Source organism: Bartonella sp. AP40SXNS (assembly GCF_042195825.1).
Lineage (GTDB): Bacteria > Pseudomonadota > Alphaproteobacteria > Rhizobiales > Rhizobiaceae > Bartonella.
Genome location: NZ_JBHIPB010000006.1, coordinates 1 through 57,671 on the forward strand (window position 1 = coordinate 1; position 57,671 = coordinate 57,671).

The window sequence follows — 57,671 nt, forward strand, 5'->3', positions numbered from 1 at the left end:
TGGTTTCTCAAAAACAATGGAGCTGTTATCGAGATTAAGCACAGAAACATCAGAACGAGATCTTTGAGCGATATCAAAGAGATTGCCATCATCATCTTTTTCATTTTTGCTGATTTTCAACGTCCATTTTGTGTCGTTTTTCAGATCAAAGCGTGTTTGCCCATTTTCGTCATTTCTTACACCGCCTTGTAAGACAGAATGATCTGCGGTTAAAGTAAACATTCCAACAGGCTTTGTCTTCTGCTTTATGTTTTTGAATAACGTATCAGCAAGGATTTTTGAATTTTTGAGATTAATTTTCCCCATTGATTCATCGGTATTTATTCCAATACCATTTTCAACGATCAGATCTGTATTGGTCAAATTAACTTCACTGTTTTGCCAATCTTGTGGATTACTATCACTTAGGCCATTTAACTTATTTTTAGACAAATCTGCAAAATTTACCCCAGCAACCCCTGCTGTTGCAGAAGTATTTGCGAGATCAATATGTCCATTTCTGTTTACCTTTAGTGCAATTATTGTTGCATCTATTTTGTTTTCAGCGCCATTGACCATCTTAATCGTGCTATTGGATGCGACAAGTCCAAAATCAACTTTTTCAATCGTTGTTTTTCCGTTTAATTCAATAACGCTATTTGCAGCAGCATTTACACCCATGCTGGGCAGTTCGATTCCCGCAATATTTGCTCTCTTCCCTTTTATCGTTAATTCTTCGCTTGTGATTTTGCCTCCATCCGTTACATAAAGACCAAAGAGAGTCTTCGTAATCGTTGTTTTTCCTTTTAATTCAATGACGCTGTTTGGGCCCTCAGCTGATGCGCCTGTAACTGAACTTTCGCCATTTTCTGTGAGTGCAACATCTTTAACATTAATATATCCACCCAAAGTTGCATATAATGAATTATTACTCCCAGTAACAGTTCCTCCTGTCATGAAAATTTTTGATTGCTCACCAATGGCACTCAGCGCATTATGCTCAGATGAAATGATTTTCGCACCATTGTTTAAAGTAATGCTACTGCCGTTTTGAGCAATTATTGCTTCTCCTTTTGCCTCAAAAGATCCGCCGGTAATTGTTATTTGAGATTTGTTATCTGCTAAGATGCTGTTTTTTGCTTTCGTGACGGTTACATTATTTAAAGTGACCGTGCTGTTGTTAGCACTTATTCCTTTATCCATAAGAAAGTCATCATTTCCGCTTGATATTTTCACATCTTTCAGCGTGTTTTCTTTGCTGGTGGTGTTAAGAAATGATGCACCTACTGCTTTGTCTCCTGTAATCTCAATCGATCCTCCGGTCATCTTGATTGTCGCATCACCACTTTCGGCTTTAACACCGATCGAAACATTTTTAATTGCTGTGTTACCATTCAATTCAATAGTGCTGTGACCTCTTGCAAACGCACCGAATCTTGTTCCTTTACCATCTGCTGTGAGTACAACATCTTTAACATTAATATATCCACCATCTTTTGTGTATAATACACTATTGCTCCCAGTAACAGTTCCCCCTGTCATAAAAATTTTTGATTGCTCACCAATGGCATTGAGCCCATCACCGTTAAGTGATGTGATTTTTGCCTTATTGTTTAAAGTAATGATACTACCGTTTCGAGCATTGATTGCTGTTTCTTTTGCCTCAAAAGATCCACCGATAACTGTTATTTGAGTTTGGTTATCTGCAAAGATGCTGTTTTTTGCTTTTTTAACAGTTATATTTTTCAAAGTGAGTTTACTTTTTTTTTCAGCTTTTATTGCGTTATAGGGTTCGCTGTTTTCACTTGTTATTGTGACATTTTCCATATTTCCGTTACCAGCATTTAGCTGAATAGCGGTTTTATCAACGTTGATCGAACCTCCTGTCATTTTGAATGTAGCGTTGTCCGATATATTAACGCCGTATTCATAGGAAGATTTAGTCCCAAGTGGAGCACCAATGATGGTATTGTCCGATAATTCAATCAAACTATCGGATCCTTTAACGGTGACAACGGTTGTAACAGATGGTGGTGTTGGAGAGGTACTCCCCAGCTTTAAATTCTTGCCGATGATTTTTCCACCCGTTTCTGCCCAAATATTATCGTAGCTTTCTTTAGAGACTTCCATTTTTTTTCCATCAGAAACTTTAAGTTCTTCCGCTTGTGTTTTGTGGTAGGTCCCAAATAATAGAATTGCTGCAATTGCTGTATACGATAAAAGAGACTTTTTAGACATTTATGTTCTCCTCACTTAAATTAAGCTACAAATATTTTTCCTGTTTTCCATATCTCCACTTGTTATAAGAAGAACAAACAATATAAGAAAATAAATAATGGTCTATAAAAAACATTCTTCCTGATCACTATTTTATAATTTACTTATAGTCAAATTAAAAAACATAATAATTAACGTATATATTTACATTTAAGTCATATTATATTTATAGTTTTATTTATTACGTATTAAATATATAATTAAAAATATTAAAAATGATATTTAAGGACAATATTATAAGCAAATGATCGTTGTTTGTTTGTACTTTTTTAAGGGTATCACAGTACTGTCATATATTTTGATGCATTAAGGAGAATAAAGGGGGGACAGCATCGTTGGGAACAGCCGTCAGCAAAAATTAAAAAAGTTTATTTAATTTTAGATCTGAGGTGTTTTATACTGGATGTAATGTGTTTTATAAATATGCTAAAGAGCACTGATTGATGCTTTTATAAATCTTAGTTTCTTCTTGAGTATTTTGATAAAGTGGTTGATGTCTTTGTTTTTTTGGTGTATTTAATTAAGTTATCTGCATAAAGAAATATTTTGCAGTATGTTTCCTGTGTAAAGAGGAAAATAATAGTGGCTTGTACTTTTTATCTACTTACGACAGTAAAACTTTACATTTTCTTTTTGCTTTGAGAAAAAGGGGGAGGGGATTTTATGAAGCAAGCGCGATTTATCAATAAACATATATGATTTATCAATAAATACATATAAGGTGTTTTTTCTGAAAGTTTTACTTTCACTTGGAGATGAAGCGCTTTGCGACATTTTTGTTTATGAGAGATAAATGCCATTCAATATCTAAGACAGCGTAAGGGGCAGATTTCTCAAAATCACTGAATTTATTCTCACCCTTAAGCATAACCACCCGCTTTAGTGCATATTTTCATTCTTTTGCGCAAAGACTGCTACACGCATTTCACGCTCCCCAATTCCAGCAAATTGGCAAGACCTTCCACAGCTTTCTTTTCAGGATTATAACGAAAGCGCTTTTTTGCCTGTGTACGAGCAGCTACTTCAATCTGGTATGCATCAAAAACAATACCTAGCTTTGTCAATCAATAAATCTTGATGGAGATGATCTTGGGAGGATAAAAAACAAAAGCTATTCGAACGATCTTTTTATGAAAGGGTGTCAAGAATAAAAAAAGGCAGCGTATTGTGCTGCCTTTTTTGATGAAGTGTACAGAAATAACAATATACCTGTTGTTATAAAGTTTTGCCTCAAAACTGATAGCGTATTCCTCCTGAAAAATTCGCACCACTTATACCAGTTTTCTGAAGCTTTTGTTGATAACTTACATCACCATGAAGGGAGAAATTGTGAGACAGTTGCGCATTGATGCCAACGCCGCCTTCAATTGCAGGTCCCATAGGATCAAGGTCAAAATCTCTGCCAATCCGGATGGTACCATCATCACCAAAGGTTTTGATCAAGTTTACTTTTCCATAGAAAGACATAGGACGATTGTTTTCAGTGGAAATAGTTTTTGTCAAACGTCCACCAACACGGATCAACCATTGAGAAGGATTTTTCATATCAACGGTAAAATTATCAGCATCTTCAATGGTATTAAACATCAAATGTTGATAAGCAAGTTGTGCTTGAGGCTTGAAGGTTAAGCCTTCCATTCCGGTTGCAAACTCTTTGCCAACGGTGGTGGAGATACTCAACATCTTAGCATCATTCAACTTTGCGGTGTTTCCTCTGATGGCATTGGCGATATGCCCTTTTAGGATACCATAGGACAAGAGTGTATCTATATAGAAATCATTGTCATACTGCACGCTGCCATAAGCTGTTAGTGACCATTTATCCAATGTGCTCTTACTTACATCATCCATATCCTTTGGAGTGAAAGACAGCCGCCCATAGGTGCCTACAAGACCGAAGTGTGTTGTGGTATTTTGTCCTTCTAATGCCGCGAATGCAACACCGGCTTGTAGAGCAGCATAGCGGATATCAGCACCATAACCATATTTGAGAGGTCCGCGCTTGGAAGATAAGGTTCCTGTGTTTCCGTAAGTATAGAGGAAGAAACCGGTTTGTTTTTCCTCTTCTTTTCCTAAGACAGATGTTCTGATATTGGCTAAGAGTGCGTTTTGTTTAGCCATATCGGTTAATCCACTGTAGAAGAGAGCATTTGGCATGACCAAATAGCTTGCTGTTTGTGCTACAGGGACGATCACACTTGGGCCAGAACCAGAATCTGTTTCAAGAATTTCTTTATGTAAGCGGAAATCCCAGAAATTTTCATTCTTTTCATCAAAGAGGCTTTGTGCAACATCGGCTGTACCGTGGCTTGACTCTGGTCCATAGGCCGTTAGCGTATATTTATAAGGCAAACGATTTCTTGTGGTATAGCCATTTACGAGTTTGAAAGAGTCTTCTTGTGCTTTTCCAGATACTTGAATGAGCGAGAGGCCACCTATATTGGAAGGATCAGCAGCATTGACTACACTACTTTCATCTCCTGAATCGCTTTTGATATAAACTGTTGTGGAGCCTGAGACATCACCGTGAATGAGAAGCCTATCGGTTTTTTGATCGGCACTTACTACGCCATCACTCCAAGCAATGTTGAAGTAAATCTTTGCGTCTCCCGTTGCGTTGTAGATTTCTTGCGTGTCTGGTTTACCAGAACCTATATGCAATGTTTGGTAGTGATCTTCTGTTGGTTTCTCAAAAACAATGGAGCTGTTATCGAGATTAAGCGTGGAAATATCAGAACGAGATCTTTGAGCGATATCAAGGAGATTGCCATCAGCATCTTTTTCGTTTTTGCTGATTTTCAACGTCCATTTCGTATTGTTTTTCAGATCAAAACGTACATTTCTGTCTTTAGCAATATTCGCTCTGCCTTCTAGAGTAGACTGATCAGCACTTAAGGTGAAGGTGCCATTGGAGATCGCTTTAACCTCTTTATTGTTCCAATAATTGTCATTTTTCCAAGATTTTGGATCATCGAAAAGACCATCTCCTAACAATACATCAGCATGGATTTCTGAATTTTTGAGATTTGCTGTACCGATTGATAAAGTTGGAATATCTTCAATGTTATCGTTAGTGAAAGCTCCAATGAAAATTCCTGTGCCATTTTCAGCGTGAATATCTGCATTGGTTAAATTGATTTCACTATTTTGATGTTTTTGCGGATCATTTGATTCATCGGTTTTGGTATTAGGGAGAGCTAAGAACTGCAAGCCGCTGATTCCTGCTGTTACAGAAATATCTTTGAGATCAATATGTCCATTAGCTGCCGCCCATAGTGCAACTTTTTTTGCTTCTATTTTATTTTTGATTGTATTCTCTGCTGTTCCAATATAACCATTCGTCATCTTAATCGTGCTATTATTTCCTGCAAAAAGACCAAAATCAAAATTTTGAATGATTGTTTTACCATTTAATTCAATTAAACTATCAGTTTCTGCAACGTTTACACCAACGGTCATTGTTTTACTTTCACCACCAGTTATTGTTAAATCTCCGCTAATGATTTTACTTCCACCGTCTGCATAAAACCCTTCATCAACATTTTGAATGGTTGTTTTGCCCATTAACCTAACTTCACTACCAGAGTCCGATGTCCATATACCAGTGCGTTCGTTGTTGGGGCCTTCAAGTGCTTCACCACCGATTATCGATAAGTTTTCGCTAATGATTTTACCACCGTCAACTGCTCCAAGGCCCTCCAAAGTATTGTTAATTATTGTATCACCATGCAATTGAATTGTGCTGTCATTGCCACTTACAAATGCACCGCTTCCTGTTCCCTCTGTTGTTAAAGCAACATCTGTGGCATCAATATGCCCACCGTTGATTGCGAATAACGCTGTTTTGTTCGCGGCTACGGATCCTCCCATCATTGTGATGGTGGATTTTGAACCTTCTGCATAGAGTCCAACATTATCAGATGATGTAATGTTTGCATTGTTTTTCAAGATAATCGTACTGCCACCTTCTGCACTTGCTCCTACGTCACGTCCACTAAATGCCCCTCCTGAGATTGTTATTGTCGAATCATGGTCTGCAACTATACTGGCAGCTGCTTGAGTCACTGTTACATCTTTTAAAGTGACGGTACTTTTATCTGCTTTTATTCCAAAGTTTAGTAATGCATCGTCTTTACTATTCGATATCTTTACACCTTCTAGTTTGTTTTCGCTGCTGTTACTGTTTAAGAAGCCAGCACCAACTAGAGAAGTTTTAATGGTTCCTCCAGTCATCTTGATTGCACCATTGTTTAGTATTTGAAGCCCGAGTGCACTATTACTAATCGTTGTATTTCCAAGTAACTCAATTACACTGCCTTCGCCAACAGAAAATACACCAGACGATATATCGTCGTCACTTGGAGCCACATCTGTTACAGTTAGAGCCACATCTGTAACAGTAATATGGCCGCCATCTTCAGCAACCAATGCATTCGCTTTCCCTGTGACGTTTCCTCCCGTCATTGTGATGGTGGATTTTGAACCTTCTGCATAGAGTCCAACGTTATCAGATGATGTAATGTTTGCGTTGTTTTTCAAGATAATCGTACTGCCACCTTCTGCACTTGCTCCTACATTACGTCCACTAAATGCTCCTCCTGAGACTGTTATTGTAGAGTGGTTATCTGCAACTATACCGGCTGCTGCTTGAGTCACTGTTACATCTTTTAAAGTGACGGTACTTTTATCTGCTTTTATTCCAAAGTTCAGTAACGTATCGTCTTTACTATTCGATATCTTCACACCTTCTAGCTTGTTTTCGCTGCTGTTACTGTTTAAGAAACCAGCACCAACTAAAGAAGTTTTAATGGTTCCTCCAGTCATCTTGATTGCGCCACCATTGCTTGTTGTAAGCCCGAGTGCACTATTACTAATCGTTGTATTTCCAAGTAATTCAATTACACTGCCTTCGCCAACAGAAAATACACCAGACGATATATAGTCGTCACTTGGAGCCATATCTGTTACAGTTAGAGCCACATCTGTAACAGTAATATGGCCGCCATCTTCAGCAACCAATGCATTCCCTTTCCCTGTGACGTTTCCTCCCGTCATTGTGATGGTGGATTTTGAACCTTCTGCATAGAGTCCAATGTTATCAGATGATGTAATGTTTGCGTTGTTTTTCAAGATAATCGTACTGCCACCTTCTGCACTTGCTCCTACGTCACTTCCACTAAATGATCCTCCTGAGACTGTTATTGTAGAGTGGTTATCTGCACCTATACCGGATACTGCTTGAGTCACTGTTACATCTTTTAAAGTGACGGTACTTTTATCTACTTTTATTCCAAAGTTCAGTAACGCATCGTCTTTACTATTCGATATCTTCACACCTTCTAGTTTGTTTTCACTGCTGTTACTGTTTAAGAAACCAGCACCAACTAGAGAAGTTTTAATGGTTCCTCCGGTCATCTTGATTGCACCATCGTTTTGTGCTTGAAGCCCGATTACACTATTACTAATCGTTGTATTTCCACGCAATTCAATCATGCTACCAAGGTCATCAGAAGCTACACCAAGTCCATCACCATTTGTTTTTAGGATGACATCTGTGACAATAATATGCCCACCGTATGTTGTCGTTATTGCTTCCTCTTTTGCTGTTACGCTCCCTCCCGTCATTTCGATGATGGATTTTGAACCTTCCGCATAGAGTCCAGCATCATTATATGATGTAATTTTTGCATCGCCAGTTAAAGTGATGTTGCCGCCGTTTTGAGTAAATATTGCTGCTTTTTCTGCATTAAATGATCCTCCTAAGACTTTTACTGTGGAATCATATGCATCTATGGCAGTTTGTGCTTGCGTCACTGTTACATTATTTAAAGTGACATTACTGTTAGTTGCTTTGATTCCATTGATTAGTGGCGCATCATCTTTCCCACTTGATATCACTACATCTTTCAGTTTGTTTTCTTTGCTCTTGCTGTCCAAGAAGAAAGCACCAACTTTGGAAGCTGTAATGCTTCCCCCAGTCATTTTGATTGCGCCACTCTCTTGTGTTTTGAGCCCGATTGTCGCATCATTAATCGTTGTACTAGATAATTCAACCACACTGTTTTTGCCTTGAGACAAGGCACCGAATCCATTTTCGATTTTATTATCATTAGTAGATGTATTAGGGTTATTCTTCTTTGCTGTTAGAGTACTACCCGTGACAGTAATATGTCCACCTTCGTCTGCAGATAATGCTGCATCTTTTCCAATTACGCTTCCTCCTGTCATTATAATTTCGCTCTTTTCATCGATGGCATGAAGTCCGTTACCATTAGATGAGGTAACGTTAGTACCGCCATCTACAGTAATGGTGGTGCCGCTCATAGCATATACGCCATCCATTTTACCTTCGAATGATCCTCCGGATACGTTGATTCGAGAATTATTATTTGCGAGTATACCAACTTCTGCGTGCGTAACGTTTACATTTGTTAAAGTGATGTTACTTCCATTATCTGATTGCACTCCAATGAGTTGTGAAATTTCATTTTTATTATTTGATATCACTACATTTTGCAGTATATTTTTGTCGCTGCCGTCAATATAAACGCCAGTTTGAGAAGTTGTAATGTTCCCCCCAGTTAGGTTGATGTTAGCGCCGTCTTTTACAGAAATACCGAAACGAACATCAGAATCAGTGCCTTGAATATTTAAGCCATTTAATTTAAGCGCACTGTTAGCACCTTCAACTGTTACAACATACTTGTCATTGTTTGTATCTGCATTTGTGCTTTCATTTCCAGTTACAGTTACAGTGCTACCGGTGATTTTTCCTTTGTCTTTTACATAAATAGTCTCGTACGTTTTTCCGGATATATCTTTTTCTTCGTTGGCAACGCCAAGAGTTTCAGCATGTGCAGTGAACTGGATGTTGAATAGGATGATAGCAGCCGCAGCCGTGCATGATAAAAGGGATGTTTTATACACCAATATTCTCCTTATGAGAGCCCCCAAATATTCATTTCCCCGCAAACTTCATAAGAAGAAGTGAAAATGGATAGTTGTTATTAATTTCAGTAATTGTCCTTATTTGGTAAGATATTTTTGATTTTTTGTCAAAATTAAAAAATAAATAATATTAAATTTGTATGAATTTATATTGAACACACAATGTGTTTGTAATTATTTATATTATATAATTAAATTTATTGTAAATCTCTATTATAGAAATTATAAATATTATTATAATAATTACATAATTTATATTATTTTTTATAAATTAATGATATTATTTTCTGTAATACTTATGCATTTTTATAGATTGTCAATGTAAGTGATGACGGTAATACTAAAACACTGTTGCTAGCACTTTTGATTATTTATATCTTATTTATCATAATATTCTAATATATTTGATCTTGATATCCAAAGGAGTTTGATGTTCTAGTATTAAGAATACATTTTTTCTCCTGTTGGGGATATTTTAATAGTATACGACTAAGTTTTTATAAGCTGTTGATGTATCGATGACATTTGAAAGAGCAAGAGCCCAAGCTTATAAATCTTAATCAATGAAGATGCTTCAAGTTGAAGGCTTTAAATCAACAGTGCTTTTATATCACCAAAGTGCACTTTCATTGAAGGATCATTGCTTTCATTATTTTGAATTTTTGACATATTCTTGACAAGAAAATTTAAAAAATTACTTCTGAGAAAATTTTTATAATACAATAAAATATGTAACGTTTTTATGGTGATAGGTTTATGAGATATAAAGTTAAATTGGTAATCACCGTGATTGCTTTTACTCTCTCTGGTTGTTTTAACCTTGATTCTGAAAAGTTAAGAAGGGACAAGAGGCTTTATCATGATGCATTTATGTGGCCTATGAAAGAAAAGTCTCTTGAGAAAAATTATACTGCTATCATCATGGCTGATCCGCAACCGTGGCGTTTAAACTCTGGTGATGCCAATGGAGTATCAAACAGAGAGCCATGGTTAAAGATAAATGAGCAAGTTGCTGGTGTGATAAAAGCGCACAAGGCTGCGTTCCATATTGTCAATGGTGATCTGACGGAGTTTGGACAACAAAAAAACTATGATGATTATAAAAATGTTTATAAAACTCTTGGAGCGCCTGTCTATGAGGGGCTAGGGAATCACGATTATGCCAATAATGTTGGTAATTGTACAAATCCTCAAGAATTCAATTTTTACAAAGATGCTTGTGCTATAAGTGCAGTTTCAAGAATGGTATCGGAAATCAAAAAATACCGTAGTCAATTATTGCATTTCAATGCAGATGTTACTGAAAGTTTGGTTCCCATTTCGGGTGGAAATGTTCGCTTGGTAAGGGGGAGTTTGAGTTATTCTTGGGATTATGGAGATGTTCATTATGTGCAGCTTCACAATTATCCAAGCTATACTGTTGGTTTGAAGGGGAAGTCTACAGAAGTGCAAATCAATAAATCTTTAGATTGGCTTAAGAACGATTTAGCTGCTGCTGATGCAAGAGGTAAAGTGACAATCATTAATTTTCATGATGCGCGTGCTGCTTCCATTGATGGTGAATCCTTTTTTATTCGTAAAAAGAATGCTAAAGATTTGTCGGTCTTTAAGTCAATTGTTACCTCTCATAATGTTAAAGCAATCTTCGTAGGTCACACGCATTATCAGTCCTATTGCCGTGCGAAAAACGATAAGGTTTTTGGAAATATCCCTATCTATACAGCTGGTGCGCTTTTTAATGGAGATTATTACCTCATAGATGTGAAAGGCAAGACAATTCACGTTAAAGCCTATAATGGAGAAATAGGAAAACCGCTTTTAATTAAAGATCTTGGTGTTATAGGGAAAGACACCCAATTTTCGGCAAGTTGCAGTAAGTTATAATAGAATTTGTTTCTTTGTCTTAAAGCATGAGGGAAAAAACGTATTATATGTGCGGATTTGAAGAGCAATGAGAGTATCTGAGTGTTACTTAAAATAGAATAAAAAATCAGACATATTTTTTTTTAAAGCTGCTGAGATTTCAGGTTATACGCTATAAGTGCAATGGTTTAATGTGAACGGAGCTTTAATACAAAGCGGAATAATGGTTTGTTATTCTATTTTTCCTTTTAGGCTTTCATCCTTGAAGCAAAGGCGAGTTTGTCAAGGGTGTGTTCATAATTTGCTAGCACATGTTGTCCAGAATTATCAAGAAGGCTGTTTCTATTAGTTTGTTGCGGTATAATTATCAAGTTATGCCCTTTGTTAGAGTTTATAATATCTACTCATGGGCAACTCTTTTCTTTTTCATAAGAAGAGTTTTTTGTTTTGATCAATTTTTTATTTATAGCATTCAAACAATTGATGTTTTGTGATGCTGTACAATTTTTCTTCTTGCGATCCATGACTCTGCTGGTTGCTGCATTTCGCGGAGTTATGATCTCAGGAAGTGCATTTGCTGCCTCTTTTGGTTGGATCGGGACAGCGATAGAAGTGGCTGGGGCAGCTATTTCCTCTGTTGTGGGGGGTATTTTTACCCCGATCGGGGCGGTCATTGCTGCTGTTGTGGCTGTCATCCTTGCTGCGGGTTTTGCTTTGTGGAAATATTGGGATCGTTTTTCTTCATTTGTCAAAGGCTTTGCACAGGGGGTATCTCGGGTTTGGGGGCGTGCCTTTGAAGCCGTCATGCGCTTTTTTGGTGCTGATACCACCACCATCACCAAATGGAAAAACATCATTGCTGCTGCTTTTGATCTCTCTTCCCATTGGCAAAAGTTCAAACAAGGACTTTCCTCTGTTGTCGAGTGGTTTGGCAATTTGTGGGAGGGTGTTAAACAAAGCTTTTCCAACTTTTGGCAATGGTTGAAGAGTTTTTTTACACAGGAAAAGCTCTCTGATGATGCCAAGGCTGGTATGGAACAAGCCGGCGAAGATTTAGCCAATTGGATTGTCGATGGCTTTATGGCCCCCATCACAAAGTTGAGTGATTATTGTAAATCTTTGCCTAGCCGCATTAAGGGGTGGATTGGGTCGATTGATGTAAGAGAGTTTTTGCCAAGTTTTTTGGGGGGTAAAACAGCCATCCAACCCATCGTGCAATTTGCGGGAGCTTCTCCTGTAAATTCATCTGCGAGAGAGCAAAGAGACAAAGACCGTTCCCCCATCACACACAATCAAAATGTCACGGTGCATGTCAATGGTGCGCGTGATCCTGTTGTCACTGGTCGTGCGGTTGCCCATGCTTTGCAACGGGCACGTGCCAATGCGCTGCACGGCGGGACAGAGTAATGATACAATCAAGGGGAGGGCGTCTATGAGAGATCCTTTGCTGATGTTAGGACCACATCTCTTTTATGTGGACTGGCTGAATTTCCAATCCTTTGAGGAAGAGTTTTCTGCCTCATGGGTTTGCCTAGAGCGTTTTGGTGAGGCTCCCGGTTTGCAATTTACCGGTTATGGCAATGACCCCAAAACCATCCATGGGGTGTTGTTTCCAGAAGAGTTTGGGGACCGGGTAGCGATAGATGCTATCACCAGAACCATTCGTGCTGCCAAGCCCGTTCAGATGATCCGTTGGATGAGTGACAATGGCTATAGCGCCATTCTCCATGGATCTGTGGTAATCACCAGTGTCACGAAAGATCACGACTATATTAGTCGCTCTGGTCAATCGGGGCGCATTCGCTATGCCATTAGCTTGTTACCGTTTTTCGATGGAGGAAAACCGCAAGGTCAATATCAGGTGGGACAATACCAAGAGGGATATGGTCAATATTCTCAAGGAGGAGAAACGCCATGAAGATACCAGAAAAGCACTTCGTGGTAGAGCTAGAAGATATGAGTCTCGATCTGATCTGCTTTCACCATGCCATGGCTGTGTTAGGGGACCGTTCTCAAGTTGGGGGACTAAATGGCTATTTAGAAGCCACACTGGAAGCCAATCCAGGTATTGCAGGGTATGGTGCTCTGTTGCCACGGGGCTTAAAGGTCATTCTTCCTGAGTTTGTTAGCCAAGAAAAGAACAGCGTGGTGAAGCGGTTATGGGATTAATGCGCACGAATCCTTTTATTGAGGTGAGGGTGGGGGATAAGCTTGTTCATGAGGTTTTTTACCAGCGTCTTTTAACCGCAACCATTACGGACCATGCCGGCAATGAAGCCGATACATTTGAAGCAGAGTTTGATGATAGTGGTAATGATTTAGAGGTTCCCTCAAGCAACAGCACTCTGCAAGTGATTTTTGGCTATGAGAACAGCATCAGTGCCTTTATGGGGCGTTTTGTTGTTGAGTCGGTGGTGAGTATTGGGGGCAGTGATGGAGAGATTTTGCGCCTTTGTGGCAAAAGCGCCTCGATGCGTAAAGAGCTCAAAGAACAAGCGAGTGAACATTTTGATCACAAAACTGTTGGTGAGATTGTTGAGACACTCGCCAAACGCCATGGCTATCAAGCAAAGGTCAGTCCACAATTTATCAAACAAACTCTTTCTTATGTGATTCGTACAGATCAATCGGCTGTTGATTTTTTAACCCGCCTTGCGGACCGCATGCAGGCACGTTTTTTGATCAAGGACAATAAGTTTTTGTTTTTAAGCGGAGATAATTTACCAGCACTCGACATCCATAAGCACGACTGTTCTAACTGGGAATTCACGTTAGAGCCACGCACGCAATACGGCATCATTGAAGCTTCTTATTTTGATCGCTCAACAGGGCAACAATGCCAAGTCAAGCATCAGACAGGGTTTAGCGGGCCTTTGCGGCGTCTTCGCAGTTGTTATCCATGTCAAGAGGAAGCTTTATCTGCCGCCGCTTCCGAGTCGGATCGCTTATGTCGTGCTATAGGCAGTGGCTCTTTGTCTCTTGAGGGACGCCCTGAAATCATGGCGGATCAACCTCTCATCCTTCAAGGGTTTCGTGGGCAAATCAATGGACCATGGAAAGCCGCTACTGTCACACATCGTTATGAAAAACAAAGCGGATACACAACAGAAATCACACTCGAGGCACCAAACAAGGGAAAAGAGGCAGGAGAAAAGGAAACCTCTGAGAGACAGAAAATCAAAGGGACAACTTGACCCTTTGATCGGTGTTGAAGAGTATTGAGACCAAAATCAAAAGTTCGCATTTTGGTGTGGAGGTAAGGAATAGGTGCAACTTGCACCAATTGCATGAGTACAGCAATAGGGTAATGTTTACCCAATTCCTCAAAGGAGCAATGGTGCAAACATTGCACAATTGCATACTGAAGAGCAATTTGGTCAAGTTGACCGAATTCCTTAAACGCTTCTCTTTTTAATAATGTCCTGAATAATGTGCTTAGGATACAGAAAAATCATCAGTCAATTTATGCTAAAAGAAGTCATACCATCTTATATACGCTGCTTCTCAAATAATACGATTCCAACTCAATGATTGATCATCTCAAATTGCGATTTTGAGCAGAAAAGAAAAAGAGGCTTTAAATGATCTTTGAAAGGTCTTTGAAGACCCTTTGAGAACATCTTTAAAACTCTTTGAGAAAAAATAAATTGGTACAAAACCTAGTGGCAAAATATACAAAACCTGCTGGCAAGCTACAATGGTAGCGGAGGAGGGATTTGAACCCCCGACACAAGGATTATGATTCCTCTGCTCTAACCTACTGAGCTACTCCGCCAAAACAGATATATTACTGTAAACTATTTCATCTTTTGCGGATATAAGGGGTAGAATAGTAAGATGTCAAGCATCGTTTTGAAGCTTTTTTCTTGTTATTTTATTTTATCCTCGATATGTAAGTGTAGTTTTATATGATAAAGTAAGGTAAGGCGTAAAAATGGTGCCACGTGTAGCGGTTTTAGGATGCGGTCATTGGGGTGGAAATCATATAAAGACACTTCACTCTCTTGGGGCTTTAGCAGCAGTTTCTGATATTGATAGTGATCGTGCTGCCAGTTTTGCAACACTGTATGGTGTGGAGATTATTAAACCAGATGATCTTTTTGCTCATAGAGATATTGATGCACTGGTGTTGGCGCTGCCTCCACAATTTCACACGCAAAATGTGCTGCGTGCTGTTAAAAATGGTAAAGATGTTTTGGTGGAAAAACCAATAGCCTTGAATGTTTCTGATGCTAAACGCCAAGTTCAGGAGGCTGAGGCCTATGAGCGAGTTTTTATGGTGGGCCATATTTTGCGTTTTCATCCAGCTTTTGAAAAAATGTGTGAATTGGTGAAAAACGGAGATGTGGGAGATGTGCGATATATTTATTCTCATAGATTAGGCTTTGGAAAATTTCACACACACAGTGATGCTTTATGGGATCTTGCCCCTCATGATCTCTCAATGATTTTGGCGTTGACAGGATGTGAACCTTCCGAAATTCGTGGTGAGGGCGCTGCTGTCGTTGATCAGATTTCTGATTTTTCTCATATTCATATGACTTTTCCAAATGGTGTGCGTAGTCATCTTTTTACTTCACGCTTGAGTTCTTATCGTGAGAGGCGTTTAATTGTTGTTGGAACAAAGGCTATACTCGTTTTTGATGATATGGAACCGTGGAGTCGTAAATTGACAATGCACCATTTTGCCGTTTGGAAAGAAAATCAAGAGTGGGCTTTTAGCATGGATGAGCTGAATTACATTGATGTTTGTGAAGATTTGCCGCTTACTTGCGAATTACGGCATTTCCTTCATTGTATTGAAACGCGTCAATCGCCTCGTACAAATGGTGATGATGCTATTGCGGTTTTACGGATTTTAACAGCTGCTGATATCAATTATGATAGATAAAAGAGATAGGTAGCGCTTTTGCATTCTTGTGATGATCAATGGAGTTAATATGCAATTCATCGACCTTGGGGCGCAGCGTGCGCGTATTGAAGATAAAATTAATTCTGCAATTGCGCATGTAGTCGCTAGTGGTAAGTATATTTTGGGGCCAAAAGTAACAGAATTTGAAGAGAAATTGGCAGAATATCTTGGCGTTAAACATGTGATTGCATGTGCTAATGGAACAGATGCTTTGAAGATGCCTCTTATGGCTAAAAATATTGGTCCAGGGGATGCTGTTTTTTGTCCTAGTTTTACGTTTTCTGCAACGGCTGAAGTGGTTGCTTTGGTGGGGGCTAAACCTGTTTTTGTTGATGTTTTACCTGATACATTCAATATTGATGTTGAAAAACTTTCTCATGCAATTGAAATGGTAAAAAAAGAAGGACGTCTAAAGCCAAAAGCTCTTATTGCTGTTGATTTGTTTGGGCTGCCTGCTGACTATGTGCAAATTGCTCAAGTAGCAGCAAAGGAAAATCTTTTTGTGATTGAAGATGCTGCACAATCTATGGGCGGAAGAAGCGGTAATACTATGTGTGGTGCTTTTGGGGATGTAGCGGCCACAAGTTTTTATCCTGCAAAACCATTAGGATGTTATGGTGATGGAGGTGCTATGATGACCAATGATGATCATTTGGCAGAACTTTTACGTTCTATTTTGTTTCATGGTAAAGGTGAAACGCAATATGATAATGTCCGTATTGGTATGAATTCGCGCTTAGATAGCATTCAAGCTGCAATTTTATTAGAAAAGTTTGTTATCTTTGAAGATGAAATGCAAAAGCGTGTAGAAATTGCTCAACGTTATTCCGATGGCTTAAGAGATATTGTTACAGTTCCAGAAATAGGAGAAAATATTCGTTCTGCTTATGCACAATATACGATTAAGGTAAAAGAACGTGATAAACTAAAAGATTTTTTACAAAAAAATTATATTCCTACAATGGTTTATTATAAAACTCCTTTACATAAACAGCCTGCTTATAAACATTTTCCTTATGTCACAGATTCTCTTTCTGTTTCAGAGTCTTTAGGAGATTGTGTTTTAAGTTTACCCATGCATCCTTATTTAATGCAGAATGATCAGGATATGATTATTCAGAAAATAAAAGACTTTTATTATTCTTGAGAGAGTTCTTTTATCTTTAAAAATATGTAAAAGCTTTATGAATGGATCCATTTTAGAAAATATTTTTATTAGAGTGTGTGGCAAATGTTTTTAAGTATAATTGTCTGGACTCATGAAATGTTGTCTTTTAGGGCGGTGATATGATCAGCAAGGAGAACCAGCGAGACAAGAAGATGTTTTTTTTACAAAACGGCGTGGATTTAAGAAAATTTGTTCTTTCGTTTAGTGAGAAAGCCACGTTTAATAAAAAATATTTCGGTTATGAGAGCTCTTTGTTGATTTCACTCTTCATTTAAGGTGTTTTTAAAGACAACTTATTTAAGGGGGACTTGGGAGAGAAGCTTTATTTTTTGGCGAATACGTGATGCTAGGTCATTTTTGCTTTTGGATTTTTGAATCAATGTGTTGATGGGTGATGTATTCCCCTCTTGTAGTGCTATGTGAGCTGCCAATGTTGCTGCAAGTTCTTTTGTTTCTTCTCGGAGTTCTTCTAGCAATTGCTGGTTAGCGGTCGTGTCCAGCTCATGAGTTTGGATTTTTTGTAAGCGTTGCTGATAGTGTGCGACTTTTTCACGCATCATTTGTCTTTCCTTTGGAAGTGTGTAGTGTGGCGATATTTTTTTTGATTGCTATCGCTTCTTTGGTGAGAGTATCTTTTGTGGGGAGGCATAGCCGATAAAATTGTTCTGTTACTTGGCTCAGTTGTATTTTTTGTTGGACATATTTTTTTTGCAAAAATTCGTACTTTTTTTGGTTGTTTGCTAATTCTACAGCATGTTGTGCACGAAGAAAATCGTGATTTGCTTCTATTTCCGCGAGTGATAATGGCATTTTCGCACAAACATCTTTATACGCAAAATGAACGGCTTTACGCCAAATAAAAGGAGATAAAAGCACCAGTAACCAGGAAGTAAAAGCAACTCCAAGTATAAAAAAAAGAAATGATTGAATAAGCATAATACCCCTTTTCAAATAAGAAACCGTTTAAAACGGATTCCATGTCGGTTTAGGTGTTAATTTTAAATATCCTATATTGATACCAAGGCGAGCGCCGACTCCTGTACGTATTGGGATTAACAAGGTATTATGGTATTTGAGGACATGAAAACCAACACCTGCAATTAAATAGGCCGAACCTGAAATACCTCCATAGCGTCTCCATAAATTATTTATGCCATTAAGATTGTAAACTAAGATCATTAAACGGGAGCCTTGTCCGCCAAAATCCCATCCTACTGAGGGACCTTGCCAAAAAACTTTATGTTGACCATAGCTTTTGGTAAAAACCATTCCTTCGCCATAGGTTAATCCAGCAAAAAAGGCACCAGAAGCTTCTTCTCCTAAAATATAGGCATTGGGATAACCGTATTTTGAAAAAATATTTTGAATTGCAACAGCCAGACCACTGGCTGTTTTTCCAAAAAAAATATGACCAGAATCAATAATTTCTTGGAGTGAATAATGAGGTTCGTTTTGCTCTATTGGTTTTAGTCGAGCTTGTGTAGTGTTTATGGTGATGAATAAAAGGAAGATTAAAGATATAATATTTTTGTACCAGTATTTGAGCAGAGAGAGAGCCATAGAGTTTTCTCCTTTTATTAGTGATAAACAAAAAGATAATATTAGAATTTTCATTCTATTCAAATAAAAAATAAGATATAAGGTTATTTAAATTCTTGAATTTATTTCTAAATTTTTTAGCATGATTGTTAATGTTTCCTATTATGCATCAGATGTTAAGAGTTTTTCTTTAAAATAAAGTTTGTTTTTTTGAATCTAGGAGTTTTCAATCATTATGACGTTAGATATTTTTTTGAAGCCTATGGATCTTGCTGCTTTGCTTTGTAGTCGTATTTGCCATGATTTGATTTCACCTGTGGGGGCTATTCAAAATGCAATGGAGCTTTATGATGAAGGAGGAGCTGAAGAAGATGCTTTACAATTGGTGCGTTTATCCGTTGCGAGTGCTGCTGCACGTCTACAATTTGCGCGATTAGCTTTTGGTTTTGCTGGTGCAAGTGGAGGACAAATAGATACACGGGCTGCAGAGCAGGTCGCTCAGCAATATATGAAAGAAGAAAAAGCAACTTTAAAATGGCAAGCTTCTTCTTTATTGTTAGCAAAAGATGAAGTTAAACTTTTGCTTAATTTATTATTGATTGCAAACGCAACAGTTTCTCGTGGTGGTGAAATTGTTGTTATGATTTTGCAAGAAGAAAATAAACGTTCTTTTCGATTTGAGATTTTCGGTAAAACTCTTCGCATTCCTCCTCATTTTCTTGCTTTATTTCGTGGAGAAGTTCAAGAAGAGCTTATTGATGCACATGTCATCCAATTTTATTACACAATGTTACTTGCTCAGATGACAGAGATGAAAATAAATATTGATGAAAGTGATGGTTGTATTGTTTTAGAAAGTGTAAAAAAGCTTTGAATAAGAGAGAAGCGCTTAAGCTGTGTTGGGAAAAGTGGCTTCGATTGAACTTATGAGTGATAAGGTTATATGTGTAAATTGGGTGTGGTTACTTCTTAAGCTTTAAGCGCTTTCTATATGAGATTTTTTGTGTGCGAGTCTCTACTTTTAAAAGAGAAAAGATCTCGGAAAAAATCTCGGCCCGCTACACTCCGAGATTTTACAATGTGCATGTTCACTGCTTAAGCGGTTTTTCGTACGTTCTCTTCAACTGGATCACGTAATACATAACCACGTCCCCAAACTGTATCAATGTAATTTACACTGGAAGAGACTGCTTCCAATTTTTTCCGCAATTTACAGATAAAAACATCGATAATCTTTAGTTCTGGTTCATCCATTCCACCATAGAGATGATTGAGAAACATTTCCTTGGTAAGGGTGGTACCTTTGCGTAAAGAGAGAAGCTCTAACATTTGGTATTCTTTACCGGTTAAATGAACAGGGCGCCCTGCAACTTCGACAGTTTTTGTGTCAAGGTTAACGGTGAGATCTCCGGTAACAATAACCGATTGTGCATGCCCTTTTGAACGACGAACAACTGCATGGATACGTGCAATGAGCTCATCCTTATGAAAAGGCTTCGTCATATAGTCGTCTGCTCCAAAGCCAAAACCACGAACCTTGTCTTCAATGGCATTCATACCAGAAAGGATTAGGACAGGAGTTTTTATTTTTGCCAACCTTAGAGTCCGCAAGACATCATACCCTGACATGTCAGGCAAATTCAGATCAAGCAAAATGATATCATAATCATAGAGTTTTCCCAAATCGATACCTTCTTCACCCAGATCAGTGATATAAACATTAAAGTTAGCCGACTTTAACATCAACTCAATGCTTTGAGTAATTGCTCTATCATCTTCAATTAATAATACGCGCATTTTAGATCCCTCACTTTGCTCCTTCACGAATCATAAGGAGCATTTCTATTTTATATCAGTTAGCAAAACCACTGTTATAAAAACAATTCATTAAATCAAACACTTATAACAAAGCGTTTATGAACATTTCAGTAGTACGCGTAACAATCACTACTAAATTCCCCACTATCCATGATAGTGGTTAACAAAATATTTTTATTTTTGAAAGAGGCTACAAAATTATTTTAGAAAAATCCTATATTTTTTAACATAATAAAAAAGGAGGACTTTTTTATAAACTTTAACTTAAAAAAATTTGTAAAAGAGCTTTATAAATTACTTTTTTACAATTTCAGTGTTTATTTACTGAGCTTTAAACCTCTTCAGTTTATAATGGGGGAAAAGTTAAAGAAATAGTTATTACTCTTTAAAGCAGATTGTATTTTCAGATGCTTTAATGAAAGGCAGAAATTATTATAATTTCAAGTTAATAGACTGTTTTTGTCGGATAGATATATAACTAAAAGATATTTATTGGGTGTAAATGCGAGTTTTGAGTTGGCGCAATCAAGGAGTAGTGAGTATGAAGCCACGAGAAAATATGGTGCGATTGAGGATGTTTCAAGTGCGTGGAAAGCGCCGTGAAATTGCACAGCTTGAGATGATGATCGCAGAATTTGAACGAATGGTGTTAGAGTTGGAAGCACAGATTACTCATGAAGAACGTAAATCTGGAAACAATGATGTTCACCATTTTGCTTATTCTGCTTTTGCGCGTGCAGCGCGGCAAAGACGTGATAATCTGATCAATTCAATTCGTGATTTAGAACTTCAAAAAACAAATGCTGAAATTGCTCTCCATGAAGCTAATACAGAGCTGCAACGTGCACAGCTTTTGGAAGCACGAGAAAAGAAGATTGCTGCGGATGATAAGGATATTTTGATTCAATCTAATTCAATGGTTGGCTAATTTAATGGCTGGATGATAAAAGCAATTATTGAAAAATCCATTCTTTCAGGTTTATCTTTTGGATATAGTATAAAACAGCCAAACTTTTATCAAGTTTAGCTGTTTTATGGATTGCTTTATGTTATTAATCAATGGCAACTTAATGCCTGTAGTGTTGAATCTTGGTCGTTCGTAATCCCGCTAAACCGTGTTCATCGATTAAACTTTGCCATGAAAGAAATTCTTCTACAGTCAAAGTATAACGGTGGCACGCTTCGTCAAGACTTAATAATCCACCTCTGACAGCCGCAACAACTTCAGCTTTGCGACGAATCACCCAGCGCCGTGTTGTTTGCGGCGGTAGGTCGGCAATTGTAAGCGGACTTCCATCTGGCCCAATAACATATTTCATTTGTGTTTTTATCAAGTTGCTCATTCGTATCCTCTACCTTTAGTCAAGGACTTGATTCGTTTATAGAGCATGAAATTTAAAAAAGAGCTAAAAGCGCTGAAAGAAAAAATTAATAAAGTGATTGGGTATGTAAAAAGAAGCTCAAGTTGAAGTGTTAGAAGAGATTCTTGCAATATTTTACTGGATTTTTCAAAAGAGAAAAAAGGTTTTCTAAAAGGATTTCTCCTAAACAATTACCATTATGCCTTATTTCCATCATTCTTTTTTTGTTTGCAGCAGCTTTTTAGAATGTGATGCTATGGTTGTGGAAAGGATAAAAAAACAATATAAAGAGCAATTAATAGTATAAAAGTGGCAAAGAACGCGCATCAGAATATTAATAATAGATGGGTATCCATTAAAGAGAGCATTAAATAGAGAATGAATACATGTTTTTAAACAGCCTTGATTTACCAGGACAACCTGAGGATTCTCGCATTGTTGTTGCAATGTCGGGGGGGGTTGATTCATCGGTTGTTGCAGGTCTTTTGAAAAAGGAAGGGTATAATGTTATTGGCATTACGTTGCAGCTTTATGATCATGGGGAAGCAACGCATCGGGTGGGGGCGTGTTGTGCAGGACAAGATATTGAAGATGCTCGCCGCGTCGCAGAAACACTAGGAATACCGCATTATGTTCTTGATTATGAAAAGCGCTTTCGCGAAGCTGTTATTGATCCTTTTGCAGAAAGTTATGCTCATGGAGAGACCCCAGTACCATGTATTGCATGTAATCAAACGGTTAAGTTTGCTGATTTATTAGCAACGGCACGCGAATTGGGGGCAGATGCTTTGGCTACGGGACATTATATTCGTTCGCGTTCCCACGGAGCGCATCGAGCACTCTTTCGTCCTCTCGATAATGATCGTGATCAGAGTTATTTTCTCTTTGCAACGACACAAGAACAGATTGATTATTTGCGTTTTCCACTTGGTGACCTTCCAAAAGCCCGCGTTCGTGAAATGGCAGCAGAAATGGGCTTTGTGGTTGCCAATAAGCATGATAGTCAGGATATTTGTTTTGTTCCACAAGGAAAATATTCAGATGTTATCGCAAAACTGCGTCCAGAAGCAGCTAATCCTGGCGTTATTGTCCATATTGATGGAAAGATTTTAGGTAAACATTCGGGAATTGTTAATTATACTGTTGGTCAACGTCGTGGTATTGGGGTGTCAACGGGTGAAGCGCTGTATGTGATTTATCTCGATGTGGAAAATGCACGTGTTATTGTTGGACCGCGTGAAATGTTAGAAACGCATAAGCTTTTTTTACGTGATGTGAATTGGCTTGGTGATGAACCGTTAGATAATTTCCCTTCTCAAGGTATTGAGGTGGCTGTAAAGGTGCGTTCAACGCGTCCTCCTCACCTTGCGCGCTTACATTATAAAGAAGGTATTTTTTCCGTTGATCTGTTGGAATGTGAAAATGGTGTGGCACCAGGGCAAGCTTGCGTTCTTTATGATGGAAATGGTCATGAGGCGCGTATTCTTGGGGGAGGATTTGTAACACATTCAGAACGTGCGGCCGATACTGAAATGATGTTGAAGCGCGTTTTATGCAATCTTGAAACAAAAGATTCTGTTTCCTCAGAACTAAAAACAACAGCTTTATAAAGCATAGTGAATTGATTTATAATGATATTTTTTGATCTTAAACTTGAATGAGAGACTTCCGGAAAATTTTCTCATTGAAAGTTTATTTTATGATTGAATCCATCAAAATTATATCTTCTGCATTTCATAAGCGGGGTTAGGGTGTGGAAAATGATTATAAAGAAAATGTGAAAATGTTTTTTATCAATGTTTTCAAAGGCTAGGGAACGGTAATATTATTGGAGACTGGTAGATAACACACAACATTGGATATGTTCTATAACTTGAAGTGTTATCATCTTTAGGGGTCAAAGTTAGTAAAATGGGCAAGTGCAATACCTGAGGCTGTGGCAACATTAAGGCTGTCAAAACCGTCAGTCATGGGAATACGTAAGGTGTTTGATTGTTGTAGTATATGGGGTGGTAAGCCATCGCCTTCTGTTCCAAAAATAAGTGCTATTTTTTTGGTTTTGTTGGCTTGTTTGAGAGTGTGTGAGGCAGAAGGGGAGAGTGCATAAAGATGAAAGTTTTCATCGTTTAGAGCAGCTATAATGTCATCTATATCAGCGTTTTGCGTATAGGGTACTTTTAAAGCAGCGCCGGCAGAAACTCTTATTGATTTGCGATAAAGTGGATCGCATGAGGTTTTGTCGACAATAATGCCATTACTGGCAAAGGCTGCTGCATTACGAAAAATTGATCCCATATTATCGTGATTCGAGATACCACATAAAACAAGAATCAAAGCTTTTTCTGGAAGATATTGTAAAAAACTTTGTAAGGATGGCAGTATTTTGCGTTTACCAATACCCAGAACACCACGATGAACATGGAAGCCGGTGATATTATCCATAACTTTTTGTGGAACGCAATAAATGGGACATAGGGGCTGTGTTTTTTCTAAAAGCGGTAGAAGTCCAGAGAGACGGTTTGCTACGATGAGCAGTGAGATGGCAGAAAACTCTTTCGAATGTAGTAATGCGGACAATGTTACTTTGCCTTCAGCAATAAATTGATGTTGCCGTCCAACAAGATCTTTTTCACGGATATTATGATAGGCTTTTAGGCGTGGATCATCTGTTTCATTGATTGTTATGATATTCAAATGCATGCGAGATTTTTAGTGCTTTTTTCTTATGATTTCCAGATGTTTGAATTTGTTTTATTTTAAAAAGAAGAGATAAAAAAATATTTTTTAAAACTTATGGTAGAATTTGTATTGACAATATGCAACCATAGGTATAATGTAAAAATACTGATACGGAATCATATATTTTTTCTCGTATCGGGTGCAGTGTCTTGGGTCCCCGCTATTTCCCAAGTTCTGTATGCCCTTAGTTTTTAAGGGAAAAGAATCTGGGTCCCCAATGCCCAGATTCTTTTTTTTGAGGGTAATCATTGTTCTTCTTTTTATATCTAAATTTTTCAGTAAATCATATTTTAAAATCCTGTTGACCTGTAAAGTTACCGTAGAGTGCTAAGATATTTTTTCTAAGGTGCAAAGATGGCTTATAGATGGGTTATAATGCACATCATAAGACTGAAAAATAATGCATGATCATGATAGATTTGAGCAAAAACAAGTTTTTCGTTTATGAGAAGTGAGATGGCTTCAAGTTATTCAGAAAACGATTAATAATGAAGGTTATGTGTTTGATTGCTCTTGGGAAAGCTCTTCTTTCTATTATTTTCTCTCTTCTTTATTTATTGGTGCTGTTCGTGTAACTGAGCAGTTTTTACGATAATAATGGTGAGCTGAGGCGTTTATTGTATGATGAAGCTTCTGTAATATTGAGGAAAGATCGTCGTTATGCCAAAAGTATAATGATATGGTTGAAAATATTAATTCCCTATTTCGTGAAGAAAAGGATGAGGTTCATGGATGTAAAAATCAATATACAAAGCTTAACTTTATACTCTATTTTTATTGCGTGTATTGTTTTTGCTTTGAAATATTGGGCATATCACATTACAGGTTCGGTTGCACTTTATTCTGATGCATTGGAATCAATCGTTAATATCCTTGCGTCATTGGCAGCATGGTGGGCTGTTAAAGTGAGTATGAAGCCAGCAGATCATGATCATCCCTTTGGGCATCATAAAGCGGAATATTTTTCCGCAATTCTTGAAGGGGTACTCATTATTATTGCGGCAATTGTTATTTTAAGAGAAGCATGGATAGCTCTTTCTACCGTTAAATTGTTGCAGAAACCTGGAATATGGCTTGTTATTCATCTTATTGCAACTGTCATAAACTGTATGTGGGGAATGGTTCTTATTGGGCAGGGAAAACTCCATCGCTCACCGGCTCTTAAAGCTGATGGAGTACATTTTATAACAGATGTTTTTACGTCGCTTGCAATTTTAATTGGTTTGATTGCCGGTTTTGTCGGAGGATGGGGAGCTTTAGATCCAATTTTAGCGATAATCGTTGCCGTTAATATTCTCTTACAGGGCTGGAAGGTGATTAGAAATGCTGTTCAGGGATTAATGGATGTTGGTGTTGAATTGAATGAAAGCATGCGGATTCGGGAGCTGATTTCTGCAAATGCATCGGGTGCGCTTGAGGTCCATGATTTGCGGACGCGTGTTGCTGGGAGGGTTACTTTTATAGAGTTTCATTTGGTTGTGCCTGCTGTAATGCAGGTAGGAGAAGCACATAAAATTTGTGATAAAATTGAAGCTGTTCTTCAAAAAGAATTTGATAATGTGCGTATTTCTATTCATGTCGAGCCTGAAGATGAGGCAAAATTGCCTCCTGGTACAACGGTGATCCCTTTTATATAAAAAGATTTTTTCAAATGGGTTGTCATGTTACGAACATTAATTTTTTACGGTGTGGCAACTCATATCTCTTGAAAATACGATGATGCTCTTTTGTTGATTGTATTTTTGCATCAATAAAGGGGAAGATTAAACAGAGTCTCTTAAGGCAAGATTTATTCTGTTATCGTACACTGTCATTTAAGGTGTGGTGAGATAAGACCTATAAAATTTGATCTCTTAAGCATTTTTTGAGTGCGCGGTCAATGCCGAGCAGTAAGGCTTGCTGGTGGCGTTTAATTGAATTACATGAAATGGTTATCCGCTGAAATTGGCTTAAGAAGATGTATTGTTTACGGGGCTGTCAAGAATAGATCTCTTGTTTTTGAGGGCGAGAGGAAATAGAGCTTAATTATAAATTTTATATAAAATACTTTGTGAGACAATAATCATAACGTACCTTATTTTACTTATGCTTGCAAAAAAATATTTTTTATATTCATAAAGATTAGAATGGCGGTGGTCTATAGATAATTCTTAGCTCGAGCATATGAAAAGAAAGTATGATACAAGAAATAACAGAGTTTTGCTTGCCTTCAGCCTTCAGTCAGTAAAGGTAATTATAACCGCCATTCTTCAAATATGATTTTATCCGTGTAGATTATACAAAGTTAGACGTTTATCTGAATAGCTTCAGTATATCTATTAAGAATAGAAAAGCTATTTCATATCGCTATGATGTTATTCAAGGGCTCTTAAAACGACGATTCCTGGTGTTTTTGCAACATAATCCATAAAAGGCGTATCGACGACTTTTTCATTTTCTTTGTGTGAAGGAGCATGTCGTAACATTGGCCCTTTATCTGTCATGATAAAGAAACTTACATGTGTTACATCCAATCCAGCAAGTTTTGTATAAATGCCAATGAAATCCCCTGATTTTAAACGGCTTATAACCTCTTCATTAATAAAGTTACTTGGAATATACGTTATTGTGCGTTTCACAACTGGAAGTCCAGGAAGATAGCGTCTATCATCAGCTTTTTTATTGAGATATTTTTCTACGCTGACTGCATGAGGACTTATTTCAGCGGTAATATCAGTGGCGAGTTTATATTCTCTATAAGCCCAGTCTGTAAAAAAATGTTTTCGGTTTAAAAAGTGAACATTACCCTTAATGTAACGCGTTTTTATGATGTTATTTATGAATTCTTTTGGGGTTGTTGATTTGCGCAATGCTTCAATATAATCCATACAAATGAAGTTATCTAAGCTTCTAAAATCAATAATCAGTTTTTCTGGTGTATTTTCTGAGCCATGTAACATATGGGCTTTGTAAGGTGTTCCTAAAAAAGCTTCAGAAAGAAAGTCAATCATGGCTCCTTTTTCGTGATCATTTATTTCTGAACGTTTTTTGAGAAGAGCATTTAATTTATTTAAAGTATAGGGATCTAGCTCTACGCTGGTTGTTTGTTGTGTTTCTATTTTATTTTCTATCCCCCCCTCTTGTGAATAAGAATTTTCGACATCACGTCCTATCACTAACATTAAAGTGATAATTAATAGGGATATTTTTCGCATTTTATACACCATTTTTGAATTTAACAGTTTATGGACAACACGTACTAAAAGAACTGTTTTCTTATGCTTATTAGCATTTAAATGTAATAATAACATATAATCTTGATTTATTCAATAAATATAAACAATTTTTACAGTATTAATATATTTTTACTATGATTATTAAAGTTTTAAATTATTATATGGTATTGATGTATCTAATAGAGTTTATGTTTTAAAAATTAGCAGTATGAGAAGTGATAATAATGTATTGTAAAATTAATTATAATATCTCAAAAGTTATTTTAATACTCTATGTTTTACTATTAATTATTCATTATTTATTCTCATAAATATTTTTTCATTTAATATAAAAGATATTTTTATATTTTGATAATGATATATCAAGTAAAAAATAATTTTATATTTTTATCTTGACTCTTTTTGTAATTTTTACTTTGTTATTATATTATATGTGAAAAATATACGGTATAGAATACTTTTAAAAGGAAAAGGGAGTTAAAATAGAGCGGGGGAGTCATTGTATGCGTAAAATAGTGTGTATGTTATGCAAGACCAAATGCTCAATCCGAAATTTGTTCAGCGTGGGCTCATTTTAGTGTTCATCACTTTATTGTTAGATATTCTTTGTATTGCGATCATTTGTCCTGTTTTGCCTGAATATTTTTCTCAGTTAACTGGAAAAGATGTCAGTGCATCTTTTGTAGAAAGAGGAAAATTACTTGCTGCTTACTCAGTGATGCAGTTTTTGTTTGCTCCTGTTATTGGTAATCTCTCTGATCGTTATGGTCGTCGTCCTATTTTGCTTGTCTCTATTATCTGCTTTGCTCTTGATAATCTCATATGTGCTATAGCATGGAGCTATTCTATGTTATTTATCGGGCGTCTTTTATCGGGGATAAGTGGCGCTAGTTTTGCAACTTGTACAGCTTATCTTGCCGATATATCCGATGATAAAACCCGTACGCGCAATTTTGGTCTGTTAGGCGTTGCATCCGCATTGGGGTTTATTTTAGGATCGTTTATTGGTGGTTTTTTAGGTCAGTTTGGTCCGCGTATTCCGTTTTATTTTGCTGCTGGTTTTTCACTCATTAATTTTATTTTTTCTTGGGCTATGATTCCAGAAACTCTTTCTTTATGGAATAGGCGCTTTTTTGATATTAAGCGGGCAAATCCCTTAGGTGCTTTTTGGCACCTGAAACAATATCCGATGGTTCTTTGGGTATTATTGGTCTTTTTTCTTTATTGGTTTGCGGAATCTGTATGGTTAAGCATTTGGGCGTTCATTGCAAAAGAACGCTATGATTGGAGTTCTTTTTCTATTGGGATCTCCTATAGTGTTTTTGGAATAGGCCAATTTATTGTAGTCGCTCTCATTTTGCCTTATTTTTCTAAACGATGGAGTGATTGGCATATTGTTATAGTGGGGCTTTTGTTTGCCTCCGTTGCTATGCTGGGCTATACATTTGCGACGCAGGGGTGGATGGTTTATATGGTTTGTGCGTGCACAATGCTTGAATATCTTGTTCAGGCACCTATACGTGCTATTGCTTCAGCGCAGGTACCAACAAATGTACAAGGAGAACTGCAAGGAGCAATGACATCTGTTATTTCGTTAAGTTTAATATTTGGTTCTGTTTTTTATGTGTTTCTCTTTGAATGTTTTACAGATAAAAATGCACTGTTTTATTTTTCTGGTGCTCCTTTTATAGGAGGTTTTTTGCTTCTTGTCATTGCAACGGTCATTTTTGCTTTGCGGGTACGTTAATTTGTTGAGAGGGGCTGGTACGTACTATTTTGCTAGAGAATGCACAAGATAAACAAAATGTATCATTTTATAGGCAGAAAGTTTTTTGTGATATTGTTTGTATAGGGGAGACCGTATTTTTTCTATTGCTTGCAAATTAATATCCAGTGCTAATGTAGCAGCATATTGAAAAAAAAGATTAAAACGTATCTGAGTTAGATGTATCAGTATTGTATGAACAATTTCAAATTTTATATGGCAAATTGGAAGTAAAATATTGCTTATATTTGTTGGCATCATTTCTGGAATCGAAGAAAACCTCATTTTGGAAGAATATAAAGTTGTAAAATTGAAAAGATGTTTTCTGTTTTGCGATTACTTTTTTATTCGACTTTACAGTTTTCAAAACCATCTACGGCAATATCTTTTAAAAAGTAGAGATTTGTTGCACTGTCTCACACTTTAATTTTTTTTATTCTTTAGGAGGGGTTATGTTTCTCATGCACAATAGAATGCTTAAAATTGTATTGTGAATCAAATGCTTATTTGAATATTAGGCACTTTACTCTTTTTAAAAATGGTTTTTATCGACCCACTTATCTTGCTTGGGGGGAGAAGCCAATGATTTTGATGGATACGACCTTAAGAGGAGAGGAATGAGAAAATTTAAGCTATTCAGAGCGCTCTTTTTAGTTTCAGAATGATAAATAAGAATATTTATTTAATAAGTTGTAGGTATAAAAATAATATAATTGTGCGTAGGAAGATGATATAATTTAAAGGAGAGAAGCTAAAAGGTGAGGCTTTTTATTTTAAGATATTTTTTTATAATTCATAATGAGATCACTAAAATGCTGAAAGAGGTAGTGGCTATCTTGTGGTCCCGGAGAAGCTTCAGGGTGATATTGAACAGAAAAAACAGGTTTTCCAATGATTCGAATACCACAGTTTGAGCCATCAAAGAGAGAAATATGTGTTTCTTGAACATGTTGTGGTAAAGAGGTAGAATCTACGGCAAAACCGTGATTCATCGATACAATCTCAACTTTTCCAGTGTTAAGGTCTTTAACTGGGTGGTTGGCACCATGATGTCCTTGGTGCATTTTCACGGTCTTTGCACCAACCGTAAGAGCGAGAAGTTGATGACCAAGACATATTCCAAAAACTGGTAAATTATGATCAATTAATGTTTTGATTGTTGGAACGGCATATTGAGCCGTAGCTGCGGGGTCTCCTGGTCCATTAGAAAGAAAAACGCCATCAGGGTTCATTGCCAGAATTTCTTTTGCAGTTGTGTGGGCAGGTACAACAGTAATGCGGGCTTTTTGTGTTGCCATAAGGCGAAGAATATTGCGTTTAATACCATAGTCAATGGCAATGATATGAAGATTGTGCACATTGTTTGTACCGTATCCTTTATTCCAACTCCATGTTTTTTCATCCCATTGCATTGATGATTGAGATGTCACATCTTTCGTAAGGTCAAGATTGACGAGACCATGCCATTTTTGCGCACGCCTCTTTAAAGAAGGAATATCAAAATTTCCATTAGCATCATGTGCAATGACAGCATTTTGCGCACCTTTTTCACGAATAAGAATTGTGAGCGCACGTGTATCAATACCACAAAGTGCAATAATTTTACGCGTTTTAAGCCATTGATGAAGATTTTCATTGGATCGATAATTTGAGGGATGTGTAATGTCTGCTTTGAAAATAGCGCCAACAGCACCATGACAATTGAGAGGAGAGAGATCTTCAATATCTTCGCTATTTGCCCCTACATTTCCTATATGAGGAAAAGTAAAATTAACGATTTGTTGTGTGTATGACGGGTCGGTGAGGATTTCTTCATAGCCTGTGATGGCGGTGTTAAAACACACTTCAGCTTCAGCGATACCTGTAGCACCTGCTCCTTTACCTTCAATAATGGTTCCATCTGCTAAGACTAAGAGGGCTGTAGGTTTTTTGATACTCCAAGGGTGGCTGGGTGAAGTTGTTTGTATCATAGTATGTATCCACAATTTATTCCCTGAAAGGTATAATGATCAACTTTACACAAAAATCATACCTTTAACAGATGCTGTGTATATTATTCTGGTAACGTTTCGCTTGAAGTAGGCAGTATAAGTACATTCAATGAAGAGGTAAAGTCTTGTTTTAGCTTTTCGAAGATCGAGTCCTTAATTATTTTTTTATCCTCCATTGCAAGATGGATAAAGATTGGTTAAAAGGCATCTTCTTCTTGAACAAAATTGGATAAACTTATGTTGCGTAACCAGATTGATGGGGCTCTTAGGGCTGCTTTGAAAGCGCAAGATAGTGCGCGTCTTGCTACACTTCGTTTAATGAATGCTGCAGTTAGGGATCGTGATATTCTTTATTATGATGAAGGGAAGCTAGAAGTGGATGATCAGCAGATACAGTCTGTTTTCACTAAAATGCTTCAACAGCGTGAAGAATTGATGCGAGCCTATAAAGAGTCTGGTTGCTTGGAATTGGCAGAGAGAGGACAAGCAGAAATAGAAGTTATTCGTGAATTTCTTTCCTATCAACTTAAGGAGATGGAAATAGAACAAGTTCTTTGTGAAGCTTTGGCACAAACAAAGGCTGAAAAATTACGCGATATCGGTAAGGTGATGGCATGGCTTAAGGAACGGTATGCGGGGCAAATGAATTTTTCTAAAGTGTGCAATAGTCTTCGTAAGAAATTGCAATAGATCTTGTTAATTCAAGGGGATTGGAAAATATTTTTTATTGTGCGTCGCCTTTGTAAGTTAGTAGGATGTTAATAAATTTCATTTATTTTGTACACACATACTATTATCAAAAAAATAACTTTTTGATATCAACTAAACTTTTTAGGCTCTCATAGAGCAATGAAACATCTTTTATGTATTATATTTTCTGTTTTTCAAAGCTTTTAGACCATTAAAAAACAAAAATATTATAGAGTTTTTACTTTTTAAAAAAAATCTATTATTCGCACTGTTAAAAATTTTAAAACAGAATGATTAAGCTAATTGATACAGATTTCCAATTTTGGGGAGTGTATTATTGTCTTTTTTGCTGTTTCAAAGCATTTGTTTGATAAAGAGTTACCGTATTTAGAGTAGTGATTATTCAGCAAAAAATTTAAACGTAGATGGTTTTATCAATATGGTGTGTATCTTTTTAATTCAAGTGCTGGTTTTAATGATAAGAAAATCAGAATTTTAGAACGTTTTTTCTAGGGAAGAGATTTTTTAAGCTGAGTTGATGAAATAAAAGGATATTTTGAAAAGAAATCTTTGTTTTTAATGTGTTTTTGAGATAATTTTGAAATTCTTTTCTCTGATTAAATCCCTTATAAGCTATATGAAATCTATAAGTTATGCAGAATAAAATGAGTAACCTCTATTTGTGGGGATACAGTGGTGAATCTGTTAAAAATAGTTCAGTTAGCAACAATGGCTTACCCGTTAACCGCAAACGGGAACGGCGTGCCCATAGCGCACCTTGTTGACCAATATGAATGTAATCGCGGGTTAATTTGTCATTGTTAAATAAATAATGTCCTAGAGGTACAGTTCCCAAATGCATTAAGGCTTGATTGTGTAGGAGGGTTTCTTGTGGAATTACAGTGCGTCCAAGGAGCCAAGGCTTATTATCTCCCATTAATATGACTTCACGTAGCCAATAACGCGCACTTTCGGGGAGATGCTCTGCTTCTTCTGTTAATTTATCTCGCGTAATAAAACATTCGCGTTGTGGTTGAACTTGGAGGCAGGTACAATATTTCTTTAATCGAAGCGTCATTGAGCCCGATTCCATGAGCCAATTGCGAACGTTTTCTGGTATTGGAGGACTTTGATCAGAAAACCACTTTAGAGGTGGTAAGATGGAATCTTCAAGATAAGACATCGTTTTACTCCACAGCTAAAGTCTTATTCCATATGTTATGTTGGGTTAAATAGATAGCTCTATTGTAATACAAGGAGTATAAAAGCAGCAAGATTTTAACAGGAAGATATCAAAGGGAAAATCGAAAGCAAAGGTCTTTAAAAGAAGATATGCAGGAAGTATATATTATAGGATTATTTTCATTTAAAAAAGTAAAATAAAGTATTATGTTTTGTTCAAGGCGCTTTCACAATGTGTTACGGAAATTTCTTTATCGCATGAGAGCAATGGGAAAAATGTTTCGTGCTTTAAAATTCGTTTGTAACACATATAAAGAAGAGCTAAAAAATCATCTATGCAAGATGATATAAAGAGGAAGTTTTAAGAGGAACAAAACTTTATTTTATACTTTAGAAAGTGAAGAGATATTCAAATCTTTTGAATTGAGATGTAAAGAAGATCGTATTCTTTATAATAAAGAAGTTTATATTAATGCATATATTTTTATAAAATTTAAAATATATTATATTGTTAAAATTTTGAAATATTACATCACATAATATGTAGTAATTCTATAATAAAGTTATATTAATATTATTTCATAGATTAGAAAAAATTATTTATCATTTTGTTCTTGCCATCTCTCTTTATTTCTTAAGATGCAAAAAGCTCTTCGAGTTTTTCGGTAAAAAGGGTATTGTTGATAAAGTGTATAGGTATTAAGCATTATACGGTAGAATCTTTAATCATCGTTAGTGATTTTTGTAACCTTATGAATTGTTATTACAGTGAGATAAGCTGGATTTGCGCACGTGGTACAAAAATAAGTTCGTATTTCGTTAAAGTAACGCAACATATCTCTCCTGATATGCGTAAGTTTATATAGGTATGAAATGGTGCGTTATAAAGTTCTTTACTGCATTTGGTTTTATAATACGGTGATGGTGTATGCCTAAAATCGCAGCTTAAGCATCTCACCATCATATCAAAATTAATAACAACAAGTTACAGGGGAATATTTCAAACTCTGCTAGTTGTTTCCTAGTTTTGTATTGAATCCCCAAAAGTGTAAAAATAGATACTCTATGATCGAATTTTTTCTCCTATCCATATAAGAATACAGGCTCCTATAAAACCTGAAATAAGATAGCCAAGCCAACCAGCAAAACTTACACCTAAAAGACTAAAAAGAAAGCTCGCTAGCGCAGCGCCAATAATCCCTAAGATAATATTTAATAATATTCCTGTTTGGCTTTTCATAATATATTGTGCAGCCCAACCTGCAATCCCGCCGATAATAATAGCTGCAATCCAACCGATGTTTGCATTTTCCATGATACCCTCCTTTGCCTGAATTTAAATTGTAACTAGAGTAAACTTTGTAAAAATCAAGGTTTATTCTTTTTTTACCCAGTGGAAAGGATATTTCTGTTAGAGATTTTACTTATTAATTTCCTTTATATTAAAATAATACTCACATTTATATTATATATAATACTTAATAAGTATAAATTATATAATACATTTTAATTTATAAACAAATTAATTAATTGAGAAATATGAATAAAAGAAGAAAATATTAGTGAAAATGTTTTAAGAATTCATAAAGTGTATTTATAAGCTTTTTAAGCTCTCTTTTACATTTAAAAGACAATTGTGATTAAAGTAATAAGTAAAATGGATATTTAAAAGTTTGGAGCTTGCCAATTGATATCAATGATGTTTAAAATGAAAACTGTTTCGTTGATACGTTATAGCATGGCTGTATAGGTTGAACCTCTACCAATCTTGATATAAATGTTGCATTTTTGTGGGGTTTTGTATTTCTTATAGAGTATTTCTGTTTCGCTGCTACTGTGAAGCGGTTCCCTTTTTACAAGGCGGGTTTAGGTTGGAACTATCATACTCTTGACCTACTCTTTATGTGTTTAACAGTCTTGGCTTTGAGATGGTTAGGCATTTTTACGTCTTTCTTCAAGAGTTCTATTCTACATGCTGCTTTGTTTGTAATGTGCAAGCAGATGACTTTGAGCCATTCATCATGTATAGATTTTAAATGAAAGAAACTTACGATGCAGAAAGCTCATTTAAATTGTCGAATAATAAGATATTTTGATTAAATCAATATCTTGACCATATTCAAAATTGAATAATCGATGTGATGTGTGTTTTATTCAAGTTATTTGAAAGGTTTAAGTTTTTTCTGTTTGTTCTTCAGCAGGGTTGCGTAGACGAGAACTTTGAAGAAGTCCCTGTTCTTCTAAAATGGGGTAGATCATTGAGGTCAAAAGAGAGTTGATTTGTTTAAGGTCGCGCACAGTGTCGAGATGAAGACTGGATGATTCTACATTTTTGAGATCCCCTTCACGCAGACGTTTAAAATGTTTTAAACTCATCTCTTTTTCTAAGTTTCGTAGCTGATCTTTTTTTTGTACCAATAGGTGTGCAGTGTGTGTATCACGTGAGACGAGAACGTTAAATGCTATATGCGCGTTGGCTAGTACAATGGCGTGGAAACGAAGGAGGTCACTCCAGCCCTCGCTGCTGAACTGTAAACCTTTTTGTTGTTTCTTTTTAACCAGCATCAACATATTGTGAATAATGATATCGCCTGCTTGGTCTAATTTTATACAGGCACCTAGAAGTTCTTGCGTTTGAAGAGCTTCTTCGTCAGATAATTTTTGTCCCGCTAATCGTGCAAGATAAAGTTTGATGGCGATATGTTTTTTGTCCAATATGGTGTTGAGTTGGTTGAGTTCACGAATAATATTGGGATCAGGCTTTTCATAAAGTCCCATAATTTTTTCTAGCATGATGTCTACAAGATCACAAATATGAATGACTTCACGCATGACATTCGAGAGGGCGAGAGTTGGGCGTTCAAGAACACTATCATCAAGAGCTGTTTGATCGGATAAATTGAGCGTTTTATCGGTTTGCGTTTTTTTTGCACTTATATTCACGATCTGAGTGGTTAATTGTAAAACCCACTTTGAAAGAGGTATTCCAGCAAGGAGAATGAAAACATTAAAAATGATATGGGCATTAATCACTTGAGTAGGGGCGTTATTGCCAAGCCATGTGATGGGTGGTTGAAAGGAGAGAAATAAGATAAGTATAAGGATTGACCCTGCTCCACGCATGAGTAAATTTCCTAAGGGAACGAGGCGAGTATTAGGAGAGGCGTTGCGCGTTAAAAGTGGTGCTATAAGAGAAGAGCCAAAGTTGACACCAAGAACCATGACAACACAGAGTTGCGTATGGATAAGATCGTAATTGGCAAAATTGACCAGCAAAATGATTCCTGCAATAGATGAATGTAAGAGGTAGGTTAAGCCAGCAGCCAACAAAAAAGTGGAAACAGGATCGGTTGAAAGATAACGAATGATGCTAGGCAAAATTTCGCTTTCACGTAAAGGCTCTGTCGCTGTACTTATCATTTCTAAAGATAAAATCAAAAGACCAATACCGATGATAATACGTCCTATTTGACGCCATTCACGTTTTTCTGTTGTCATGAAGATACAAGTGCCAATTAAAAGACACAAGGGTACAACAAGAGTGAGATCATAGGTTAGGATTTTTACAACGATTGCTGATCCTAATTCTCCTCCGCGTACAGCCATAAGTCCTGCTACTCCAGAGACAAAACCAGATTCAACGAAAGAGCCAACGAGGAGTGTTATTGCTGTAGAGCTTTGTAAAATCATTGCTGTAAAAAGCCCAAAACTTACGGCAAACAATGGTTTTGAAACGACGTGGCACATTTTATATTTAAGTCTGTCGCCATAGGCGCGTTCAACTCCTGTGCGCACCATGCGTGTGGCCCAGAGAAGTAAAGAAATAGCGCCGGCAAGATGAAGGAGTACCAATGAACCATTCATGATACTTTATTCTTTCTTTGTTGTTGTGAATGTGGTTGCCTCAAATTAATAAATTGAAGTTTATTGTTTTTATTTTACTTTTGCTTTTAATACTTGATTAAAATCATAACCGCTTGGATTTTGAAAAACCTTTAGACCGAAACAGGGCAGAATGGAATAAAGGTGATCAAAGATATCGCCTTGAATTTGTTCATAGTCTATCCAAACGGTGGTGTTCGTAAAGCAATAGATTTCTAAAGGTAAACCATTTTCTGTAGGAGGTAATTGTCGTGCCATGAGGGTCATATTAGGATTGATGTTTAGATGCTGTTGTAGATAAGCAAAAACATAAGCACGAAAAGTTCCAATGTTGGTTAAACGGCGTGTATTGGCTAAGACATCATGATTTTTATCTAATTGAGCATTCCATTGATCAATTTCTGCTACTTTTTGCGTGAAATAATTTTCTAATAAATTAAATCGGGAAAGATATTTTTGTTCTTCTTTTGTGAGAAAATGGATACTTGATTGATCAATAAAAAGAGAGCGTTTGATGCGTCTTCCACCCGATTCTTGCATTCCACGCCAATTTTTAAAAGGGTCGGTCACAAGTTTACGGATAGGAACTGAGGTGATGGTGTTGTCGAAATTTTGAACTTTAACAGTATGCAAGGCAATTTCAATAACATCACCATCGGCACCGAGATTGGGGATTTCAATCCAATCCCCAACACGCACCATATCAGTGGATGAAATTTGAATACCGGCAACGAGAGAAAGAAGCGTATCTTGAAAAATTAACATGAGAACCGCGGCCATTGCACCAAGACCGGAGAAGAGAATAAGAGGGGAGCGGTCAATTAATGTAGCGACCATTAAAATTGTTGCAACAGCAAAAAGTGCAATTTTAGCAATTTGAATATAACCTTTTATTGGTTTTAGTCGTGCTGTTGGTCGTTGTTCGTAAAGGATGTTAATGACATTGAGACAGGAAGAAATTGTCAGGACGACAAAGAAGATAATGAAGGCGTTGGCAACATTACCGATGACAGTGCTAAATGCATCGGGCAATGTTGAGATAAAATTAACACCAATTGAAAGAATAAAAGCTGAAATGATATCCGCTATGTATTGAATAGCATTATTAATATCGATCGTTGTATTTTTGGGGAGAAAAGAAGAGAGTTTTTTTGCTCCGTGAATAAGTAATTTTCGTCCTAGAAAGTTCACTAAAAGGGCAGCTATAGTAAGAATAACAAGCCAAGAAATAGCCTCTAACCACGGATATTGAGCAATAAATTCGATCACTTTTTATTCTCCATTTCTAAAAATATATGCAGTTGAGGGTTTAAAATTTTACAACTGCTTAAGAGGAAGTATTGGAATTATGCTCTAAAGTCGTTAAATATGCAAAAAAGAATTTTTAAACTCTGTGAGAGATAATGCGTTTTCCGCCCGATTTCCTTAATGAACTGCGTACGAGACTCCCAATTTCAACAGTAATTGGTCAACGGGTGGATTTTGATCCTCGAAAAAGTAAGCCTTCACGGGGAGACTTTTGGTGTTGTTGTCCATTTCATGGTGAAAAAACGCCAAGTTTTCATTGTGATGATCATAAAGGGCGCTATTATTGTTTTGGTTGTGGTGTAAGTGGAGATATTTTTACCTTTTTGTGTGAGCTTGATGGACTGCACTTTTCAGAAAGTGTAGAGCGTTTGGCTGATTTTGCGGGAATGAAATTCCCTATTTTGGATTCACAAAGTCATCAGCGTCAACTGGAAAAAGCTGACCTTTATGATGTGATGAAAATTGCTACAGATTTTTTTCAATATAATTTACGCGATAAAGGAGGTATGCAAGCACGTCGTTATCTGGATGCACGTGGTGTTACACCAGAGCTTGTAGAGCGTTTCCGCATTGGTTTTGCACCGGTAAGGCGTACAGCTTTGAAAGAAGCTTTGAGTGCACAGGGCATTTCAATAAAGCAAATGGAAGAATGTGGGCTTCTCTCAGTGCATGAGGAGAGCGCGGATTCTTATGACCGATTTAGAAATCGCATTATGTTTCCTATCGAAGATTTGCGCGGACGTGTGGTGGCTTTCGGAGGGCGTGCATTAGAGAAAGATACACGAGCAAAATATCTCAATAGCCCTGAAACAGTGCTGTTTCATAAAGGAAATATACTTTATAACGCGGCAGCAGCTCGCAAAAATAGTCGCTTTGTTGGCGATGAGAAAATTCATTCACTCCTTGTTGTTGAGGGGTATATGGATGTTATTGCATTGACTAAAGCTGGTTTTGAAGGAGTTGTAGCACCCTTAGGGACAGCATTAACGGAAGCGCAAATTGAGCTTTTATGGCAGATGGGGAAGGAGCCTATTTTGTGTTTTGATGGTGATGATGCTGGTTTAAAAGCTGCTTTTCGTGTTGCTGATCGTGTGTTGCCTCTTTTAAAGGCTGGGGTTTGTGTACGCTTTGTTTTGTTGCCACAAGGGAAAGATCCTGATGAAATTGTTTGTGCTGGTGGAGCACAGCTTTTTTCTTCTTTTTTGCAAAAAGCTATTCCTTTGAGTGAGCTTTTATGGTGGCGTGCTACCTATGGAAAGCATTTTGAAATTCCAGAGGCACGAGCAGCGCTAGAAAAACAACTAAAACAACAAATTTTTACGATTAAGGATGAAGATGTCCGTCGTTATTATTTGCAAGATATAAAAAAACGCCTTTTTGATTTTTTTCGTCCCTCTTTTTCAAAACAAAAGGGGGAAGGGCGATATGGTCAATCTTCACCAAATAGGACCTTTAAAGATCAAACCTTTTCTCTGTTAGCAAATTCTGAAATAGTACGAAATTCTTCGCAATCTATCCCTTTGCGTGAAGCAGTGATTTTACTTACTTTAGCTTACTATCCTGAGTTGTGGTATGAAAATTTTGAAATTCTTTCTGAGTTAGAATTAAAAAATACTCAATTGATAATTTTTCATCAAGCCATGTTGGAAATTCTTGGGGACCAACAGCTTCATGATAAAGAGACGATGGTTGCATTCTTAGAAAAAAGAGGACAAAAGGCTCTGTTAGAGCGTATGAAATATCTTGTGCAAAATATTGGTATGCGTATTATTCTTGGTGGATCCCCTATAGAAGATGCACGTGCTATATTAAAACAAGCTGTCTACTTGCATCTTCAAGAACACCACCTACATAAGAGGTTACAGGATATTGAAGAGCAACTTGTAGAAAATCCTAAGAGTGAGGTTTTTGATCTGCTTCGTGAGGTAAAAAATGAGCTGGAGCAGATGCAGGCAACAGAAGCGTTAATTGAAGGATTTGGAAGTTGGTTGGATGAAAAAATAGACGGGAATACACAAGATACGATAAAATGATTCGCTTTTTTAATGCGAATCAGTCACTTAAATTTTAGATGAGGAAGTTTATGTGGAGTGACATTCTTATAAAGATGACAATTAAATTTTAGGAAAAGCGGGCAAATTTTAGGAAAAGCGGGAAATTGGTTCTTACGATAGGGTACAGAGATTATCTCAGAAGGACTGAGAGGTGTCGGGGAAACTTCTGGAGTTTTCCCGCGTTTTTGGCTGAATGACAAGGTGTATACAAAATGTATTCTTTCTAATAGTAATCTCTTAAGAAATATATATAAGAAACTATTGGGTGATTGAAGTGAGAACAAAAAAGCTGGTCACATAGAAACTATGGCGTGATCGAGTGGAGTTATGGTATGGCAACAAAGGTTAAACAGAAAGATAATGCAGAAGTAAAAAGCCAAGCGAGTTTAGATGGCCCTCTTCTTGATTTTTCTGATGATGCCATCAAGAAAATGATTAAACTTGCCAAAAAAAATGGTTACGTAACGATGGATGAACTCAATGCAGTTCTTCCTTCTGACGAGGTTACATCCGAACAAATTGAAGATATCTTGGCGATGTTCTCTGAGATGGGGGTTAATGTTGTGGATGATGAGGATGAAGTTGAGTCTGAAAATTATGAAGAAGAAGTTACGGTAGAGGGGGGGGATTTAGTAGAAGCCTCTAGCCACGCAATTGCAACGACAACGAATAAACGCGAAGTAACAGATCGCACCGATGATCCGGTGCGTATGTATTTGCGTGAGATGGGAGCTGTTGAGCTTCTTTCGCGGGAAGGCGAAATTGCCATTGCTAAGCGTATTGAAGCAGGCCGTGAGACAATGATTGCGGGACTTTGTGAGAGTCCTTTGACTTTTCAGGCTCTTATTATCTGGCGTGACGAGTTAAAAGAGCAGCGTATTCTTCTTCGTGAAATTATTGATCTTGAAACGACTTATGCTGGTCCAGAAGCAAAGCAGGCTCCTGTTATTGAGCGAAGTGAAGTTGATAAGACAGTAGAAGAAAAAATGTCTTCTGGTATACGTAATATGGGGGAGAGCGCAGGAGAGAGAAACATTGAAGACGATGATGAAGAAGACGAGGACGATGTTAACTTATCGCTTGCTGCAATGGAAAATGAACTTTGTCCTCAAGTTATGGAAACATTGGATTTTATTGCTCAAACCTATGTAAAATTACGAAAATTACAAGATCAGCATGTTGAAAGCAGTTTGGCAGAGCGTAAAGAGGGGGCCCTTACATCTTCTCAGAAGAAGAAATATATTCAATTAAAGGGTGAGTTGATTCAAGCAGTAAAATCTCTTTCTTTAAACCAAAATCGTATCGAAGCTTTAGTTGAACAGCTTTATGACATTAATAAGAGATTGATTCATAATGAAGGTAAGCTGAAACGGATTGCCAATAGCTATGGCATTGGCCATGAGGATTTTTTAAAAGAATACCAAGGGCGTGAATTGGACGCGGATTGGATGAATTATATTGCTGCTTTGCCTACACCTGGTTGGAAAGAGTTTTCGGTGCGTGAAGCAAAAGAAATCCATAAACTGCGAAGTGAGATACAAAATCTTGCGCAAGAAACGGCTATTTCGATTGGTGAATTTCGTCGGATTGTTATGCAGGTGCAGAAAGGTGAACGCGAATCAACAATTGCGAAAAAAGAGATGGTAGAATCTAATTTGCGTCTTGTCATTTCAATTGCAAAAAAATACACCAATCGTGGTTTGCAGTTTCTTGATCTTATTCAAGAGGGCAATATCGGTTTGATGAAGGCTGTGGATAAGTTTGAATATCGGCGCGGTTACAAGTTTTCAACTTATGCGACATGGTGGATTCGTCAGGCTATTACACGTTCAATTGCTGATCAGGCACGTACAATTCGTATCCCTGTTCATATGATTGAAACAATTAATAAAATCGTTCGTACCTCGCGTCAGATTCTCCATGAAATTGGACGAGAACCAACACCAGAAGAATTGTCTAGCAAGCTTTCTATGCCGTTAGAAAAAGTACGAAAAGTTCTTAAAATTGCAAAAGAGCCTATTTCACTCGAAACGCCTGTTGGTGATGAAGATGATTCCCATTTGGGTGATTTTATTGAGGATAGGAATGCGTTATTACCAATTGATGCTGCTATCCAAGCTAATCTGCGAGATACGACAACACGCGTTCTTGCTTCATTAACACCGCGGGAAGAGCGTGTTTTGCGTATGCGTTTTGGAATAGGGATGAATACAGATCACACGTTGGAAGAAGTAGGACAACAATTTTCAGTTACAAGAGAGCGTATTCGTCAGATCGAAGCAAAGGCACTTCGTAAATTAAAACATCCTAGCCGTTCACGAAAATTGCGCAGTTTTCTCGATTCTTAAATAAAGGAATTCGTGTGCATTTTAATAGCTTCCTTCTTCTTCTTAATGAAGGGGGGGAGGTGCTTCATGTTGTACTTGGATACTTTTTTGAGAAAAACATAGGAAGAATTTGAATAATCTAGAAAGTTTACGATGTTTAATGTTTTTCTTATCTTTGGGGCTTTATACTTCTCAATAGATATAGGGCAAAGGGTGGTTATGGAGTAAAGAGTAGGGGGGCTTTTAAAAAATGAACGATAAAACATTACCTTGCGTATAGCACGGCTCGTTTTTTAAGAAATGAGATCTATTAGGAATAAACTTATATTGCAACATACGGACTTTTTGATGAAAATGTATATTCTTTGCGGAATTTTTCTATCATTTTAGGTGACGCATTTTATTCTTCGTTAAGTTTACAAAAAGATGTTTTAATAGGTTACGTTCATTTATATACGCTATTTTTTGAATATTCTCTTTTTATTCAGATGGATTTTAAGAACATGGTTTAAACTATACATTGAGTTTAATCTTTTTAAGAGACAAAAATAGATGAAATTATAGAAATTAAATGTTTCATTTTTTATAGATCGTCTTAATTTAAAAAGGTGTGCCTGAGTTTATGAGTGAAGAACTTCCCTTTTGGAAAGTAAAAAAATTAGAAGAGATTTCCATTTCTGAGTGGGAGAGCCTTTGTGATGGCTGTGGCCGTTGTTGTCTCCATAAAGTTGAGGACGACGATACGGGTGACCTTTATGCAACCAGTATTGCTTGTCGTCTTTTAGATGGGGAAACCTGCAGGTGTCGAGATTATGCTCATCGTAAATCAATTGTACCAGATTGTATATCGCTAGACATTACAACAGTTAAAACAGCCTGTTGGCTTCCAGAAAGTTGTGCTTATAGATTAATTTACGAGGGAAAAGATCTTCATTGGTGGCATCCATTGGTATCAGGAGATTGTCAGACGGTACATATCGCGCGTATTTCTGCACGCGAACAGATAGAGATTTACGAAGACGAATTATTATCTGAGGAAGATTATCTTTATCACATTACTGGTCTTCTACGTGAAGGCCAGTAATGTGATTTTTTATACAACAGTTGGTGACTTAATCGATCGCAAAGACTACAGTGACACTCACATTATAATTTAATTCACCACCTGCAAAATTTGTATTTGCGTAGCTTGCATCTGCTGCTCTACTCATGAGACGTGGTGCTGGATGGTAGTAATCATCCTTTTCATTGATTTCAATAATTTTTCCTAATTTTAAATCGGCAGCTTGTGCTATCGTTTGCGCTTTTTCAATGGCTTCAGTAATGGCTTTTTTACGTGCTTCTTGATAAAATGGCTTTGTATCTGCGTTGGTAAAAGTAATGCCGTTAACTGAATTAACACCTAGTGTCATCGCTTGATCAAAGATTTTACCAGCATTGGTAAGATCACGAATGCGCACGGTTAAAGAATTTGAAACATGATAGAGTTTTTCATTATTCTTTTTTTCGTGGTGGTTATCAGAGGTCGACTGATAAATGGATAAGCCTGATGTTTGCAAATCATTTGCTTGGATACCATTGTTTTTAAAAGCTTTTATAATATCATTGATGGATTGATTATTAGAAGCTAATGCCTTTTGGGCAGTTTTGTCATAGGTAACAACGGCTAGATTAATAATGGCCATATCCGGTGCTGCTTGACTTTCTCCGGTTGCAGTCACTGTGATTGTTGCATTTTTTATTTTGTTTGCTTCAGCATGCACAGTCAATGAAGTGGTTAAGAGTGTGAATGCTAATATAGCTGTTTTAACCAGAGACCCCTTCAGTGGTTGAATTTTCTTTTTTATCATATCTATTCCTTTAATATTTATCAGTTTATTACTTTCTCATTTTTGAGATTTTTTGTAAAGAAATTAGAGCACTGGAAAAAAAACCAATAGAAAAGAGAAAAAAAGAGAAAAAGATGGGTTATAATCTTTGTCAGCTCTTGTATCATAGGGCATTTTAGTTTAGAGAGAAACAACCTATGTAGGGCCTGTAGCTCAATTGGTTAGAGCCAGCGGCTCATAACCGCTTGGTTGGGGGTTCGAGTCCCTCCGGGCCCACCAATAGGGAAATGTCCAATAGAAAAATAGATCGCTTAAAAGTTTTGAGATTCTACCTTTTTCGTTTTTTATTTATTTTCCTGTTTTTTTAGAATCTTTTAGTCGTTGTTTGTTGCAGTTTTTTCTCTCAGTCGCTTTAATATGATGGTATGTTTTCTTAGTTTCATCAAAGAAGTTCTCTCACTTGCAACCTTTTAGCATTTGGATTAACTGATATGTGTCCTATTTACTTTTTTAATTCATATACTGTTTTATAATTTTTCTGTATGGTGTTCTTCATAAAATAGAAGGCTAAAAGCTTCATTGGATAAGTTTATTTATACTTGTTCTGCAAATAAATAGACCTCAATAAAACCAATTTTAAAGATTGTACCTGTTCAGAACAAATGGCTCAAAAAAAATTTAGTGTAAATTTGCTTTTTTCTAAGTGATGTTAATGTCTTTTAGACGTTCGAATAGCATCATCGTGATGAAAGGTTAGTGTATAAGAGAATGTGATCTATGCGCATTCATATGTATCATGGGGGCAACGATGATAACATTTGTTGATATTTTCTTTTTCACAAGAAAGGAATTCTATTTGATATTTTGAGAAATATTGTTCATAGTGACGGTGGCGTATTCTCTGAAAGAATTTTATTAATTATTCTTTGAAAAATCAATTGAGTGATTGTTTCTATTGCTTTGCATCATCCAGATTCTATTGTAATAAGCATTTTATTATTCTGTAAGAAATGTTTTCTATGATATTGGAAAATTCATTAAAATACCATTTTGGACTTTGTGTATTTTCTGTTTAATGCTCAAAGTATAGCATGTAATTCGAATTGTTATTGAAGGACCAAAGGTCTTTTTTGATTTTATTCTCATCGGGGATTGATCGTATTTTGATAAACCTAGCTCTTTTTTGTATTGCTAAAATCTTCCTTGTATTGATTGTGAGGAGAGTTTGATCTTTGTTATGAGTTTCTTCTCTTATGAAAAATTATTGGCAGGGAGAGTGTTTTTTGGGAAAAGTATACTTCTTCTTCAAAGTCATACTTTGAAAATATAATTCTTCATTTGCATAAGGGAATTTCTCTCTTGTTGTAAATCTGTATCAAATTTACGTAAAAAGATTGTGCGTGGTGATTCGTTTTATTTTTTAATAGTATCATTTTTGCTTATGATAGAGACTTATATTAGTATTTACAAGGTGCGTTTAGAGGGGAGGTTACCTGTAAACGTGTTACAGAGTTTTAGGTAGTGAGGCTCTGTTTATAAGAATTTATTCCTATAACATTGTTATATTCTTGCTTTGCAATATTGTTAAAAAAACATAGATAGTGCTATGTAGAATAAATTGTGATGTATTTTTTTCAAAAAAGCTCTTTCGTGTTCTCTTATATAGAGTTCAGGAGTGTCTTCAGGGATATTTTCACATTAGTTTTTATTGGTCCGAATCGCAAGATCTGCGTAACATTATTCGCGTTTTTGATAGATTATACCAATTTTCATAAGAAGGTCTGGATCGTGTGATGCTTTCTGTTTCACCATGGTACATGACTAATAGAACTTCATCTGATTTTGTAAAATAAGTTTGTACACAATTGCTTCCATACTGCCTATTGCAAATATTTTTTTCTAAGGTATGAGATATATTTTAAACGCTTTAGCGTTATATAGTGTGACTACATGGAGTATGACTATGAAGAATGATAAAAAATTTGAAACAACTTTATCTGATATTATTGTGAAATGGGAGTCTTTATCGACGTCTCAAAAGCAAGCGATATTGGATAAAGTAGAAAATTCTACAGATTCTGCTCATTCAACAGAACATTTAAGGCTTCAATCTTCTTTTTATCTCCAGACGAAATCAAAGTTATGAGTTTTAAATCTTCATCGGAAATGTTGAAACCAGTTATTACATATATGGCACTAGCATTTCCCAGTGTATTCAAAATAGCCATGAGTTTATCTACAGAAGGCCTCTTGCCTCCATTTATCATTTGTTGGACGTAATTTTGTCCACAGCCTGCAGCTCTGCTTATTTCAATCATTGTTCGTCCGTCACTTTTTATCAATTCAACTAAGCGTTGGAACCAATCTTTTTCAGTCTTTGTCATTTTTAGACCTTTACATATTTACGCTATAGCGTTAATATTGCGTTGCGAATCCAGAATATATGATACAAGGAGCGTGAAAATATCCATGTGTAGCTCTTCGCTAAGGAAGCATATAGAGTTGTTTTTAACTAATAACAAAATGTCCCCATACACTTTCAGATTCGAATCAATAAAAATGGTTGCTTAGTTCCACGGTTGTGAAAAAGTAAATGTGTATACCAGAAAGGGCGATACACACTCGTATGTTTATGAGATTTCACTATGATAGTATACGTAGCAGCATTATAAATCAAGATATACCCCAACATCAGAATTTGTAAAAAAAATTCTGCGTTGAGGTAGTGTGTGAATATAACAAAGCTTTAGAGCCTTAAGAGATAGGATAATGGCTGTAGAAAAAATGTAAATTGCATAGACAAAGAATACTGATTTCTTCTTTATTGTAATAAATTAGATCACTATCAGATGGTATATCGTATATATGCGTAAAAAAATGGGAAATATTAAAAAAGTGATCTTGGATATTTTATTAAACAGGAAGGTAATCTGATCCACAAAGGTGGTTGTTTGGTAGAATTGCACATTCGATCAATGCCCTTATGGGGGTGAATGTGTTTTTATGATGCTGCGGTTTATAATGAAGTCTGTGTTTATAATGATATTGTTATTTATAACAATGCATTAACATATGGTTGTTTAGTCGTTCGTACGAGTTCGCATGTTTATGAAAAATAAGAACTTTATCGTTATTTAAATATGAGTGGAGATGCATATGTTTATGCTAATGCGGTCTTTTTTGATCAAGTTTTGAATGCTCAATGTATTGAACTTTGTGGTGATACTCGTGATTGTAGAAAGGCTCGAGTTTATAATGATGCTTTAGTTTGTGGTGATGTAAAGATTTGTGGGAAGGCAAAATTTTACAGAAATGCTGTGCTTTGTGACACTGAAGATTTTTGTAATAATGAAAAACTTTCATATATAGCCGCATTCCACATGGCGTAAAAAAGGAAGATAGGAACGATTTGGGCAAGGCTTGTATGATTGGATTGCGTCGTTAGTTTTATTTGACGTTCCTTATTTTTTGTATTTTGTGTCAATAAATGTGTCGCAAATAATTGGTGTGAGTGTAGATTTAGCCGCTTTCAGAGATTTTTTTGCGTCATTTATCAATGCTTTAATGGAGAAAATAAGAACGCCGAGAGTGACTGTTCACACTTGGAACATGCGATTTATTGCATTCTTTTTTTGATTGAGGATGAAACAAATTGATCAAGATGATCACTTGAGCGACAATTAAGGGAGATCCAAATGAGTGTAAACGAAATTTTATTGGGAGCAATGGTTGTTGTTTTGTTATGCAGCGGGGTTATATTTCGGTTTTCTTTATATTATCGCAGTCAAGTGAAAATTTTAAAAGAGGAATCTAGAAGAATAAAGCATGAGTTTTTAAGAGATTCTATGAAGATGACTGAAGAACGAGATAGGGCTATTAGAGAGCAAAGTATGGTGATTAAAAGACGTGACCAAGCAATTGAAAAACTGAAAAAACAAATTAAGCAATATGAAAAAAATGAAAAGAAATATAAAAAAATGCTTAAATCTGAAGATGATAAAGAGTGATTGTATTCATATTTTGCATTAAAGGGTTTGGAAATGTGTTAGGAATATTGGAATGACGAGAGAGATAAACTTTAATGAAGCCAATTATGGTGCTGATGGAGAGATTGTATTGGAAGAGATATTCAGGTTTACTCTGATTTTATGACAACATTTAATTTTATAAGACAGAGCGTCGTTGATCATAAAATAAGAATTTATGATGATAAACTAGTTTATAGGTAGGCTGGTTATTAAAAAGTGTGTCTATACAATCCAGAAATTTTATATTATTGCTGGAAACAATTTTGCGCGTTCCTTTTAGATGTAAGGTATAAATGCCACGATAGTTTCAGCTAATAGGTATAAAAAATTGCATGATAATAGAAAGAAAGAGATATTTGCTTTTTATGAAGATGAAATCGGTAAGCCAGTTATGGTTATCAGATACAGAAGAGGAATATGAACGTAAAAGATATTAATATCTTGGAGAGTAAATATATTTCATCATTGATGATTTATCTTCTCTTCATGTTTGTTTATTTTTTATGAAAAATACAAAACTTAAGAGATTTTCTTTTTGATAAAGGCTATAGAGATTTGAGTATGATTAAAAATAAACATATAATCTGTAAGAATATGACTGTTATTTGTGAGTGTTAGAAATAATACAAGAACTTTCTCTCATTGAGGGGAAATCCATCACTTTTCATTTGTCACAAAAGTAACTACCATACCATTATACAAAATAAACGCTTGTTTTAATGGTAAAGAACGTTAGGACTGTAGTTCTCTAATAAGAGCCTTATGTGTAATTTCTTTTATTTGCTCAATATTGATTAGGATATCTTGTTTTGTTGGGTAACCTTTACTAGAAAAAGCAATTTTTTGTGCATCTCCTGAGATTAAACGCCAGTACCATTGATTGTGAACTCCTTGAAACACCTCAAAATACATGCTTCCCACCTCATAAAATAGCTGATAATTTTCAGGATAAATATTTAACTAATCCGCTTGTAAACATTAATCTATGTCTCTCTAGGAAGTCGTCAATATATGCCCCTTAAATTTTCTGACCTTAAAAAATAATTTCTATGAGAGCTATTATTCTTTTAACAAGAAAAAAATTATTGTCAATAAGATATGAATGAGAATTTTATACTATAAAATTATTTTTTTTAATTTAATGACACTATACTTTTATTTACAACGCAAATATTTTTTCTGTCGTTATAGAAACAAAGTTTATAAATTATATAAAATTTCACCAGCACGGATAAAGTAAAAAACACTTTTCTCCATACTGGTAGAGTTTAATCATTTCTTGTTTTTCTTTTTAAATAGACGTTTATTGATTAGCTATAACCTCTTTTTGGGATACGCTTCGAATGAGTAAATCAATGAATAAGCTAAGGGTATAAGAATTGGCCATTTTAGCTTTCATATCAATAAGAGAGGTTGTAGTTTTAGGGTTAAAACCATTTGATAAACCTTGTCTTGACAAATATTGCTGCAATTTTTCATAAGAACTGTCGATTTTTTCTTGATTTAGTTTTTCGTTACGATCACTATCGGAAAGCGTTTCTTCCAGTCCCTCGATTTTTTTAATAAAATAATTCCAGTCAAAATCACCTTTTGTATATTCGGTGTCAAACATTTTTCCTTGTCCAGTTAAAAGCCAATTAATATTGACACCATATAACGTGCGGTATGTTTGTAAGACACTAAGATTGGGTTCTCTCTCTCCACGCTCATAAAAAGCAATGGAATTTTTTGTCATGCTAAAACTTTTAGCTAAGGTTTCACGTGATGGATCGCCTAAAGCAAGACGTACATAACGTAAACGTTTTCCAAATATGGTTTTTGATTCAGTTTCAGGACGTGCCACGAATTATCTCCCTCGGTAAATCATCATGGTATAAATCATTAAATAATAAAAGCACACTATGTATTAATATTCTATGATATAATGTCAATATTATAGCTTTAATTTCTTGTTATTTTTTTATTTTCGTAGATAGAAAGCAATCTTTCATTTATTGTATTGACAATTGATATTTACTTCAAAACAAAATTCCTTGTTGCTACATTTGTCTCTTGCTTTTTTTTTGAGAGAATTTTCATGTAACCTTACCATATATATTCTATACACCCCTGCATTAATAGATGCAACTTTAAAGAGATGCAAGCTTTGGATTTATACTGTGTGTGCTGTAGTTGAATTAGAAAATAAACTTTGAGGAATGATCATGGCCCTATTACGCTATTTTGGGTGTGCTTTTTTTTTCACGATTATTGGTATTTTTTTAGGAGGGGCTATTGGTTGGTTCGAAACGGGAAGCATTACTGGTTTTCTTAAATATTTTTTTATTTGCTGTGTTTTAGGGATTTTGGAAATTTCTTTATCTTTTGATAATTCTATTATCAATGCGCGTATTCTTGGTAGAATGGATCCGTTATGGCGTCGCCGTTTTCTTATATGGGGCATTTTGATAGCTGTATTTGGGATGCGGATTGTTTTTCCGTTATTGGTGGTTGTCGTTGCTGTTGGGATTAATCCCATTGCGGCAGTCAAATTAGCGATATGGGAACCACATCGATATGCCGAAGTTTTAATCGATGCACATATGGGGATTGCCGCTTTTGGAGGAACTTTCCTTATGATGGTTGGCTTAAAATATTTTTTTGATTCTAAAAAAGAAGTGCATTGGCTTAATGTTATAGAGAGACCTGCTCAAAAGTTTGGGGCGCTTGTTGGAATTGATATTGCAATTGTTTTGATTTTGATCTTATTTGTTTCAGGTCAGATTGACGCAGAAAATAAAATAACTTTTTTATTGGCAGCACTTTATGGACTTTTGACCTTTATCGGTGTTGAAGTTGTCGGTCATCTCTTGGATACTCCTCAAAAGACTTTAACAACAGTAGCTCACGGGGGAGTAGGGGCGTTTCTTTATTTAGAAGTTCTTGATGCTAGTTTTTCTTTCGATGGCGTGGTTGGTGCTTTTGCCTTTTCACACAACCTTTTTATTATTGCGATAGGTCTTGGTATCGGAGCATTTTACGTTCGTTCTATGACAATTATGTTGGTTGAATCAGGAACATTATTGCATTATCGTTATTTAGAGCATGGTGCTTTTTATGCAATTCTAGTTCTTGCAGTGATTATGTATCTGCAAACGATTATATCGGTTCCTGAAGTTTTAACAGGACTTGTGGGAGTCTGTATTATTGGAATAGCGTTGTATTCTTCGATTCGTTTTAAGCGTTGTCAATTGGATAAACAGGGCGTGTCTAAGTAATGAAAAATTCGTGTTTTCTCACGCTTTTGTTTATCGCATGTCTTTGAATAGAGAGAGGCTTTTTATGCAAAAAATGCCATGTTATTGCTTATTGATGTTTTTGTTTTAAAGTTGACACTATTGCGCGATTTTCCTCCATGAGGGAAATAATGTATAATCTTTTGGATAACTTTTGACGTATAGAGGCTTTTTGACTTCAATATAAGGTGCAAGTTTACGCTATACTTTTTACCAGCTTTTAGTATCATAACTGCTTTTGCATTTAATGATTCATAAGAAGCATTTTGGCTGTTTTTTTTGCAAGATTTTTATTCATACATCAATCCTATTTATGATGTTTTAAGAGAATGGTATTGAAATAGGGGTGAAATGAGAGAATTTTACGATATTTGGGTTCCTTTCTTAAATAGGTAAAAAAATTTATTCATTATAAATCAGAATGTTATAATGGTAGATGAGAAAAGAATATTTTAGGAGAGCATTAACAGTTCTATACCTGCTTCGTTCATAGTTTTAAGCATAGTGTTTAGTGATCCGTTTACATCAATACCAGCACAAGCATTTAATGAAACACTGACTTTAAAACCGTATTGTATGGCGTGAAGAGCAGAGAATCCGACACAAAAATCAGTTGCTAAGCCACACATAATGAGCTTGGTAAAACCATGCTCTTTGAGATAAACATGTAAACCTGTTGGTGTTTTTTGATCATTTTCAAGAAAGGCAGAATAACTATCCATTTTTGGATTATAGCCTTTTCTAAGGATAAGTTGTGCCTTTTCCACTCTAAGAGATGTATGAAACTCTGCTCCTTGTGTTCCTTGTATACAATGATCAGGCCAAAGTATTTGAGGACCATAGTCAAGAGTGACTGTATCATAGGTTTTTTTTTCAGGATAGCAGGAAGCAAAGCTGCAATGGTTTTTGGGATGCCAGTCTTGGGTTAAGATAACGTGATCAAAATGATTTATGAGATTATTGATGGCGGGTAAAATAGTATCACCTTGTGGTACTGCAAGTGCTCCACCAAGTAAGAAGTCATTTTGAACATCAATGACGATTAAGGCTTTTTTTTCCATAAATATATTCCTCATAGGAGACGCGCTTTTATCGTATTTTTAAAAAGCTATATTTCGCCTTGAAGTTTTGAAATGAGTTGCTGAATATTGATACTATTTTTACAGTTATCAAGCCAAAAGAGGGGAATGGATAAGTTTTTACAATTTGTTTTATAGTTTTTTACGAATTGTAACCACGTACCAATGGGGAGTGCACTGTAGTCATTTGTTGCTACGTGTTGATGCAATGCCTTCATGATCATTGGGCTTGGGACGTCAGATCCCATAAGGCGGCAGTCATTTTGTAAACGTAATTTAAGCCACATCAAGGAAAGGGGTGAAGTCCATTGTTTTCCGTAACAAAAAATCGATGAAAAAAGGGAAGGATTTTTTACGGCGTAATATAAAGCCCATAAGGCAAAAAAAGAAGGCGCGTAGAGAATTGCTTTTCTTTCTGGTATCCTATCACATTGATAAGTTGGTTTAATACGATAAAAATACAAGGTTATATCTGGTATGGAAAAGATGGGCAATGTTTGATAACATGTTTCAGGGACAGCTAAAAAGATTTGCTTTTTGCTTTTTGAGGCGATGTTTTTTTGCATTCAGAACCATACTGGGGCTTGTGAGATTAGAAAAAATGTACCAATATAAAGCGAAAAGCTTTTGATACGGTGTAAGCACTATTTACTGTACAGTTTCAAAAAGCGAAAGCAATTTTTTCAAACCCTAATCTTTAATATCGCGCAATATAAAGAGAAATTTATGGCACGTCAATTTATCTATCATATGGCTGGGCTCAACAAGTCTTACGGCAATAAAAAAATCTTAGAAAATATTCATTTGTCTTTCTATCCAGATGCGAAGATCGGTATTTTAGGGCCAAATGGTGCTGGTAAATCAACGATTTTACGTATTATGGCTGGGCTAGATAAGGAATATACAGGAGAAGCATGGCTTTGTGAAGGAGCGCGCTGTGGCTATCTACCACAAGAGCCTTTGCTTGATGCAAGAAAAGATGTGCGCGGCAATGTGATGGAAGGTGTTGCAGATAAACAGGCAATTCTTGAGCGTTATAACGAATTGATGATGAATTATAGCGAAGAAACGGCTGATGAAAGTGCACAGCTTCAGGATATTATTGATAGTCAGAATCTTTGGGATTTAGAAAGTCAAGTGGAAATGGCTATGGCTGCTCTTGGATGTCCGCCAGCCAATGGGGATGTCACAAAACTTTCTGGTGGTGAGAAGCGGCGTGTTGCGCTTTGTAAATTACTTTTGTCAAAACCTGATTTATTACTTTTGGATGAACCGACAAACCATTTAGATGCTGAAACGACGGCTTGGCTTGAGAGGCATTTACGTGAATATCCTGGGGCTGTGCTTTTGATAACCCATGATCGTTATTTTCTCGACAATGTAACGGGTTGGATTTTAGAATTAGATCGCGGTAGAGGTATTCCTTATGAGGGGAACTATTCTGCTTATTTGGGGGCTAAAGCCAAGCGTTTGGCTCAGGAAGGCCGTGAAGAGGCAGCGCGTCAACGTGCTTTATCACGTGAGCAAGAATGGATCGCTTCTAGTCCAAAAGGGCGACAAGCAAAGTCAAAAGCTCGGATTAAGGCTTATGATGAGTTGGTTCAAGCAGCACGTGAACGCCGTCCTGGAGAGGCGCAAATCATTATTCCTATTGGAGAAAGGTTAGGACAAGTTGTTATTGAGGTTGATAATCTCTCTAAAGCTTATGGTGAACGTGTATTGATTGATTCTCTTTCTTTTAAACTTCCTGCTGGCGGCATTGTCGGCGTTATTGGTGCCAATGGTATGGGAAAGTCGACCTTGTTTAAAATGTTAACGGGACAGGAAAATCCCGATTCAGGTCAGATACGTATCGGTGAAACAGTTCACATGAGTTATGTGGATCAGAGTCGCGATTCCTTGGTGGGGGATAAAACTGTTTGGGAGGAAATTTCTGGTGGAAATGACATTATTAAATTAGGCAAATATGAGATGAATAGCCGCGCTTATTGCGGGGCTTTTAATTTCAAGGGGGCAGATCAGCAGCAGAAGGTGGCAAATTTATCAGGAGGGCAGCGCAATCGCGTACATTTGGCGAAACTTCTAAAAGAGGGGGGGAATGTGCTTCTTCTTGATGAACCGACAAATGATCTTGACACTGAAACATTGGGTGCATTGGAAGATGCATTGGAAAATTTCGCTGGTTGTGCAGTTATCATATCGCATGATCGTATGTTTCTTGATCGATTGGCAACACATATTTTAGCCTTTGAAGGTGATGGTCATGTAGAATGGTTTGAAGGTAATTTTGCTGAATATGAGGCTGATAAAGTTCGTCGTCTTGGGGCGGAATCTCTTAATCCTAAGCATGCAAATTATAAACCTCTTACACGCTAGAATTTTTATCTTATCGCAACTTTGTTGGAATAATAGTGTATTTTATTGTGTTTGTTATTTCATAAATACAGTGTGTGTGTGCTCTGTGGAAGTTTTTATTCATTGAAAAAAGTAAGAGACATCTTATGAAATTATGACCTAGATAGGGTTATTCTACTCATGATATATAACCGGTTATTGCTTGTAAAATTGCAATGAAAAGGAGGAGATGAAGAGCATAGTATTACTTCTACAAATGCTCTGGTCATTGAGCATTATCGTCTTTACTTAATAAAGATGCAAGCTGACACTATCATATTATTTATTTTTTCTCAATGGTATGCAGTTCTTGTTTTGAGGTGGGCATAAAAGGTATTTTTATCTATATGTTCCCTCCGTTTATGTGCTGTAAGAGAATGATTTGGATTGATTTATCATAAATAGATTTGAAATGAGAAAAATTTATGGTGTTCTGGTTTTTTATTCAAGTTAAAATGAATGAATTATTATTATAAATCAATGTATTATCATTATAACGAGAAACAGATGGATAAGATCTGTTCGTTTTTTACATGAGCCTATTTTTTTCATAGTATGATAAAATAGAGAGCACAAAATAGATGAGAATATGCGTTGTATGCTTGACTTTTTTTCCTATAAACAAATGTTTATAGGAATGTTTAGGGGATAATTATGAAAAAAAGTACAAGTTTAGATGCAATAATTGAGCTGCTGAAAGCGGTTGCAGAAGTAAGCCATTTACGTGTTCTTACGCTCTTGCGTCATGAAGATTTAACAATCCCTGATTTTATTTTTATTCTTGATCAGTCGCAAGCATGTATATCACGATATTTACGTTTATTGTACGAAGCACAATTGATTGAGCGTTATCAGAAGGGGGATAGCCTTTATTTTAAGCTTTGTCATGATTTTGGGGGTAAAGACATTGTGATGGGTATTCTTTCGTCTTTACCAAAGAATGATGTGTTGTTAGCGCATGATTTAGAACGTTTGAAGGATGTTAAAAAGCAGCGTCAAAAAACGAGGAAGAAGCATTTCTTACAAAATGCGTTGCAACGGGATGTATTACGGTCATCCTATATGGCAGATCATGGTGTAGAAAACTCTTTACTTGAAATCATTGGCGATAAACCATTTCAGATGATGCTGAATATTGGAAGAGGTGGAGACTCTATCTTAAAATTGTTTTCTAATCTTTATACGCATGCGGTTGAAGTTGTGCTTGATAGCGATGTTTTTCACTTGTCTGTTGGAGATACAACTTTTGATTTAGTTATTCTTCATTGGGTTTTACATTCTTTTGAAAATCCTGAAATGTTTCTTCATGAGATATCAAGTGTTTTGCGTCCCTATGGGCGTTTATTGATTGTGGATTTGGGTTATCATAAAGCTGATTCTTCACATTTTGATCAAGCATATATGCGTCTTGGATTTTCGACTTTACAAATAGAAAAGTGGCTAAAAAATGCCGGACTTATGCTAGAGCAAACAGTTTGTCTTACTCCTATACAAAATGAAAATAGTAAGGAGGGCATGGTTACACTTTGGCTTGCTCGTGATCCGCGTTTATTAGTTGATGATATCAAAGATAAACAAGTAGATTTTGCATAAATCGCGTTTGTTAACGCACTTTATTCTCTGATTTTTCTCAAGGAATAGCGTAGAGATAAAACTTTATTCAATCATTGATAAGCTATTGTTTTTTACATTTGTATTATGTTTTTATATGGGAGTATTGGTGTTTTATAGCGGCGTGTAGGCTGTATAATGAAACACCTTCTATAGAGTTAAGCCTATGAGGATCATTATTTAAGGTGTCCTGATATTATATTTTATTAGCCAATATATTGATTTTAAAAGATCATTGATTTTTTTAAACTCAATAAGAGGTTTGAATACAGGAATGTTGTCTCATTTCAAATTTCCTGTTTCAGAATCCGAAAGAGTCTGTTTGTCTGCTACAAAAGAAGGTATTTATCTTAATGATACCGTTTGTAAAAGAAAATACATCTTTCATACATTTTCTAAATGTGAGAGCGGCTGCAATATGATATAATGCCGCACAA

43 protein-coding genes, 2 tRNA genes and 1 pseudogene are annotated in these 57,671 nt (G+C 36.2%); 24 read left to right on the top strand and 22 right to left on the bottom strand.

Annotation, left to right across the window (positions count from 1 at the left end):
* From ACFILZ_RS05410 to ACFILZ_RS05420, 3 genes and pseudogenes are all read right to left on the bottom strand, one after another.
* A pseudogene (locus tag ACFILZ_RS05410) lies at nucleotides 1–2,217 on the bottom strand (autotransporter outer membrane beta-barrel domain-containing protein); the annotation flags it as partial.
* 953 nt (nucleotides 2,218–3,170) lie between these two features.
* A complete protein-coding gene (locus ACFILZ_RS05415; RefSeq protein WP_375607570.1) occupies nucleotides 3,171–3,320 on the bottom strand; it encodes a hypothetical protein in 150 nt (49 codons plus the stop codon).
* A gap of 166 nt (nucleotides 3,321–3,486) precedes the next feature.
* Nucleotides 3,487–8,598 carry an autotransporter outer membrane beta-barrel domain-containing protein gene (locus ACFILZ_RS05420; RefSeq protein WP_404977395.1) on the bottom strand — a complete coding sequence of 1,704 codons (5,112 nt, stop codon included), beginning with the start codon at nucleotides 8,596–8,598 and terminating at the stop codon, nucleotides 3,487–3,489.
* Between the two features lie 1,362 nt (nucleotides 8,599–9,960).
* Here ACFILZ_RS05420 and ACFILZ_RS05425 point away from each other — a divergent pair.
* The 5 genes from ACFILZ_RS05425 (at nucleotide 9,961) to ACFILZ_RS05445 (ending at nucleotide 14,261) form a co-directional block, all read left to right on the top strand.
* Nucleotides 9,961–11,088 carry a metallophosphoesterase gene (locus tag ACFILZ_RS05425; protein ID WP_375607504.1) on the top strand — a complete coding sequence of 376 codons (1,128 nt, stop codon included), beginning with the start codon at nucleotides 9,961–9,963 and terminating at the stop codon, nucleotides 11,086–11,088.
* Between the two features lie 492 nt (nucleotides 11,089–11,580).
* Nucleotides 11,581–12,474: a hypothetical protein gene (locus ACFILZ_RS05430; RefSeq protein ID WP_375682354.1), complete on the top strand. Its 894-nt coding sequence runs from the start codon at nucleotides 11,581–11,583 to the stop codon at nucleotides 12,472–12,474.
* Nucleotides 12,475–12,499: 25 nt separating this feature from the next.
* Entirely contained in the window at nucleotides 12,500–12,985 is a 486-nt protein-coding gene (locus tag ACFILZ_RS05435) for a phage tail protein (RefSeq protein ID WP_375610474.1), read from the top strand.
* Nucleotides 12,982–13,236: a tail protein X gene (locus tag ACFILZ_RS05440; RefSeq protein ID WP_375608884.1), complete on the top strand. Its 255-nt coding sequence runs from the start codon at nucleotides 12,982–12,984 to the stop codon at nucleotides 13,234–13,236. The genes ACFILZ_RS05435 and ACFILZ_RS05440 overlap by 4 nt, the downstream gene beginning before the upstream one ends.
* Entirely contained in the window at nucleotides 13,236–14,261 is a 1,026-nt protein-coding gene (locus tag ACFILZ_RS05445; protein ID WP_375610520.1) for a phage late control D family protein, read from the top strand. The genes ACFILZ_RS05440 and ACFILZ_RS05445 overlap by 1 nt, the downstream gene beginning before the upstream one ends.
* Nucleotides 14,262–14,765: 504 nt before the next feature.
* Here the strand turns inward: ACFILZ_RS05445 and ACFILZ_RS05450 are convergent.
* Nucleotides 14,766–14,842, bottom strand: a tRNA-Met gene (locus ACFILZ_RS05450).
* Nucleotides 14,843–15,001: 159 nt separating this feature from the next.
* Here ACFILZ_RS05450 and ACFILZ_RS05455 point away from each other — a divergent pair.
* Nucleotides 15,002–15,958, top strand: a complete 957-nt coding sequence (locus ACFILZ_RS05455) for a Gfo/Idh/MocA family protein (RefSeq protein WP_375610475.1) — start codon at nucleotides 15,002–15,004, stop codon at nucleotides 15,956–15,958.
* Nucleotides 15,959–16,007: 49 nt separating this feature from the next.
* Nucleotides 16,008–17,126 (top strand): DegT/DnrJ/EryC1/StrS family aminotransferase, encoded by a 1,119-nt coding sequence (locus ACFILZ_RS05460; protein WP_375610476.1) that lies wholly within the window; start codon nucleotides 16,008–16,010, stop codon nucleotides 17,124–17,126.
* Between the two features lie 314 nt (nucleotides 17,127–17,440).
* On the opposite strand, the gene ACFILZ_RS05465 is transcribed toward ACFILZ_RS05460, so the two are convergent.
* Genes ACFILZ_RS05465 through ACFILZ_RS05475 form a run of 3 tightly spaced genes read right to left on the bottom strand, consistent with a single transcriptional unit; the run spans nucleotide 17,441 to nucleotide 18,707 of the window.
* Nucleotides 17,441–17,707 (bottom strand): hypothetical protein, encoded by a 267-nt coding sequence (locus tag ACFILZ_RS05465; protein ID WP_375608211.1) that lies wholly within the window; start codon nucleotides 17,705–17,707, stop codon nucleotides 17,441–17,443.
* Nucleotides 17,697–18,083 (bottom strand): hypothetical protein, encoded by a 387-nt coding sequence (locus ACFILZ_RS05470; protein WP_375610477.1) that lies wholly within the window; start codon nucleotides 18,081–18,083, stop codon nucleotides 17,697–17,699. Before ACFILZ_RS05470 ends, ACFILZ_RS05465 begins: the two co-directional genes overlap by 11 nt.
* A gap of 27 nt (nucleotides 18,084–18,110) precedes the next feature.
* Nucleotides 18,111–18,707 (bottom strand): DUF1134 domain-containing protein, encoded by a 597-nt coding sequence (locus ACFILZ_RS05475; protein WP_375606929.1) that lies wholly within the window; start codon nucleotides 18,705–18,707, stop codon nucleotides 18,111–18,113.
* A gap of 214 nt (nucleotides 18,708–18,921) precedes the next feature.
* On the opposite strand from ACFILZ_RS05475, the gene chpT reads away from it, so the two are divergent.
* Nucleotides 18,922–19,560 carry a histidine phosphotransferase ChpT gene (gene chpT, locus ACFILZ_RS05480; RefSeq protein ID WP_375610478.1) on the top strand — a complete coding sequence of 213 codons (639 nt, stop codon included), beginning with the start codon at nucleotides 18,922–18,924 and terminating at the stop codon, nucleotides 19,558–19,560.
* Between the two features lie 221 nt (nucleotides 19,561–19,781).
* Here chpT and ctrA read toward each other — a convergent pair whose 3' ends face one another.
* Nucleotides 19,782–20,483 carry a response regulator transcription factor CtrA gene (ctrA, locus tag ACFILZ_RS05485; RefSeq protein ID WP_375606931.1) on the bottom strand — a complete coding sequence of 234 codons (702 nt, stop codon included), beginning with the start codon at nucleotides 20,481–20,483 and terminating at the stop codon, nucleotides 19,782–19,784.
* A gap of 562 nt (nucleotides 20,484–21,045) precedes the next feature.
* Here ctrA and ACFILZ_RS05490 point away from each other — a divergent pair.
* The gene (locus ACFILZ_RS05490) at nucleotides 21,046–21,432 is read left to right on the top strand and encodes a flagellar export protein FliJ (protein ID WP_375606932.1); all 387 of its coding nucleotides are present in this window, start codon (nucleotides 21,046–21,048) and stop codon (nucleotides 21,430–21,432) included.
* A gap of 139 nt (nucleotides 21,433–21,571) precedes the next feature.
* On the opposite strand, the gene ACFILZ_RS05495 is transcribed toward ACFILZ_RS05490, so the two are convergent.
* Nucleotides 21,572–21,847, bottom strand: a complete 276-nt coding sequence (locus ACFILZ_RS05495; RefSeq protein WP_273790817.1) for a DUF1153 domain-containing protein — start codon at nucleotides 21,845–21,847, stop codon at nucleotides 21,572–21,574.
* A gap of 404 nt (nucleotides 21,848–22,251) precedes the next feature.
* Here ACFILZ_RS05495 and mnmA point away from each other — a divergent pair, with 404 nt between their 5' ends.
* The gene (mnmA, locus tag ACFILZ_RS05500) at nucleotides 22,252–23,475 is read left to right on the top strand and encodes a tRNA 2-thiouridine(34) synthase MnmA (RefSeq protein ID WP_375606934.1); all 1,224 of its coding nucleotides are present in this window, start codon (nucleotides 22,252–22,254) and stop codon (nucleotides 23,473–23,475) included.
* A gap of 280 nt (nucleotides 23,476–23,755) precedes the next feature.
* Here mnmA and ACFILZ_RS05505 read toward each other — a convergent pair whose 3' ends face one another.
* Nucleotides 23,756–24,565, bottom strand: a complete 810-nt coding sequence (locus ACFILZ_RS05505) for a TrmH family RNA methyltransferase (protein WP_375610479.1) — start codon at nucleotides 24,563–24,565, stop codon at nucleotides 23,756–23,758.
* Between the two features lie 767 nt (nucleotides 24,566–25,332).
* Here ACFILZ_RS05505 and ACFILZ_RS05510 point away from each other — a divergent pair.
* Nucleotides 25,333–26,241: a cation diffusion facilitator family transporter gene (locus ACFILZ_RS05510; RefSeq protein WP_375610480.1), complete on the top strand. Its 909-nt coding sequence runs from the start codon at nucleotides 25,333–25,335 to the stop codon at nucleotides 26,239–26,241.
* Nucleotides 26,242–26,958: 717 nt separating this feature from the next.
* On the opposite strand, the gene ACFILZ_RS05515 is transcribed toward ACFILZ_RS05510, so the two are convergent.
* Entirely contained in the window at nucleotides 26,959–27,798 is an 840-nt protein-coding gene (locus tag ACFILZ_RS05515; RefSeq protein ID WP_375610481.1) for a DUF1460 domain-containing protein, read from the bottom strand.
* 547 nt (nucleotides 27,799–28,345) lie between these two features.
* Between ACFILZ_RS05515 and ACFILZ_RS05520 the strand changes: the two genes are divergently transcribed.
* Nucleotides 28,346–29,566 (top strand): MFS transporter, encoded by a 1,221-nt coding sequence (locus ACFILZ_RS05520; RefSeq protein ID WP_375606938.1) that lies wholly within the window; start codon nucleotides 28,346–28,348, stop codon nucleotides 29,564–29,566.
* Nucleotides 29,567–30,357: 791 nt separating this feature from the next.
* On the opposite strand, the gene carA is transcribed toward ACFILZ_RS05520, so the two are convergent.
* Nucleotides 30,358–31,554 (bottom strand): glutamine-hydrolyzing carbamoyl-phosphate synthase small subunit, encoded by a 1,197-nt coding sequence (gene carA / locus ACFILZ_RS05525; RefSeq protein ID WP_375610482.1) that lies wholly within the window; start codon nucleotides 31,552–31,554, stop codon nucleotides 30,358–30,360.
* Nucleotides 31,555–31,812: 258 nt separating this feature from the next.
* Here carA and ACFILZ_RS05530 point away from each other — a divergent pair, with 258 nt between their 5' ends.
* Entirely contained in the window at nucleotides 31,813–32,265 is a 453-nt protein-coding gene (locus ACFILZ_RS05530; protein WP_375610483.1) for a GatB/YqeY domain-containing protein, read from the top strand.
* A 676-nt stretch (nucleotides 32,266–32,941) separates the two neighbouring features.
* Here ACFILZ_RS05530 and ubiC read toward each other — a convergent pair.
* From ubiC to ACFILZ_RS05550, 4 genes are all read right to left on the bottom strand, one after another.
* The gene (gene ubiC / locus ACFILZ_RS05535; RefSeq protein WP_375610484.1) at nucleotides 32,942–33,448 is read right to left on the bottom strand and encodes a chorismate lyase; all 507 of its coding nucleotides are present in this window, start codon (nucleotides 33,446–33,448) and stop codon (nucleotides 32,942–32,944) included.
* Between the two features lie 1,062 nt (nucleotides 33,449–34,510).
* On the bottom strand, nucleotides 34,511–34,762 hold the full coding sequence (locus ACFILZ_RS05540) for a GlsB/YeaQ/YmgE family stress response membrane protein (protein ID WP_375606942.1): 252 nt from the start codon (nucleotides 34,760–34,762) through the stop codon (nucleotides 34,511–34,513).
* A gap of 857 nt (nucleotides 34,763–35,619) precedes the next feature.
* Nucleotides 35,620–37,311 (bottom strand): Na/Pi cotransporter family protein, encoded by a 1,692-nt coding sequence (locus ACFILZ_RS05545; protein ID WP_375610485.1) that lies wholly within the window; start codon nucleotides 37,309–37,311, stop codon nucleotides 35,620–35,622.
* Nucleotides 37,312–37,380: 69 nt separating this feature from the next.
* The gene (locus ACFILZ_RS05550; RefSeq protein ID WP_375606944.1) at nucleotides 37,381–38,598 is read right to left on the bottom strand and encodes a mechanosensitive ion channel family protein; all 1,218 of its coding nucleotides are present in this window, start codon (nucleotides 38,596–38,598) and stop codon (nucleotides 37,381–37,383) included.
* A gap of 134 nt (nucleotides 38,599–38,732) precedes the next feature.
* On the opposite strand from ACFILZ_RS05550, the gene dnaG reads away from it, so the two are divergent.
* The 3 genes from dnaG (at nucleotide 38,733) to ACFILZ_RS05565 (ending at nucleotide 44,102) form a co-directional block, all read left to right on the top strand.
* Nucleotides 38,733–40,670 carry a DNA primase gene (gene dnaG / locus ACFILZ_RS05555; RefSeq protein WP_375610486.1) on the top strand — a complete coding sequence of 646 codons (1,938 nt, stop codon included), beginning with the start codon at nucleotides 38,733–38,735 and terminating at the stop codon, nucleotides 40,668–40,670.
* A 353-nt stretch (nucleotides 40,671–41,023) separates the two neighbouring features.
* On the top strand, nucleotides 41,024–43,039 hold the full coding sequence (rpoD, locus tag ACFILZ_RS05560) for an RNA polymerase sigma factor RpoD (protein ID WP_375606946.1): 2,016 nt from the start codon (nucleotides 41,024–41,026) through the stop codon (nucleotides 43,037–43,039).
* 601 nt (nucleotides 43,040–43,640) lie between these two features.
* Complete coding sequence (locus ACFILZ_RS05565; protein ID WP_375606947.1) at nucleotides 43,641–44,102, top strand: YcgN family cysteine cluster protein; 462 nt, start codon at nucleotides 43,641–43,643, stop codon at nucleotides 44,100–44,102.
* Between the two features lie 28 nt (nucleotides 44,103–44,130).
* Here the strand turns inward: ACFILZ_RS05565 and ACFILZ_RS05570 are convergent, their stop codons facing one another.
* Nucleotides 44,131–44,868 carry an SIMPL domain-containing protein gene (locus ACFILZ_RS05570; RefSeq protein WP_375606948.1) on the bottom strand — a complete coding sequence of 246 codons (738 nt, stop codon included), beginning with the start codon at nucleotides 44,866–44,868 and terminating at the stop codon, nucleotides 44,131–44,133.
* A 181-nt stretch (nucleotides 44,869–45,049) separates the two neighbouring features.
* Here ACFILZ_RS05570 and ACFILZ_RS05575 point away from each other — a divergent pair.
* A tRNA-Ile gene (locus tag ACFILZ_RS05575) sits at nucleotides 45,050–45,126 on the top strand.
* A 1,684-nt stretch (nucleotides 45,127–46,810) separates the two neighbouring features.
* Nucleotides 46,811–46,993, top strand: a complete 183-nt coding sequence (locus ACFILZ_RS05580; protein ID WP_273790801.1) for a hypothetical protein — start codon at nucleotides 46,811–46,813, stop codon at nucleotides 46,991–46,993.
* On the opposite strand, the gene ACFILZ_RS05585 is transcribed toward ACFILZ_RS05580, so the two are convergent.
* Nucleotides 46,917–47,231 carry a helix-turn-helix domain-containing protein gene (locus ACFILZ_RS05585; protein ID WP_007347852.1) on the bottom strand — a complete coding sequence of 105 codons (315 nt, stop codon included), beginning with the start codon at nucleotides 47,229–47,231 and terminating at the stop codon, nucleotides 46,917–46,919. The genes ACFILZ_RS05580 and ACFILZ_RS05585 overlap by 77 nt on opposite strands.
* A 609-nt stretch (nucleotides 47,232–47,840) precedes the next feature.
* On the opposite strand from ACFILZ_RS05585, the gene ACFILZ_RS05590 reads away from it, so the two are divergent.
* From ACFILZ_RS05590 to ACFILZ_RS05600, 3 genes are all read left to right on the top strand, one after another.
* The gene (locus tag ACFILZ_RS05590) at nucleotides 47,841–47,966 is read left to right on the top strand and encodes a hypothetical protein (protein WP_375606949.1); all 126 of its coding nucleotides are present in this window, start codon (nucleotides 47,841–47,843) and stop codon (nucleotides 47,964–47,966) included.
* A gap of 21 nt (nucleotides 47,967–47,987) precedes the next feature.
* The gene (locus tag ACFILZ_RS05595; protein ID WP_375682355.1) at nucleotides 47,988–48,236 is read left to right on the top strand and encodes a hypothetical protein; all 249 of its coding nucleotides are present in this window, start codon (nucleotides 47,988–47,990) and stop codon (nucleotides 48,234–48,236) included.
* A gap of 306 nt (nucleotides 48,237–48,542) precedes the next feature.
* Nucleotides 48,543–48,854, top strand: a complete 312-nt coding sequence (locus ACFILZ_RS05600; RefSeq protein ID WP_273790799.1) for a hypothetical protein — start codon at nucleotides 48,543–48,545, stop codon at nucleotides 48,852–48,854.
* 753 nt (nucleotides 48,855–49,607) lie between these two features.
* Here ACFILZ_RS05600 and ACFILZ_RS05605 read toward each other — a convergent pair.
* Both ACFILZ_RS05605 and ACFILZ_RS05610 read right to left on the bottom strand, forming a co-directional pair.
* Nucleotides 49,608–49,787 carry a DUF1508 domain-containing protein gene (locus ACFILZ_RS05605; RefSeq protein ID WP_142416545.1) on the bottom strand — a complete coding sequence of 60 codons (180 nt, stop codon included), beginning with the start codon at nucleotides 49,785–49,787 and terminating at the stop codon, nucleotides 49,608–49,610.
* A 391-nt stretch (nucleotides 49,788–50,178) separates the two neighbouring features.
* Nucleotides 50,179–50,718: a helix-turn-helix domain-containing protein gene (locus tag ACFILZ_RS05610; protein ID WP_375606950.1), complete on the bottom strand. Its 540-nt coding sequence runs from the start codon at nucleotides 50,716–50,718 to the stop codon at nucleotides 50,179–50,181.
* 361 nt (nucleotides 50,719–51,079) lie between these two features.
* On the opposite strand from ACFILZ_RS05610, the gene ACFILZ_RS05615 reads away from it, so the two are divergent.
* Entirely contained in the window at nucleotides 51,080–52,132 is a 1,053-nt protein-coding gene (locus ACFILZ_RS05615; protein WP_375606951.1) for a DUF475 domain-containing protein, read from the top strand.
* Nucleotides 52,133–52,602: 470 nt separating this feature from the next.
* On the opposite strand, the gene pncA is transcribed toward ACFILZ_RS05615, so the two are convergent.
* Entirely contained in the window at nucleotides 52,603–53,211 is a 609-nt protein-coding gene (gene pncA, locus ACFILZ_RS05620) for a bifunctional nicotinamidase/pyrazinamidase (RefSeq protein ID WP_375606953.1), read from the bottom strand.
* Nucleotides 53,212–53,258: 47 nt separating this feature from the next.
* Nucleotides 53,259–53,795, bottom strand: a complete 537-nt coding sequence (locus ACFILZ_RS05625; RefSeq protein WP_375606954.1) for a hypothetical protein — start codon at nucleotides 53,793–53,795, stop codon at nucleotides 53,259–53,261.
* A gap of 160 nt (nucleotides 53,796–53,955) precedes the next feature.
* Here ACFILZ_RS05625 and ettA point away from each other — a divergent pair, with 160 nt between their 5' ends.
* Entirely contained in the window at nucleotides 53,956–55,605 is a 1,650-nt protein-coding gene (gene ettA, locus ACFILZ_RS05630; protein ID WP_375610487.1) for an energy-dependent translational throttle protein EttA, read from the top strand.
* 672 nt (nucleotides 55,606–56,277) lie between these two features.
* Entirely contained in the window at nucleotides 56,278–57,216 is a 939-nt protein-coding gene (locus ACFILZ_RS05635) for an ArsR/SmtB family transcription factor (protein WP_375610488.1), read from the top strand.
* Nucleotides 57,217–57,671 lie beyond the last annotated feature (455 nt).

Bases quoted from the DNA above. Each gene is read 5' to 3' on its own strand.
- ACFILZ_RS05420 (WP_404977395.1), bottom strand. From the start codon at position 8,598: ATGGATGGCGTATATGCTATGAGCGGCACCACCATTACTGTAGATGGC.
- ACFILZ_RS05425 (WP_375607504.1), top strand. From the start codon at position 9,961: ATGAGATATAAAGTTAAATTGGTAATCACCGTGATTGCTTTTACTCTC.
- ACFILZ_RS05435 (WP_375610474.1), top strand. From the start codon at position 12,500: ATGAGAGATCCTTTGCTGATGTTAGGACCACATCTCTTTTATGTGGAC.
- ACFILZ_RS05440 (WP_375608884.1), top strand. From the start codon at position 12,982: ATGAAGATACCAGAAAAGCACTTCGTGGTAGAGCTAGAAGATATGAGT.
- ACFILZ_RS05445 (WP_375610520.1), top strand. From the start codon at position 13,236: ATGCGCACGAATCCTTTTATTGAGGTGAGGGTGGGGGATAAGCTTGTT.
- ACFILZ_RS05455 (WP_375610475.1), top strand. From the start codon at position 15,002: ATGGTGCCACGTGTAGCGGTTTTAGGATGCGGTCATTGGGGTGGAAAT.
- ACFILZ_RS05460 (WP_375610476.1), top strand. From the start codon at position 16,008: ATGCAATTCATCGACCTTGGGGCGCAGCGTGCGCGTATTGAAGATAAA.
- ACFILZ_RS05465 (WP_375608211.1), bottom strand. From the start codon at position 17,707: ATGATGCGTGAAAAAGTCGCACACTATCAGCAACGCTTACAAAAAATC.
- ACFILZ_RS05470 (WP_375610477.1), bottom strand. From the start codon at position 18,083: ATGCTTATTCAATCATTTCTTTTTTTTATACTTGGAGTTGCTTTTACT.
- ACFILZ_RS05475 (WP_375606929.1), bottom strand. From the start codon at position 18,707: ATGGCTCTCTCTCTGCTCAAATACTGGTACAAAAATATTATATCTTTA.
- chpT (WP_375610478.1), top strand. From the start codon at position 18,922: ATGACGTTAGATATTTTTTTGAAGCCTATGGATCTTGCTGCTTTGCTT.
- ctrA (WP_375606931.1), bottom strand. From the start codon at position 20,483: ATGCGCGTATTATTAATTGAAGATGATAGAGCAATTACTCAAAGCATT.
- ACFILZ_RS05490 (WP_375606932.1), top strand. From the start codon at position 21,046: ATGAAGCCACGAGAAAATATGGTGCGATTGAGGATGTTTCAAGTGCGT.
- ACFILZ_RS05495 (WP_273790817.1), bottom strand. From the start codon at position 21,847: ATGAGCAACTTGATAAAAACACAAATGAAATATGTTATTGGGCCAGAT.
- mnmA (WP_375606934.1), top strand. From the start codon at position 22,252: ATGTTTTTAAACAGCCTTGATTTACCAGGACAACCTGAGGATTCTCGC.
- ACFILZ_RS05505 (WP_375610479.1), bottom strand. From the start codon at position 24,565: ATGCATTTGAATATCATAACAATCAATGAAACAGATGATCCACGCCTA.
- ACFILZ_RS05510 (WP_375610480.1), top strand. From the start codon at position 25,333: ATGGATGTAAAAATCAATATACAAAGCTTAACTTTATACTCTATTTTT.
- ACFILZ_RS05515 (WP_375610481.1), bottom strand. From the start codon at position 27,798: ATGCGAAAAATATCCCTATTAATTATCACTTTAATGTTAGTGATAGGA.
- ACFILZ_RS05520 (WP_375606938.1), top strand. From the start codon at position 28,346: ATGCAAGACCAAATGCTCAATCCGAAATTTGTTCAGCGTGGGCTCATT.
- carA (WP_375610482.1), bottom strand. From the start codon at position 31,554: ATGATACAAACAACTTCACCCAGCCACCCTTGGAGTATCAAAAAACCT.
- ACFILZ_RS05530 (WP_375610483.1), top strand. From the start codon at position 31,813: ATGTTGCGTAACCAGATTGATGGGGCTCTTAGGGCTGCTTTGAAAGCG.
- ubiC (WP_375610484.1), bottom strand. From the start codon at position 33,448: ATGTCTTATCTTGAAGATTCCATCTTACCACCTCTAAAGTGGTTTTCT.
- ACFILZ_RS05540 (WP_375606942.1), bottom strand. From the start codon at position 34,762: ATGGAAAATGCAAACATCGGTTGGATTGCAGCTATTATTATCGGCGGG.
- ACFILZ_RS05545 (WP_375610485.1), bottom strand. From the start codon at position 37,311: ATGAATGGTTCATTGGTACTCCTTCATCTTGCCGGCGCTATTTCTTTA.
- dnaG (WP_375610486.1), top strand. From the start codon at position 38,733: ATGCGTTTTCCGCCCGATTTCCTTAATGAACTGCGTACGAGACTCCCA.
- rpoD (WP_375606946.1), top strand. From the start codon at position 41,024: ATGGCAACAAAGGTTAAACAGAAAGATAATGCAGAAGTAAAAAGCCAA.
- ACFILZ_RS05565 (WP_375606947.1), top strand. From the start codon at position 43,641: ATGAGTGAAGAACTTCCCTTTTGGAAAGTAAAAAAATTAGAAGAGATT.
- ACFILZ_RS05570 (WP_375606948.1), bottom strand. From the start codon at position 44,868: ATGATAAAAAAGAAAATTCAACCACTGAAGGGGTCTCTGGTTAAAACA.
- ACFILZ_RS05580 (WP_273790801.1), top strand. From the start codon at position 46,811: ATGAAGAATGATAAAAAATTTGAAACAACTTTATCTGATATTATTGTG.
- ACFILZ_RS05585 (WP_007347852.1), bottom strand. From the start codon at position 47,231: ATGACAAAGACTGAAAAAGATTGGTTCCAACGCTTAGTTGAATTGATA.
- ACFILZ_RS05590 (WP_375606949.1), top strand. From the start codon at position 47,841: ATGTGTTTTTATGATGCTGCGGTTTATAATGAAGTCTGTGTTTATAAT.
- ACFILZ_RS05595 (WP_375682355.1), top strand. From the start codon at position 47,988: ATGAGTGGAGATGCATATGTTTATGCTAATGCGGTCTTTTTTGATCAA.
- ACFILZ_RS05600 (WP_273790799.1), top strand. From the start codon at position 48,543: ATGAGTGTAAACGAAATTTTATTGGGAGCAATGGTTGTTGTTTTGTTA.
- ACFILZ_RS05605 (WP_142416545.1), bottom strand. From the start codon at position 49,787: ATGTATTTTGAGGTGTTTCAAGGAGTTCACAATCAATGGTACTGGCGT.
- ACFILZ_RS05615 (WP_375606951.1), top strand. From the start codon at position 51,080: ATGGCCCTATTACGCTATTTTGGGTGTGCTTTTTTTTTCACGATTATT.
- pncA (WP_375606953.1), bottom strand. From the start codon at position 53,211: ATGGAAAAAAAAGCCTTAATCGTCATTGATGTTCAAAATGACTTCTTA.
- ACFILZ_RS05625 (WP_375606954.1), bottom strand. From the start codon at position 53,795: ATGCAAAAAAACATCGCCTCAAAAAGCAAAAAGCAAATCTTTTTAGCT.
- ettA (WP_375610487.1), top strand. From the start codon at position 53,956: ATGGCACGTCAATTTATCTATCATATGGCTGGGCTCAACAAGTCTTAC.
- ACFILZ_RS05635 (WP_375610488.1), top strand. From the start codon at position 56,278: ATGAAAAAAAGTACAAGTTTAGATGCAATAATTGAGCTGCTGAAAGCG.